The 57,671-nt window shown below is 43.1% G+C and carries 57 protein-coding genes; 36 read left to right on the top strand and 21 right to left on the bottom strand.

From position 1 onward, the window contains the following. Window positions 1-73 precede the first annotated feature (73 nt). The 7 genes from scpB to PLE34_RS00255 all read left to right on the top strand — a co-directional run bounded on the left by scpB (window position 74) and on the right by PLE34_RS00255 (window position 7,348). Window positions 74-937, top strand: a complete 864-nt coding sequence (gene scpB / locus PLE34_RS00285) for an SMC-Scp complex subunit ScpB (protein WP_324552845.1) — start codon at window positions 74-76, stop codon at window positions 935-937. A gap of 100 nt (window positions 938-1,037) precedes the next feature. Beyond that, window positions 1,038-2,330: a flexirubin biosynthesis putative acyl-CoA ligase FlxY gene (gene flxY / locus PLE34_RS00280; protein ID WP_324552842.1), complete on the top strand. Its 1,293-nt coding sequence runs from the start codon at window positions 1,038-1,040 to the stop codon at window positions 2,328-2,330. 72 nt (window positions 2,331-2,402) lie between these two features. Then, a complete protein-coding gene (flxA, locus tag PLE34_RS00275; RefSeq protein ID WP_324552839.1) occupies window positions 2,403-3,977 on the top strand; it encodes a flexirubin biosynthesis tyrosine ammonia-lyase FlxA in 1,575 nt (524 codons plus the stop codon). A gap of 47 nt (window positions 3,978-4,024) precedes the next feature. Then, on the top strand, window positions 4,025-4,753 hold the full coding sequence (flxB, locus tag PLE34_RS00270; RefSeq protein WP_324552836.1) for a flexirubin biosynthesis SDR family reductase FlxB: 729 nt from the start codon (window positions 4,025-4,027) through the stop codon (window positions 4,751-4,753). 196 nt (window positions 4,754-4,949) lie between these two features. Further along, the gene (locus PLE34_RS00265; RefSeq protein ID WP_324552834.1) at window positions 4,950-6,176 is read left to right on the top strand and encodes a beta-ketoacyl-[acyl-carrier-protein] synthase family protein; all 1,227 of its coding nucleotides are present in this window, start codon (window positions 4,950-4,952) and stop codon (window positions 6,174-6,176) included. A gap of 6 nt (window positions 6,177-6,182) precedes the next feature. Then, a complete protein-coding gene (locus PLE34_RS00260; protein ID WP_324552831.1) occupies window positions 6,183-6,443 on the top strand; it encodes a phosphopantetheine-binding protein in 261 nt (86 codons plus the stop codon). Continuing rightward, window positions 6,443-7,348, top strand: coding sequence for a lysophospholipid acyltransferase family protein (locus PLE34_RS00255; RefSeq protein ID WP_324552828.1), 906 nt, complete (start codon window positions 6,443-6,445; stop codon window positions 7,346-7,348). Before PLE34_RS00260 ends, PLE34_RS00255 begins: the two co-directional genes overlap by 1 nt. Window positions 7,349-7,602: 254 nt before the next feature. Here PLE34_RS00255 and PLE34_RS00250 read toward each other — a convergent pair whose 3' ends face one another. Continuing rightward, window positions 7,603-8,433: a hypothetical protein gene (locus tag PLE34_RS00250; RefSeq protein ID WP_324552825.1), complete on the bottom strand. Its 831-nt coding sequence runs from the start codon at window positions 8,431-8,433 to the stop codon at window positions 7,603-7,605. Between the two features lie 361 nt (window positions 8,434-8,794). Here PLE34_RS00250 and PLE34_RS00245 point away from each other — a divergent pair, with 361 nt between their 5' ends. From PLE34_RS00245 to PLE34_RS00215, 7 genes are all read left to right on the top strand, one after another. After that, a complete protein-coding gene (locus PLE34_RS00245; protein ID WP_324552822.1) occupies window positions 8,795-9,424 on the top strand; it encodes a Fic family protein in 630 nt (209 codons plus the stop codon). Between the two features lie 3 nt (window positions 9,425-9,427). After that, entirely contained in the window at window positions 9,428-9,859 is a 432-nt protein-coding gene (locus tag PLE34_RS00240) for a Fic family protein (protein WP_324552819.1), read from the top strand. Window positions 9,860-10,466: 607 nt separating this feature from the next. Continuing rightward, the gene (locus PLE34_RS00235; protein ID WP_324552817.1) at window positions 10,467-12,137 is read left to right on the top strand and encodes a DNA recombination protein RmuC; all 1,671 of its coding nucleotides are present in this window, start codon (window positions 10,467-10,469) and stop codon (window positions 12,135-12,137) included. Between the two features lie 11 nt (window positions 12,138-12,148). Next, complete coding sequence (locus PLE34_RS00230; RefSeq protein ID WP_324552814.1) at window positions 12,149-12,814, top strand: vWA domain-containing protein; 666 nt, start codon at window positions 12,149-12,151, stop codon at window positions 12,812-12,814. Further along, window positions 12,814-13,665 (top strand): PP2C family serine/threonine-protein phosphatase, encoded by an 852-nt coding sequence (locus PLE34_RS00225; protein ID WP_324552811.1) that lies wholly within the window; start codon window positions 12,814-12,816, stop codon window positions 13,663-13,665. Before PLE34_RS00230 ends, PLE34_RS00225 begins: the two co-directional genes overlap by 1 nt. 5 nt (window positions 13,666-13,670) lie before the next feature. Further along, window positions 13,671-15,938 (top strand): protein kinase domain-containing protein, encoded by a 2,268-nt coding sequence (locus PLE34_RS00220; protein WP_324552809.1) that lies wholly within the window; start codon window positions 13,671-13,673, stop codon window positions 15,936-15,938. A 319-nt stretch (window positions 15,939-16,257) separates the two neighbouring features. Continuing rightward, window positions 16,258-16,425, top strand: coding sequence for a hypothetical protein (locus PLE34_RS00215; protein WP_324552806.1), 168 nt, complete (start codon window positions 16,258-16,260; stop codon window positions 16,423-16,425). Between the two features lie 93 nt (window positions 16,426-16,518). On the opposite strand, the gene PLE34_RS00210 is transcribed toward PLE34_RS00215, so the two are convergent. The 8 genes from PLE34_RS00210 to PLE34_RS00175 all read right to left on the bottom strand — a co-directional run bounded on the left by PLE34_RS00210 (window position 16,519) and on the right by PLE34_RS00175 (window position 23,884). After that, on the bottom strand, window positions 16,519-17,640 hold the full coding sequence (locus tag PLE34_RS00210) for an ABC transporter permease (protein WP_324552803.1): 1,122 nt from the start codon (window positions 17,638-17,640) through the stop codon (window positions 16,519-16,521). Then, window positions 17,637-18,743 (bottom strand): ABC transporter permease, encoded by a 1,107-nt coding sequence (locus PLE34_RS00205; RefSeq protein ID WP_324552800.1) that lies wholly within the window; start codon window positions 18,741-18,743, stop codon window positions 17,637-17,639. Before PLE34_RS00205 ends, PLE34_RS00210 begins: the two co-directional genes overlap by 4 nt. Window positions 18,744-18,758: 15 nt before the next feature. Then, complete coding sequence (locus PLE34_RS00200) at window positions 18,759-19,502, bottom strand: ABC transporter ATP-binding protein (protein WP_324552797.1); 744 nt, start codon at window positions 19,500-19,502, stop codon at window positions 18,759-18,761. A gap of 9 nt (window positions 19,503-19,511) precedes the next feature. Then, window positions 19,512-20,453: an ABC transporter ATP-binding protein gene (locus PLE34_RS00195; RefSeq protein WP_324552794.1), complete on the bottom strand. Its 942-nt coding sequence runs from the start codon at window positions 20,451-20,453 to the stop codon at window positions 19,512-19,514. Continuing rightward, a complete protein-coding gene (locus PLE34_RS00190; RefSeq protein ID WP_324552790.1) occupies window positions 20,450-21,397 on the bottom strand; it encodes an HlyD family secretion protein in 948 nt (315 codons plus the stop codon). Before PLE34_RS00190 ends, PLE34_RS00195 begins: the two co-directional genes overlap by 4 nt. Before the next feature lie 17 nt (window positions 21,398-21,414). Then, window positions 21,415-22,695: a TolC family protein gene (locus PLE34_RS00185; RefSeq protein WP_324552787.1), complete on the bottom strand. Its 1,281-nt coding sequence runs from the start codon at window positions 22,693-22,695 to the stop codon at window positions 21,415-21,417. A 17-nt stretch (window positions 22,696-22,712) separates the two neighbouring features. Then, complete coding sequence (locus PLE34_RS00180) at window positions 22,713-23,345, bottom strand: TetR/AcrR family transcriptional regulator (RefSeq protein WP_324552784.1); 633 nt, start codon at window positions 23,343-23,345, stop codon at window positions 22,713-22,715. A 263-nt stretch (window positions 23,346-23,608) separates the two neighbouring features. After that, entirely contained in the window at window positions 23,609-23,884 is a 276-nt protein-coding gene (locus PLE34_RS00175; RefSeq protein ID WP_324552781.1) for a hypothetical protein, read from the bottom strand. 209 nt (window positions 23,885-24,093) lie between these two features. Here PLE34_RS00175 and PLE34_RS00170 point away from each other — a divergent pair, with 209 nt between their 5' ends. From PLE34_RS00170 to PLE34_RS00105, 14 genes are all read left to right on the top strand, one after another. Further along, window positions 24,094-24,522: a hotdog family protein gene (locus PLE34_RS00170; protein ID WP_324552779.1), complete on the top strand. Its 429-nt coding sequence runs from the start codon at window positions 24,094-24,096 to the stop codon at window positions 24,520-24,522. After that, complete coding sequence (locus tag PLE34_RS00165; protein WP_324552776.1) at window positions 24,519-25,160, top strand: hypothetical protein; 642 nt, start codon at window positions 24,519-24,521, stop codon at window positions 25,158-25,160. The genes PLE34_RS00170 and PLE34_RS00165 overlap by 4 nt, the downstream gene beginning before the upstream one ends. 33 nt (window positions 25,161-25,193) lie before the next feature. Next, a complete protein-coding gene (locus PLE34_RS00160; protein WP_324552773.1) occupies window positions 25,194-25,619 on the top strand; it encodes an acyl-CoA thioesterase in 426 nt (141 codons plus the stop codon). A gap of 42 nt (window positions 25,620-25,661) precedes the next feature. After that, a complete protein-coding gene (locus tag PLE34_RS00155; RefSeq protein ID WP_324552770.1) occupies window positions 25,662-26,804 on the top strand; it encodes a beta-ketoacyl-[acyl-carrier-protein] synthase family protein in 1,143 nt (380 codons plus the stop codon). A gap of 40 nt (window positions 26,805-26,844) precedes the next feature. Beyond that, window positions 26,845-27,915: a methyltransferase gene (locus PLE34_RS00150; RefSeq protein ID WP_324552767.1), complete on the top strand. Its 1,071-nt coding sequence runs from the start codon at window positions 26,845-26,847 to the stop codon at window positions 27,913-27,915. A gap of 193 nt (window positions 27,916-28,108) precedes the next feature. After that, complete coding sequence (locus PLE34_RS00145) at window positions 28,109-29,353, top strand: NAD(P)/FAD-dependent oxidoreductase (protein WP_324552764.1); 1,245 nt, start codon at window positions 28,109-28,111, stop codon at window positions 29,351-29,353. Between the two features lie 198 nt (window positions 29,354-29,551). Further along, complete coding sequence (locus PLE34_RS00140) at window positions 29,552-30,196, top strand: hypothetical protein (protein WP_324552760.1); 645 nt, start codon at window positions 29,552-29,554, stop codon at window positions 30,194-30,196. Further along, window positions 30,177-30,440 (top strand): phosphopantetheine-binding protein, encoded by a 264-nt coding sequence (locus tag PLE34_RS00135; protein ID WP_324552757.1) that lies wholly within the window; start codon window positions 30,177-30,179, stop codon window positions 30,438-30,440. Before PLE34_RS00140 ends, PLE34_RS00135 begins: the two co-directional genes overlap by 20 nt. Window positions 30,441-30,522: 82 nt before the next feature. Continuing rightward, window positions 30,523-31,722, top strand: a complete 1,200-nt coding sequence (locus PLE34_RS00130) for a beta-ketoacyl-[acyl-carrier-protein] synthase family protein (protein WP_324552754.1) — start codon at window positions 30,523-30,525, stop codon at window positions 31,720-31,722. Window position 31,723: 1 nt separating this feature from the next. After that, complete coding sequence (locus PLE34_RS00125; protein ID WP_324552751.1) at window positions 31,724-32,773, top strand: beta-ketoacyl synthase N-terminal-like domain-containing protein; 1,050 nt, start codon at window positions 31,724-31,726, stop codon at window positions 32,771-32,773. Beyond that, on the top strand, window positions 32,767-33,540 hold the full coding sequence (locus tag PLE34_RS00120; RefSeq protein WP_324552748.1) for a polysaccharide deacetylase family protein: 774 nt from the start codon (window positions 32,767-32,769) through the stop codon (window positions 33,538-33,540). The genes PLE34_RS00125 and PLE34_RS00120 overlap by 7 nt, the downstream gene beginning before the upstream one ends. Then, complete coding sequence (gene lolA2 / locus PLE34_RS00115) at window positions 33,533-34,168, top strand: flexirubin biosynthesis/transport protein LolA2 (RefSeq protein ID WP_324552746.1); 636 nt, start codon at window positions 33,533-33,535, stop codon at window positions 34,166-34,168. The genes PLE34_RS00120 and lolA2 overlap by 8 nt, the downstream gene beginning before the upstream one ends. Before the next feature lie 43 nt (window positions 34,169-34,211). Continuing rightward, window positions 34,212-34,769 (top strand): flexirubin biosynthesis protein LolB2, encoded by a 558-nt coding sequence (gene lolB2, locus PLE34_RS00110; protein WP_324552743.1) that lies wholly within the window; start codon window positions 34,212-34,214, stop codon window positions 34,767-34,769. Then, the gene (locus tag PLE34_RS00105) at window positions 34,753-35,124 is read left to right on the top strand and encodes an ApeI family dehydratase (RefSeq protein WP_324552740.1); all 372 of its coding nucleotides are present in this window, start codon (window positions 34,753-34,755) and stop codon (window positions 35,122-35,124) included. The genes lolB2 and PLE34_RS00105 overlap by 17 nt, the downstream gene beginning before the upstream one ends. A gap of 15 nt (window positions 35,125-35,139) precedes the next feature. Here the strand turns inward: PLE34_RS00105 and PLE34_RS00100 are convergent, their stop codons facing one another. Together PLE34_RS00100 and PLE34_RS00095 are read right to left on the bottom strand one after the other, a co-directional pair. Continuing rightward, window positions 35,140-35,412, bottom strand: coding sequence for an Rdx family protein (locus tag PLE34_RS00100; protein WP_324552737.1), 273 nt, complete (start codon window positions 35,410-35,412; stop codon window positions 35,140-35,142). Between the two features lie 48 nt (window positions 35,413-35,460). Further along, window positions 35,461-35,865 (bottom strand): hypothetical protein, encoded by a 405-nt coding sequence (locus PLE34_RS00095; RefSeq protein WP_324552734.1) that lies wholly within the window; start codon window positions 35,863-35,865, stop codon window positions 35,461-35,463. A 273-nt stretch (window positions 35,866-36,138) separates the two neighbouring features. On the opposite strand from PLE34_RS00095, the gene PLE34_RS00090 reads away from it, so the two are divergent. Next, window positions 36,139-38,100 carry an acetoacetate--CoA ligase gene (locus PLE34_RS00090; protein ID WP_324552731.1) on the top strand — a complete coding sequence of 654 codons (1,962 nt, stop codon included), beginning with the start codon at window positions 36,139-36,141 and terminating at the stop codon, window positions 38,098-38,100. Between the two features lie 106 nt (window positions 38,101-38,206). Further along, entirely contained in the window at window positions 38,207-38,449 is a 243-nt protein-coding gene (locus PLE34_RS00085) for a hypothetical protein (protein WP_324552728.1), read from the top strand. A 137-nt stretch (window positions 38,450-38,586) separates the two neighbouring features. On the opposite strand, the gene PLE34_RS00080 is transcribed toward PLE34_RS00085, so the two are convergent. Further along, window positions 38,587-39,717: an AI-2E family transporter gene (locus PLE34_RS00080; protein WP_324552725.1), complete on the bottom strand. Its 1,131-nt coding sequence runs from the start codon at window positions 39,715-39,717 to the stop codon at window positions 38,587-38,589. Window positions 39,718-39,850: 133 nt separating this feature from the next. On the opposite strand from PLE34_RS00080, the gene PLE34_RS00075 reads away from it, so the two are divergent. Further along, the gene (locus tag PLE34_RS00075) at window positions 39,851-41,116 is read left to right on the top strand and encodes a neutral/alkaline non-lysosomal ceramidase N-terminal domain-containing protein (RefSeq protein WP_324552722.1); all 1,266 of its coding nucleotides are present in this window, start codon (window positions 39,851-39,853) and stop codon (window positions 41,114-41,116) included. Window positions 41,117-42,103: 987 nt separating this feature from the next. On the opposite strand, the gene PLE34_RS00070 is transcribed toward PLE34_RS00075, so the two are convergent. The 3 genes from PLE34_RS00070 to PLE34_RS00060 all read right to left on the bottom strand — a co-directional run bounded on the left by PLE34_RS00070 (window position 42,104) and on the right by PLE34_RS00060 (window position 44,545). Beyond that, on the bottom strand, window positions 42,104-43,108 hold the full coding sequence (locus PLE34_RS00070) for an aldo/keto reductase (RefSeq protein WP_324552719.1): 1,005 nt from the start codon (window positions 43,106-43,108) through the stop codon (window positions 42,104-42,106). 17 nt (window positions 43,109-43,125) lie between these two features. Continuing rightward, the gene (msrC, locus tag PLE34_RS00065; RefSeq protein WP_324552716.1) at window positions 43,126-43,599 is read right to left on the bottom strand and encodes a free L-methionine (R)-S-oxide reductase MsrC; all 474 of its coding nucleotides are present in this window, start codon (window positions 43,597-43,599) and stop codon (window positions 43,126-43,128) included. Window positions 43,600-43,783: 184 nt separating this feature from the next. Then, the gene (locus tag PLE34_RS00060) at window positions 43,784-44,545 is read right to left on the bottom strand and encodes a 3-keto-disaccharide hydrolase (RefSeq protein ID WP_324552713.1); all 762 of its coding nucleotides are present in this window, start codon (window positions 44,543-44,545) and stop codon (window positions 43,784-43,786) included. A gap of 537 nt (window positions 44,546-45,082) precedes the next feature. On the opposite strand from PLE34_RS00060, the gene hisG reads away from it, so the two are divergent. From hisG to hisB, 5 genes are all read left to right on the top strand, one after another. Then, a complete protein-coding gene (gene hisG, locus PLE34_RS00055; RefSeq protein WP_324552711.1) occupies window positions 45,083-45,934 on the top strand; it encodes an ATP phosphoribosyltransferase in 852 nt (283 codons plus the stop codon). A 148-nt stretch (window positions 45,935-46,082) separates the two neighbouring features. Then, window positions 46,083-47,354 (top strand): histidinol dehydrogenase, encoded by a 1,272-nt coding sequence (gene hisD / locus PLE34_RS00050; RefSeq protein ID WP_324552708.1) that lies wholly within the window; start codon window positions 46,083-46,085, stop codon window positions 47,352-47,354. Between the two features lie 238 nt (window positions 47,355-47,592). Further along, window positions 47,593-48,651 (top strand): histidinol-phosphate transaminase, encoded by a 1,059-nt coding sequence (hisC, locus tag PLE34_RS00045; RefSeq protein ID WP_324552705.1) that lies wholly within the window; start codon window positions 47,593-47,595, stop codon window positions 48,649-48,651. Window positions 48,652-48,672: 21 nt separating this feature from the next. Continuing rightward, window positions 48,673-49,101 carry a c-type cytochrome gene (locus PLE34_RS00040; protein ID WP_324552702.1) on the top strand — a complete coding sequence of 143 codons (429 nt, stop codon included), beginning with the start codon at window positions 48,673-48,675 and terminating at the stop codon, window positions 49,099-49,101. A gap of 67 nt (window positions 49,102-49,168) precedes the next feature. Next, on the top strand, window positions 49,169-50,311 hold the full coding sequence (hisB, locus tag PLE34_RS00035; protein ID WP_324552699.1) for a bifunctional histidinol-phosphatase/imidazoleglycerol-phosphate dehydratase HisB: 1,143 nt from the start codon (window positions 49,169-49,171) through the stop codon (window positions 50,309-50,311). Between the two features lie 419 nt (window positions 50,312-50,730). On the opposite strand, the gene PLE34_RS00030 is transcribed toward hisB, so the two are convergent. From PLE34_RS00030 to PLE34_RS00005, 6 genes are all read right to left on the bottom strand, one after another. Continuing rightward, on the bottom strand, window positions 50,731-51,546 hold the full coding sequence (locus PLE34_RS00030; protein ID WP_324552696.1) for a ZIP family metal transporter: 816 nt from the start codon (window positions 51,544-51,546) through the stop codon (window positions 50,731-50,733). Window positions 51,547-51,801: 255 nt separating this feature from the next. Continuing rightward, complete coding sequence (locus PLE34_RS00025) at window positions 51,802-52,476, bottom strand: O-methyltransferase (protein ID WP_324552692.1); 675 nt, start codon at window positions 52,474-52,476, stop codon at window positions 51,802-51,804. Between the two features lie 5 nt (window positions 52,477-52,481). Then, a complete protein-coding gene (locus tag PLE34_RS00020; RefSeq protein WP_324552689.1) occupies window positions 52,482-53,273 on the bottom strand; it encodes a 3-keto-disaccharide hydrolase in 792 nt (263 codons plus the stop codon). 260 nt (window positions 53,274-53,533) lie between these two features. Then, entirely contained in the window at window positions 53,534-55,204 is a 1,671-nt protein-coding gene (locus tag PLE34_RS00015; RefSeq protein ID WP_324552686.1) for an alkaline phosphatase family protein, read from the bottom strand. Window positions 55,205-55,346: 142 nt separating this feature from the next. After that, window positions 55,347-56,021, bottom strand: a complete 675-nt coding sequence (locus PLE34_RS00010; RefSeq protein ID WP_324552683.1) for a peptidylprolyl isomerase — start codon at window positions 56,019-56,021, stop codon at window positions 55,347-55,349. Window positions 56,022-56,441: 420 nt separating this feature from the next. Then, window positions 56,442-57,530, bottom strand: a complete 1,089-nt coding sequence (locus tag PLE34_RS00005; RefSeq protein ID WP_324552680.1) for an acyltransferase family protein — start codon at window positions 57,528-57,530, stop codon at window positions 56,442-56,444. Between the last annotated feature and the right edge of the window lie 141 nt (window positions 57,531-57,671).

Raw genomic sequence — 57,671 nt, 5'->3', positions numbered from 1 at the left:
GGTTTATACAATAGTATGGATTTACCGCGCTGATTAAACTATTTGAATCTTCAAATTTTCCTAAGAGGGATACATGGAAATTTCACAGATCATATTACATATAGAGGCGCTGATATTTGCCAGCGAAAAACCACTCACCAGCATAGAGCTGGTTGACCTGGTAAACAATGCGCTGGGATTTATTGAAGACCGGGCCACCTTAGACCAGGTAGAATCGGCCATAGAAGGCATACGGGAAAAATATGCCACGGAATTTTATCCTTTTGAGGTACGGCAAAGCGGCGGTGGCTGGCAATTTTTGACCAAGGGCGATTTTCATAAAACCATTGCCCAGCTAAATGGGGATAAATTTTTAAAGCGGTTATCAGCCGCCGCCATGGAAGCCCTGGCCATTATCGCATATAAGCAACCCATCACCAAAGGTGAAATAGAATCTATACGGGGTGTAAACTGCGATTATGTGATACAGAAATTACTCGAAAAGGAATTGGTGGTAATTACAGGCAGGGATGAAGCATTGCCCGGAAAACCTTTAATATATGCTACCTCCCGTTCCTTTATGGATTATTTCGGCATTAATTCGGCCGAAGATCTTCCCCGGATAAAGGAAATATTGGCCGACCAGGTAGTGGAACCTACATTAGTAAACGCCCGCCATTTTGAGGTGGAAGCCGAAAGCAATTTAGTAGTGGCTGAAAATGGTGAGCTGGTGCAGCATACCACACTTACTATTGAAGGAGAAACAGAAGCAGAAGTAGTACGGGATGAACCAACTGCAGGCGAAGCGGGAGATGTAGCTGACGAAGATGCAGCAACAGATGATACAGTAACCGCTGGCCCCGGTACAACGGAAGATGGAACTGACAGTAACCTTGATACAGACACCCGTACTGGCGAAGAAGAGAATGATGATGATGGAACAGACCGGGATACCTGATACACAATGCAAATCGCTCCTGTTTTAGCCATACTTTCATTCTCCTCCGAAAATCTTAATTTAGCCCACCGGTTAGCTAAATATTGTTGAAAATTTGCGCATGCCCTATTCATCCAAAACCTCCTTTCAGTTAAAACAAGCCATACAGGCTGTGCAGGAAGAAAAATTACAGGAGCTATTACGATACCTTCAGCAAAAATCTCCCTTTTATAAAGAAGTATTTGCAAAGCATCATATTAATATAGCACAGATCAGTTCAGTAGCCGGCATGGCTCATATTCCCCCTACGTTAAAAGAAGACCTGCAGCAGCGCAATGATGATTTTCTTTGTGTGAGCCGTGATAAGATCATTGAATATACTTCCACCTCGGGTACACTGGGCAGTCCGGTTACCGTTGCGCTAACCGAAAGCGACCTGCAGCGGCTGGCATACAATGAGTATGCTTCTTTTGTTTGCGCCGATGGAAAAGCAACCGATGTGTACCAGTTGATGCTTACGCTCGACAGGCAATTTATGGCTGGCATGGCCTATTATTCGGGCATCCGGAAATTAGGCGCGGGCATTATACGTGTGGGGCCGGGTGTTCCTTCCCTGCAATGGGAAACCATATTCAGGCTAAAGCCCACGGCTATAGTGGGTGTTCCTTCCTTTATATTAAAATTGATTCATTACGCCACCGAACACGGGATAGACATCAATAACAGTTCGGTAAAAAAGGCAATCTGCATTGGCGAAAATATAAGGAATACCGATTTTTCATTGAATGTATTAGGCAAAAAAATAACGGAAGCATGGAAGATCAGCTTATATTCTACCTATGCTTCCACCGAAATGCAAACCGCGTTTACAGAATGCGGCGCCGGTAAAGGCGGTCATCATAACCCCGAGCTGGTAATAGTGGAATTATTGGACGAAAATAACCGCCAGGTGCCGCCGGGCATACCAGCTGAGGTAACCATCACCACATTGGGCGTGGAAGGGATGCCACTGCTGCGTTATAAAACAGGTGATATCTGCATGTTTTTTGAAGAACCCTGTAGCTGTGGAAGAAATACCATCAGGCTGTCTCCTGTTATCGGCCGAAAAAAGCAGATGATCAAGTTTAAAGGCACAACGCTTTTTGCCCCTGCTTTGTTCGATTTGCTGAATGGAATGGAAGATATAAAAGATTATGTGACAGAAGTATATTCCAATGAAATAGGAACAGATGAAGTATTGCTGCACCTGCTGCCGGTACGCTATAGTGAAGCATGCGATCATAAAATACGGGCCTACCTCCAGGCCAAGCTACGGGTAACGCCACATATTAAATACATTACCGCGGAAGAGATGCAGGGCATGCAGTTTCCGGAAATGGGGAGAAAGGCGGTGAAGTTTATAGACAGGCGATGAACAAAAATTTGATACATTTACCAATATTTATTTTTTTTGCGGTCGCGAGTACTTTAAAATAATCTTCGGGCAATGATAAATGTAGGTGGCAGAACGCTTTCTTTAGAAGACTTTTCTGAGATCATATTTAATAACGGAAAAATTAATTTAAATACCCTGGCGCTTGAAAAGATGGAAGCCGGCTTTCATTTTCTCACGCACTTCTCGGATCAGAAGCTTATTTACGGCATCAATACCGGTTTTGGCCCCATGGCACAATACAAGGTAAGCACCGAAAATGTGCTGCAGCTCCAGTACAATCTTATCCGAAGCCACAGTTCCGGCAGCGGTGCATACCTTGCCCCGGAGCTGGTAAAAGCGCTGATGCTGGCCCGGCTGAACAGCTTAATGCAGGGTTATTCGGGCGTGCATACCGATGTAGCCGTAGTGCTTAAGGAACTGATCAATAATAATATTACACCCTGCATTTTTGAGCATGGGGGTGTGGGCGCCAGTGGGGATCTTATTCAGTTGGCGCACCTGGCATTAGTGCTTATCGGGGAAGGTGAAGTGATCGTAAACGGCCAGCCCCGGCCTACAGCCGAAGTATTAAAGCAATTCAATATTACCCCGCTGCGTGTGCATATCCGGGAAGGGCTTGCCATTTTAAACGGTACATCGGCCATGACGGGCATCGGGCTGCTTAATATTATACAGGCCAAAAAACTGTTGCAATACGCGGTGATGCTTTCTGCAATGACCAACGAAGTGGTGGAAGCATACGATGATCATTTTTCGTACGAGCTGAATGTTGTGAAAAAGCACAGGGGACAAAACAATGTGGCAGCCATGCTGCGGGATGTATTAAAGGACAGTAAGCTTATTCGCAGCCGTTCCGAACATTTGTATAATCCTGAAAACATCAGGCACGATGTATTTGAAGATAAAGTGCAGGAGTATTATTCGCTCCGCTGTGTTACCCAGGTGCTGGGACCTATTTTAGATACCATTGAACAGGCGGAAAAAATAGTGGTGGATGAGCTCAATTCGGTAAATGATAATCCGGTGATTGATCATGAAAATCATAATATTTTTCATGGCGGTAATTTTCACGGCGACTATGTATCGCTGGAGATGGATAAGCTGAAAACCGCTGTTACAAAGTTGTCTATGCTCTCGGAGCGGCAATTGAATTATTTACTGAACAATAAGCTCAATGAAAAATTCCCGCCCTTTGTAAACCTCGGTGTGCTTGGATTAAATTTCGGAATGCAGGGTATGCAGTTTACTGCCACCTCCACCGTGGCAGAGAACCAAACGCTTTCTTTTCCCATGTATGTGCACAGCATCCCTAATAATAATGATAACCAGGATATTGTAAGCATGGGCTGTAATGCCGCGCTGATGACTAAGAAGGTTATTGAAAATACTTTTGAAGTGCTTGCCATACAAATGATCACGGTGCTGCAGGCAATTGATTACGCGGAATGTGTTGAAAAATTATCTCCCGCAACAAAGGAAATGTATACAACCGTCAGAAAAATATTTCCCAAATTTATTGATGATAAACCCCGTTACCGGGAACTGGAGCAGGTGGCAACTCATTTCCGTCAAAATCCTGTCGTTTTTTTTGAAGCACATCTTACAGAACAGGCTGCAATTCATTAGCCTTTGATTCAAATACAGTATTTTACAACAAATTTATACAGGATCAAATGAAATGCGCATTAGTTACAGGCGGTTCAAGAGGTATTGGCAGGGCGATATGCATAAAGCTGGCGGCTATGGGCTACCATGTACTTATTAATTATAAAGACAACCGGGAAGCGGCCGAAATAACGCTTGCATCGCTTCATGAAAAAGGTGGTGATGGCGAAGTACTTAAATTTGATGTAGGCAATAAGGAGGAGGTAGCCGAGGCGCTGGGCGGGTGGATAGCAGCGCATACGGAAAACAGGATAGAAGTGCTGGTGAACAATGCAGGGATAAAAGAAGACGTGTTACTGATGTGGATGAAAGACGAGCAGTGGAACAACGTGATCAATACCAGTCTGAACGGTTTTTTTTACGTTACAAAGCTGGTATTGCAGGATATGCTGATGCAGAAATACGGAAGGATCATCAATATCGTTTCCTTGTCGGGGTTAAAAGGGCTGCCCGGACAAACCAATTACTCGGCTGCCAAAGGCGGTGTAATTGCGGCAACCAAAGCGCTGGCGCAGGAAGTGGGCAGAAGAAACATTACGGTTAATGCCATAGCGCCGGGATTCATCAAAACCGATATGACGGAAGGACTGGATGAGAAGCAGTTGCGCTCGCTGATACCGGTAAGCCGTTTTGGCGAGCCCGAAGAAGTGGCCCATGCGGTAGGCTTTTTCGCGTCTGCGGAATCTTCCTATATTACAGGCGAAGTATTATCCATAAACGGGGGAATGTATTCGTAAGAAAATTTAAGATTTGATATTTAAGATTTGAAATAGGAATACAGTACGGTTGGTATACAACGCAGGAGGGTCAGACCGAGAGGTTTTATTTGGTCCTTGTTTTCATTTTTCGAATTTCGAAATTTCGACTTCGGATTTAAAATTTTTTGATTTTTGTTATTTGATTTTTGAATTTTAATCAGGATTTTAAAATGAAATGAATAAACGGGTAGTCATAACAGGTATGGGTATTTACTCCTGCATCGGGAAAAACCTTGATGAGGTAAGGGATTCGCTGTATGTTGGCCGTTCGGGAATTATACTGGATCCTGTGCGTAAAGAAATGGGGTACCGTTCCGGGCTCACCGGCTTTGTGGAAAGACCTGTATTAAAAGGGTTGTTAGACCGCCGCTCAAGAATAATGCTGCCCGAACAGGGAGAATACGCTTACATGGCAACCCTGCAGGCATTAGAGCAGGCAGGTATTGACGAGGCCTATATCAATGACCACGAAATAGGTATTTTATATGGCAACGACAGTTCGGCAAAACCCGTAATAGACGCTACGGATATTATGCGCGAAAAGAAAGACAACATGCTTATTGGCTCGGCTTCGGTGTTTCAAACACTGAATTCTACCATTACCATGAACCTTTCCACCATCTTTAAGCTGAAAGGGGTAAATTTTACCATCAGCGCTGCCTGCGCCAGCGGCTCGCATGCCATAGGATTGGGTTACCATTTTATAAAAACCGGTTTGCAGGATTGTATTGTTACCGGCGGAGCACAGGAGATCAATTGCTATTCGATGGCTACTTTTGATGCTTTGTCTGCTTTTTCTGTTCATGAGTCGGAGCCGCAAAAAGCATCCCGCCCGTTCGACCGCAGCCGCGACGGCCTGATCCCCAGTGGCGGTGGAGCAACCGTTATCCTCGAAAGCTTAGAGTCTGCCACCAAAAGAGGCGCCACCATCCTGGGGGAAGTGATCGGCTATGGTTTTTCATCCAATGGGGAACATATATCAAATCCTACCGTAACCGGCCCCGTGCGCTCTTTGCAGATGGCGATGAAAGATGCGGGGCTGAATGCAGCCAATATAGATTATGTGAATGCGCATGCCACCTCTACACCTGCCGGCGATGCCAGTGAGGCCAGAGCATTATATGCCGTATACGGCGATGCCAACGTTCCGGTGAGCTCTACCAAATCCATGACAGGACACGAATGCTGGATGGCAGGCGCCAGCGAGATCGTATACTCTTTATTAATGATGCATTATGGTTTTATAGCACCTAATATCAATTTTGAACATCCTGATGAAGATTCTGTTAAATTGAATATTGTAAAAACTACCACGGAAAAGGATATAAATGTATTTTTGTCGAACTCCTTTGGCTTTGGCGGTACCAACTCGTCGCTGATTGTCAGAAAATGGAGCAAATAGTTGTTTATGAAACAGAACGAAGAAATCATTGAGAAGATCAACCATTTCCTGTCTGAAGAATTTGAGGTGGAAAAGGAAAAAATCACCCCTGAGGGAAACGTTAAAGAGGTATTGGAATTAGATAGTCTCGATTATATAGACCTGGTGGTAGTAATAGAAAATAATTTCTCTTTTAAAGTTAAGCCCGAAGATTTTGCAGGCATCACTACCTTCAGTGACTTCTACAACTATGTTATTTCCCGTGTAAATGCTAAAGAACTGGCATAATGCCACTGTGGCGCGGTAAATCCAGCGGCAACAGGGTAGGCTACGGGATATTTATCGCTGTGCTGAAGAAGCTTGGACTTCGTCCTGCTTATTTTTTACTGCGCCTGGTAAGCTTGTATTATTTTTTATTTGCATGGAAGTCATCCCGCCATATGCTCTATTTTTTCCAAAAAAGACTGGGGTATTCCTTCGCGCGGTCAATTGCGGCATTGTATAAAAATTATTACAGCTTCGGACAAAGTCTTATTGATAAAATAGCCATCATGTCGGGCATGGCTAACCGCTTTTCTTTCCATTTTGAGGGAGAAGAGCACCTTCATCAATTGGTGCATCTTCAAAAAGGGGGGTTGCTGCTGAGCTCTCATATTGGCAACTGGGAAGCTGCCGGGCATTTGCTGGAGCGTTTAAATACGCGGATTAACGTGGTAATGTTTGACGGGGAGCACCAGAAGATCAAGGATTATCTTACTTCGGTTACCGGTGAGCGTAATGCCCATATCATCGTTATTAAAGACGACCTCTCCCATATTTACGCTATCAACGAAGCTTTAAAGAACAGGGAACTGGTTTGTATCCATGCCGATCGTTTCGTGGAAGGTAACAGAACCCTAACTTCGGATTTCCTCGGCAAAGCAGCCCGGTTTCCCGCAGGTCCGTTTGTGCTGGCTGCGCAGTTCAAAGTGCCGGTATGTTATGTATTTGCTATGAAAGAAGGCCGTACGCACTATCATTTTTATTCCACAGGCATAAAAGAGTATGATTACAGCGATAAAACCGCAGCCATGCACCAAATGCTCAGCGATTTTACGGCTGAAATGGAGAAGAAAGTAAAGCTATACCCTGCACAATGGTATAATTACTATGATTTTTGGGCAAACGCTGAGACCAGAAAGCATTTGGAGTAGCGAGTGCAGGTGTTTCACGCAACGTACACAAAGATACGCGGCGGCGGCAAAGAAGAATGTTGCTGTTGTTGCTGAGGCTTAGTTCTACCAGTTACTGAACGAAAAACCTGGAAACGTACCTATAAAAAAGGCATAGAATTGGTACTGCCTGTATATCATACCGCACCAATTCTATACTCTTATATAATATAATATATGTTAGCAACTTCATGGGGCTTGTTAGCCCACAAAATATTAGCTACCAAAGAAATCAATTACCTACATTGGTATTTAACACGAATATTTTCATTATCATAATAAATTCCACTAAGCCCGCCTCTTGTAAAAATGGGTAATTTACCTGAATTGACTTTTACAGGTAATTTGTTTGAATTAAATTGGGTAGCGAATCCCGCAGGTGCATTCACGCTATAGTCGCGGCTGATAAACATAAGCGTTTTGTTGGTTTGTAACATACTTGTTTTGTTTGTATATGTTACTCCTGGTTTTACCAGATTACCGTTGGCATCGTAATTATAAGTTGCATTTTTATCTTTAACAATTCTGCCAAAATTGTCTATTGTAATATAGGAAGCGCCTGAAAAACTGCCATAAACTCTTTCATCATCATTGTAGGAAGCAGCAACGGCATAGCTAAATAACGAGTCAATAATCGTATTATCATTTACATATACGTATCTATGCCCGCGCAATCCGCCAACCATATTGCCCCTATCAGGGTCATTCCATATTGAATGCCTCTCAATATGCGCTATCAACCGGCCCTGGGTATCGTATTTGAAATAATGACCAATAGCCGGGTGTACATCAATGGTGAGGTCGTATTTAGTTGATGCATAGTCTATAGCAATAAGCTGCCCTTGGGAATTATACTTAAAGCTGGCGGTGTCATCAAAAAGCACGTTGGGTAGATCATCAATGCTATAGTTATTAGTATAGTATTGAGTAAAATATAAATGCTCAATACTGCAATTATCCGCTGTGCCATTAGGATGATCTTTGACATAATCCCAAACTTTTTTGCAGCTCGAGAAACTTAATAATACTAATGCGGTTGTCAGCAAAAAGAAATTTTTTCTCATCATAATTATTTTAAGGCTGATAAAATAAAAAGGATAATCAGATTTCAAAAGGAACGAAATCAGAAAGACAAACGAATATGCCGTAATTGAAAAAAAAGTAGATATATAAAACAAATATATATGAGTTGTGTCAAATACACAAAATTAATTTTATGTAAATGCTGCTGATTCGTGCCGGGGTCATCAGGAGCGGTTGTGGGCTAGCCATGAGACCCTGACGCTGAGCGGTTTGCCGGGGTATCGCTTTTCGCACAGTTGCACGGATGTGAAGAGCCCTGCTTTTTTTCTTAAAAAGAACGAGCGTAGATTTTAAGTTTTTTTGCCCTTGTGTTAAAAGTGAGCGTAAAACTTACACTTGAATAAAATGGGCAAATTTAACAGAGAAATACCGTACAACAACCTGCCGGTGCTACCGCCAAAGACAGACATAGAAACGAAAAACATACTTCGCAAAACCATTTCTGCTGGCAGGGCTTTGGCTCAACTGAATGGCACTTTAATGAATTTGCCAAACCCGGCTTTACAGGAAGCAAAGGCGAGCTCGGAAGTGGAAAACATCATTACCACCAATGATGAACTGTATAAATCGGTAGTTGCCAACAGAAAAATTGAAGATTTGGCAACGAAAGAAGTATTGCGTTACAAGGAGGCTCTTTGGTTAGGTTTAGAACAATTAAAGAAAAGACCGGTTATCACAACAAATCTTTGTGTAAGTATTGTTCAGTGCATTAAACAAAATACATCTTCCATTCGCAATACACCCGGCACGACATTGAGCAACACAAAAGGTGAAGTAATTTACACCCCTCCAAGTGGCGAAAAAGTTATTCGTGAGAAGTTAGCGAATTTGGAAAAATTTATCAACGAAGATGAAAACATTGACCCATTGATAAAAATGGCGTTAATGCACTATCAGTTTGAAGCCATTCACCCATTTTCGGACGGAAACGGAAGAACAGGAAGGATTTTATTATTGTTGTATCTCAAACTTTGAGGTTTGTTAAACACACCAGCTATTTATTTGAGTGAATACATCATCCAAAACAAAACAGAATATTACAGGCGTTTGCGCAGCGTAACCGAAAACAATGAGTGGGAAAGCTATATTTTATACATATTGGATATGATTGAAGAAACATCAACAAAAGGTTTGGAGCGCTTAAATAAAATCACCATTGCAATGGACAAAACCGCAGAAGAACTTAAAAAGAAACTTCCGAAAATGTATTCCAAAAACCTGATTGAAATTTTGTTTCGCTTGCCTTACACCAAACGCCAGCATTTAATTGATGAAAATATGGGAAACTTAAAAACGGTCGGAAACTATTTGATTGCTTTAGAAGAAAACGGATTTTTGAAATCAGTAAAAGTAGGGAAAGAGAAACTATACTTAAACCAACAACTATTGACAATCTTAGAAGAGAAATAAGCACAGCCGGTAATAACCATCCGTTGCATAAAGTCTCTCCGCTGTACAAAGTCTCTGACTTTGTACCCCGTATGTTCTTCCGGGACTCCGTCCTGCGAGGTATTCTTACATTTTGCCATTACAGCCTGGATAATTTTTTTTAATTCTTTTGAAATAAATGAATAAGTTTGGTGATCATTACCTTCTTCACCCTATGTAATACCCCATATTCAACCCATCCAATTCCAGGTATATAAAAACGGATAAGAATAGAACCGTAATATTCATTGATATGGCTATGAGAACTGTACCCTTGAAGCAAAGCCGTTTGTAAACGCTTGGAAGCGTTTTAAGCGTTTATAAATACTTAAAAATGAATTTTTGTTGTGTAAAGCAAAGCGTTATGCGTCACCCTATTGGGACACACTCTGCTAATTCAAAATCGTAAGACAAAACCGCCGACACACAATTACAGCACATTTGCAGGCACACAAACCCTGACACAAGGCTAACCTGCAAAAGAGCTGTAATTCTGCCAACGCTTCTGCCCAGCAGTAGAACAAATCCCAACATCATCTAAAAACCTCAACACAGAATCGTAATTTTAAAGCTCATGAAATTTTAGACCATGTTCGACACAACATTTATAATTGTATTATGCATTGCCTTTCTGGTTTGCTTAGCATTGCTATATTTCTACTTAAAATCAAATAGTGTTTCAAAAAGCAAGTTTGACGAATTGAATAATTCATTATTACAGATACAACCACTCTTAAATGCTGAAAAAGAAAAGACCGAAGGCTTATCCAAAAGAATTACAGAAAAGGAACTGGAATCCAAGAACTATAATAGCACAATTACAGAAATTACCGGAAAATTGGGTTCATTGGAATCTGAGTTGAATGGGGCAAAAACTACAATCACTAATCTGCAAAAAGATTTAGTAGAGTTTAAAACAAAAAACAATAGTTTGAAAATTGATTATGATAAAGTTGTTGCTGAATTAGCTACAGCTAATGCCAACCTAACAGCAAAGACAGATGAATTAAAAGAATCAAAGCTGACGTTAAGTGAAAAAGTGACTGAAATTAATGAGAAGACAAAATCAATATTAGAATTATCGAGAGAGTTAGAAAAGGAGAAAGCAGAGCGGACTGCTTTAAATGATAAACTCAACACATTGAAAGAAGAAATGACCAAACTTCATATTTACTTTAAAGACCAATTTACTATCCAAGCTAATACTGTCTTAGAAGAAAAAAGCAATACATTTAAAACCGCAAACAAAACAGAATTGGACAACATTTTAAGCCCTTTGAAAACAAAAATTGAAGAATTTGGAAAACAAATTGATGCGGACAGAAAGGAAGAAATAAAAGATATTACAAGCCTGAAATCAGAAATAAAAAATCTGGCTGAACTGAATAATCAACTTAGCGAGGATGCAAACAAACTGGTTACAGCATTGAAGAGTGACAGCAAGATTCAGGGCAATTGGGGTGAAGGCAGGCTAAAAATGATAATCGAAAATGAAGGATTGGAGAGGCATATTGATTACACCAAACAGGATGTTTATAAGAGCGAGGAATACGAAACAAATAAACAACCCGATTACATTATAAAATTACCAGAAAGCAAAAGTTTAATTATTGATGCGAAAGTCTCATTAAAATCTTATGTTGATTATTTCAACTCATCAGACATTCCTGAAAAAGCCTTGCACCTGAAAAAGCATATTGAGAGTGTCAAAAACCATATTGATGGACTTTCGAGTAAAGAATATCAAAAAATAAACTGCATCAATACTACTGACTACGTCTTACTATTTATGCCTATTGAAAATGCATACACTTTGGTTTTAAATGAAAATCCTGACATGTTTAATTATGCACTCAATAAAAAAATAATTATTTTAACACCAACAACTTTAGTGGCTACTCTTAAGGTTGTAAAACTTCTATGGCAAAAGGAACAAAGAGTAGAGAATATTGAAAAAGTATTTAAGCTGTGCGGTGGTCTGTATGACAAGTTCGTTGGCTTTGCAAACGATATGTTAGAAATTAAAAGAAGAATTAGGGATGCAGACAATGCTTATGATGCTGCAATGAATAAACTTAAAGATGGCAGAAAAAGAGGTGAAACAATAATAGGACGAATTGAAAATATTAGGAAATTGGAGGCGACAGTAAAAAACAAAATGCCTGATGCTTTTCTTGCGGAAATAGAATTACTGGAAACAGATGATGACGACATAACAAAACTTATTGGAAATGAAAGCAAAGAAATAAATAACAGTTAAAATAAATCACTATGCACGGACTAACTGCACAATCACCAAATAATTTTCAGAAACCTTGCCTATGTATCCTTGCATTGGATGTATCTGGCTCAATGGCTGGAGCTCCAATAATAGAGCTAAATATGGCATTGGAAGGATTTTATCAAAGTATTAATAATGACGATGAAGCTGCCGAAAAATTGGAAATATGTTTAATCACTTTTGGAAGTGAAGTGAAGTGTATTCAGGAGCCTGCTAAAGTTGACAACTTCAAAATGCCTTCACTTGAAGCAGATGGGACAACTAAATTAGTTGACGGAATAAGATTAGCAATAAAACAAGTTGAACTGAGGAAAGAGTATTACAAGAAGTATAGTCCACAATACTCACGACCAATGATTATTGTTATAACAGACGGAGAGCCAGATACTGGACAAGATATTTTTGGGTTGTCTGAAGAGCTAAAGACCGACATGATTTCAAAAAAATACACTCTACACGTAATTGGTACAACCGGATGCAATTATGCTAAAATTGCACAGTTCTGTCCTAAAGAATTGATTTATCAACTTGACGGCTTGAATTATTCCAGATTCTTTAAGTGGCTAAGCAAAAGCACAGATGAAATAAGTAGCGGGAAAAATTTCATTGATATTTCCGGCTACAATGATTTCATGCACCAAAGCCCAATAAACTAATGCGAGACTGGAATTATTTATTTGCCTCTGTTCGAGGCAAAGGACATATTGAAGAAAACATATCATGCCAAGATTATTGTTCAGTATTCCCACATACTGGATATACAATTTGTGTTGTTAGCGACGGTGCAGGTTCATGTGAGAATTCACATATTGGTTCTGAAAAAGTAACACAGTTTGCTAATATCCATTTTTCAGGATTGGTTGAAGAAAAAAAGTGGAATAAGGGGAAAAAGAAAATCACTTTAGAGGAATGGCAACAGGTATCACAAAAAACTTTAAAAGCTGTTCGTGATGATTTAGAAAAAATAAGTATTCAGGGCTATGATTTTAAGTCATTATCCTGTACACTGATTGTTGTAATTCAAATAAAGAACAAGCTATTAGTAACCCATATTGGAGATGGCAGAGCTGGCTATTGCAATTCTAATGACGAATGGGCAGCAATGTTGACGCCATATAAAGGAAGATACAGTAATGAAACAGTATTTATCACATCTGACATATGGGAAGATGAAACGAGTTTAAATAAGTATATCAAGAGCGTAATTGTTGAAGAAAAAATTAAGGCTTTTTGCTTACTTACTGATGGTTGCGAAAACGCATCTTTTGAATGTTACAAACTTGACGAGGTAACCCAAATTCCCGAAGATATTAATAAGCCATTCAAAGATTTCTTTCACGAAAATGTAAATCTTCATATCCCAAATTTGATAAAGTCTCAAAAAAGTCAGGAAGAACTTAATCAGATTTGGGAATCATTTTTAACAGATGGGAATGATACATTAAAAAATGAAAGCGATGATAAAACAATGATACTGGCAGTTAAAGTGCCACAATTAGAAAGTTAAACATAATGCCACGAGTATTACAATTAGATAACAAAACTAACATAACAATAGACACAGAACCATGTGGCAGTGGCGGCTCTGGTAAAGTATATAAAATTCTTTCTCCAACAAATCTAACAAACCAAGTTGTCAAACTGTATCACAAAGAAAGACTCACCAAAGAAGCAGAAGAGAAAATAAAATATTTAGTTGCTAAGAAAATAAACCAAGGTGACCACGAATCAATAGTTTGGATTAAAAATACAGTTGTTGACAATGGCAGATTTGTTGGCTTCACAATGAATTATGCTGACGGCATTGGGTTGGAACAATTCTTAAATGACAGATGGTGGCGTAAAAACGAAACAAAAGATTGGGATAAGTTTAAATTAGAAAACGAAAACGGCATTGAATACCGAATAAAGCTATGTTTAAATATAGCAATTGCTGTAAACATTATACACAAGAATAGCAACTACACAATTGCGGATATTAAACCAGCGAACTTTAAAGTATATAAAAACGGACTTGTTTCAATTATTGATATAGATAATATTGAAGTTGTAGAAAACGGAAAAGTGCTTTACGCAGCCCAAGTTATAACACCTGATTTTAGTCCCCCAGAGTTTCACAAAGGTTTGAATTATAAACAAAGTGCAGCTTCACAAAATTGGGATAGGTATAGTTTAGCAATTTTATTTTATAATATTCTTTGCGGAATTCATCCATTTGTAGGTGTCGGTTGTAACCCACCATTTGAGGGTTGTACTGATAGCCCAGACATGATTAAAAACGGTCTTTTTCTCCATGGAGCAAAAAGCAGTTATGTTAATTTCAAAAGTCCTCAGCACTCAAATTTTTCAAAACTAAATCAGGAACTTCAATCTATTTTTATTCAATGCTTTGATGGCGGACATGATAAGCCACATTTAAGACCAAGTGCGGAAGATTGGTGCAGGGTACTCTCCTATAATAAATTAATTGCTAAACGACCTTCAATAACAGAGCTTTTAAATACCGATACAACTTATAGCAACAAATTTAAAAATGCTTTGCAATTCAATGTGTATTCATCGGCTCTATCCCTTAAAAGTGTTGAAGTAACTTATCCCGATGTAAAGTTTCAAAACTTATCAAATTCATTAAGCATGTTTGATAAGGTATTAAATATATTTACAAAGTCGCCAAAGCGGATGTTAATTGATGAGCTAAAAACAATCGAAAAGGACATACAAGCAACTATTGACAAACAACCTTTAATTAAAAGTGACATTTCAGACATTATTTCAGAGTTTGAAAAGAAGCAACAAGAAATTAAAGCTGAAGAAAAAAACCAAATTGAGAAATTAAAAAAAACGTTGCAATTAAGTCTAAATGATGCAGAATATCTGGCAAATGAAATTCAAAGCGAAGAAGCTAAAGAACTTACTCAACTACAAACTCAGATAAATTCATTGATACATAAGGAAGATGTTTCTCTTGCAAGTTTCCATTCTTTGACCTATGGCGATTTAATTAATAATTTTGACAAAAAACGATTAGAACATCAAGCTAACATCAACTCTTATGATGTCCAAAAAAAGAATGAAATCGAAAGATTAATAAATTCACCAACTAAGCTAAGTCACTACAATATTGAAAAAGAATGCATCAAGATATTTCACGGAAATTTACCTTCGGTTATTTCAACCTTAAAACAATTAAATTTCTTCACTGCTGCTGACTTTAATAAAGTTTATAGTAACGGATACTTACGTAATACTTCAAACAAAGATGTAAGAATACCAGGTATGGGTACAGAAAGGTCGAATAAACTTCACATCTGGAGAGTTAAAATTGAAGCCGATGAGAATGCTAAAATTATCCGAGAGGTTAATGCAAAGTATGATAAATTACTAAGTGAAATTTCTTTAAAATGGCGTAGTATTGAAAATAATCACTCCCAGACTCTTTCTCCATTAAATGCTATTTTTAGAAATAAAGAAGCTGAAATTAAAAGGAATAAGGACAGATTAATTGACACAAAGGAAACAGAAGTAAAAAAGATTAGTATGAAATTCGACAAACTTCATACTGATATAAAAAACGAATTTATAAAATCACTAAACAAATTTTATACGGACTTAGACAATATTTATCTGCAAACCAAAAATGCCCTATTAAAGAATTTGTCATTTTATGAAGCCAAATTAAAATCTAAATTATTAGAGATTCAAGACACCATACATTGGATTGAAGACAGAAAGATAAAATACAATTCACTTTATGTTAGACTAAATAATTCTAGTGTATGACTAATCGCCAACGCACCAAGGCAGGCACATTTGCAAGGCACACAAAGCCGACACACAAAAGCCAACCTTGCAAAAGAGCCTGCCTTGTGCCAACGCTGCGGGGACACACTCTGCTTCGGTGGACACAGAATGCAACTTTAGTTGCGTTTGCGTGTAAACTTTCTTTTCAAAGAGGACATGAAGGGAACGTATCATTCTTTTCTAAGACCCGGCTTGTTCAACATTACATTGACAGTTTGGGAGCAATGCACGTTGGAGGAAGAATCATGATTATTGACACGATCGCAGCTTTAAAACTAATTGATAAATATTTTGCAAAATGAAAAATAAATCAAAAGAATTGGATGTGGATTTTATCGGTGGACAAAATAAGCCGTTAACCAAGGAAGAGCAACTTTCTATTAGCGTTTTTATCAAACAATTGAAAGAGAAGCAGGGCAAATCTGACAAACGTAAAAGCAAGGTATCAGAAAAACAGCCTACTTGACAAGGCGGCACGAATCGCTTACAGTGGGTTTGGCAATAGTAGGGCTGACATGCATTTCGTCAGCTTTTGTACTACTATCATCTGCAATCCTGCTCAGCTTGTCTTCCTGTAATTCCATATCGCCCAGCCATTCAGTGCAATAGCGAACAGGATCATATAAAAAAATTCTAACCTGATATCTGCGAAGCCACTTCCTTTTAATACGATCATTCTTACCACTTTAATGAAATGAGTGATGGGTGTGAGGTTGGCGATCATCTTTGCCCAGGCGGGCATGCTTTCAACAGAAGTAAATAAGCCGCTCATGAGCATGAAGATCATCATGAAAAAATAGGCGATGAACATGGCCTGCAACTGGTTATTGCTATAGGTGGATATCAGTAATCCAAACCCTAAAAGCGCTATTAAATACACAGCGGCAAACAAGTACAGCACGCCTATATTCCCCTGGGGAGAAATGCCATATACTAAGCGGGTAACAGCTAATCCTATGCTAAAAACGATCATGGCAATTACCCAGAAGGGAACCAGTTTTCCAACGATGAACTCCCATTTCTTAACCGGCGATACGTTAATCTGTTCAATGGTGCCCGATTCCTTTTCTTTTACAATATTCAATGCCGAAATAAATCCGCCAATGAGGGTAAGCAGCAGCACCAGCACGCCGGGTACAATATAATACTTGTATTCAGCCAGCGGGTTGAACCAGTTAGATGAGGTAATATCAATAACAGGTTGTACGTTTTTTTGCGCTGTGCCGCCTGTGCTATTGAGCGGAAGGCTTTTGTTGAAATCTGCGATAACCGCGTTCAGGTACGCCGCTCCCAAAGCAGCTTTGGTGCCATTGATGCCATCCACGGAAAGAGAAACTTTCTGCAGGCCTTCTCTTACCAGGTTACGTTCAAGACCAGCCGGGATCTCCATTACCAGGTCGGCACTCCCGTTTTCTATATAACGCAGCGCTTCCCGGTAAGATGGTTCCGCATTTACATAACGGAAATAGCCGGATGCCCCGATCTTTGAAATGAACTTTTGCGACAGGCTGCTATGATCATTGTCTACCACCACCACATCAATGTTCTTTACATCAAAGTTCATGGCCAGCGGAATGATAATAAGCTGAATGGTAGGCATAGCAAACATCATAGCCAGGATAGACCTGTCTCTGAATATCTGCAGGAATTCTTTTTGCAATATGTAGCCCAGCACTTTCATGATAACCGTGTTTTAAAATTTTTCAGCGCTATTGCCAGGAGCACTGCCGTCATGCCGGCCAGCACCAGCGTTTCTTTCCACACGTATTCAAAACCGAGGCCTTTGAGCATGACCGCTTTTACAATTAAAAAATACCACCGGGCAGGTACAATATTGGAGATCACCTGGAATATCCGCGGCATATTTTCCAGCGGGAACATAAACCCGGTGAAGATCAGCGTAGGCATCATCATGCCCATCATAGAAAGCAGCAGGGCGGTTTGCTGCGAATTGGTGGTATTGGAAATGAGCAATCCCAGGGAAAGACAGGTAATAATAAAGAGGATACTTTCTATGTACAGCAGGGAAATACTTCCCTTTATGGGAACGTCTAATACGTATACCGATAACAACAGGATTAAGGTAAAAATGGCAATAGACAGGGCAAGAAAAGGGATGGCTTTTGCTATTAATACCATCACCGGCTTAAACGGCGATACCAGTAATATTTCCATAGTGCCGGATTCTTTTTCACGAACCACGGCAACCGAAGTAAGCGCGGTACAAACGATCATTAACACCAGCGCCAGCACACCGGGTACAAAATTCAGCGAGCCGTTCGCGTTTTCATTGTACAGCATCCTGGTTTCGGGAACAATGGAATAGGGCAGCGCGGTTGCAGCGCTTATCTGCAGTTGATAATCCGTTATAATGGCAGTTAAATAATTAGTGAGCGTTTTAGCCGTGTTAGGATCCGATCCGTCGGCAATGATCTGCACCTGTGCCTTGCCGTTATGCAGCAGGTCGGCGCCGAAACGGGAAGGGAAAATAACAACGCATTTCAGTCCGCCTTTTTTAAAAGCCGCTTCAATGTCATTCGTATTGATATTGGCTTCTTTTACCAGGAAATAGGTAGAAGCTTTTATTTTGGCAGTGATTTGGCCGGTATTAATATCCTGCGCATGGTCTGCAATAATGATTTCTGCATTCTTAACATCGCTGGTTAGGGCAAATCCAAACAGCAGTATTTGAGCTATGGGTATGCCAAACATAATGAGCAGCGTACGCCGGTCGCGAAACACATGGTAAAACTCCTTTCTTATGAACACCAATAATTGTTTCATGCCGGTAGGTATGGTTTAGTCTGCCGATCGTTTCGCGCCGCGGGCTAACTGGTAAAAAACATCTTCTATACTGTTGGCGCCGAATTGTGCTTTTAGTTGCCGGGGTGTATCCAGCGCTTCTATCCTGCCATCCACCATTATGGTTATGCGGTTGCAGTATTCCGCTTCATCCATATAGTGGGTGGTTACAAAAACGGTGATGCCCGAGGCGGCTGCTTCATAAATCATATCCCAGAACTGCCTGCGCGTAACAGGGTCTACGCCGCCCGTAGGCTCATCCAAAAACACAATTTTGGGCTGATGAAAAATGGCCACCGAAAACGCCAGCTTTTGCTTCCAGCCCAAAGGCAGCCCGCCTGTTTTCTTTCCGGCTTCCTGCTGCAGCCCGAGCTTTTCCACCAGTTCAATGCTCCGGCTTTTTATGATCTCACCGGGTACTCCGTATACCCCGCCGTAAAACCGTATGTTTTCTAAAACGGTCAGGTCTTCATACAACGAGAATTTCTGGCTCATGTAGCCGATATTCCGCTTTATCATTTGCTGCTGCCGGTACACATTAAAACCGGCTACAGCGGCTTCGCCCGAAGTGGGAAAAGAAAGTCCGCAAAGCATACGCATAGCAGTGGTTTTGCCTGCGCCGTTGGCTCCGAGGAAGCCAAATATCTCACCTTTGTTCACTTCAAAGCTGATATTATCTACCGCCACAAAATCGCCGAACTTTTTAGTGAGATTTTTACAAATGATTACCTTTTCTTCCATGTATGAAAATTATGCCTGTGCAAAAGATCCCTGTTTTTTGTTTGTTAGCCGTATAAAGCTATCCTCAATGGTGGGCGCCATTACGCTCACCTCTATGTTTGTATGACCCTGTGCCGCTATATGGTTTCTTAGGTTGCCGGCGCCCGCGGCATCGTTATTTTTTAAGGTAACGTGCAGGTATTCGCCAAAAGCAAAGCTGCTCTCTACCAGTTCACTCTTTCTCAGGTCGTTCAGCAGCTTGTAAATATTGCCGGACTTTACGGCGTATAACGGTACCGGGTAGGTGGCAATAATATGCTGTGGTGTATTTACCGACATGATCTTACCGTTTTGCATCAGCGCTATTCTTTCACACAAAACCGCTTCGTCCATATAAGGTGTGGAAACCAGGATAGTAATACCCTGCTGTTTCAGCCTTTTCAGCATCTCCCAAAATTCTCTTCTTGATACGGCGTCTACGCCGGTAGTAGGTTCATCAAGGAAAAGCACTTCCGGCTTATGAATTAAGGCACAGCACAATGCCAGCTTTTGCTTCATGCCACCCGATAGCTTGCCCGCCCTGCGGTTCTTGAAGGGTTCTATTTGTTCATAAATGTCTTTAATGAGTGCATAGTTTTCTTCAATGGTGGTACCAAATAAAGTAGCGAAGAAGCCCAGGTTTTCCTTCACCGTTAAATCCTGGTATAAAGAAAATTTGCCGGGCATATAGCCAATGCGCCTGCGGATGGACTGGTAATCTTTTACTACGTCAAACCCGTCAACGGATGCGCTTCCTTTATCAGCCAGTAACACCGTGGTGAGGATACGGAAAACAGATGTTTTGCCGGCGCCATCCGGGCCAATTAAGCCGAACAGCTCACCCCTGTCTATTTGAAGCGTTACATCATCTACTGCCAGCACCTTGCCTTTATCGTAGGTTTTGGTAATATTTTTTAGTGTTACTGCTTTCATTTTTTTACTGTTTTAAAAAACACTTCGCCATACATGCCGATCTTCAGGTAGCCATCATTTTTTACGCTTATTTTTATGGCGTATACCAAATTGGCTCTTTCTTTTTTTGTTTGTATGGTTTTGGGTGTGAATTCCGATTTATCCGAAATCCATGTAATCGTTCCGGGGTACGATTTATTTTCTTTTTCTCCCTGGTCCACGCGCACTTGTACCTGCTGCCCCGGCTTTATGAGCGGTAGCTGGTTGCCGGTGATATATGCTCTTAAGAACAGGGTGTCGGTATCAGCGATCTTGTATAAAGGCTTTCCCAATACCGCCATTTCTCCTTTCAATGCATAGTTAGTGAGCACCGTACCGGCAACGGGATTAACCACCTGCCCCTTATCAATTTGCGCCTGTAATTGCTGCGCTGCTTTTTCAAGCGGGGCTTTTTCGCTGAGTATGCTCCTGTTTTGAGTGGCGGTATTGGAATGATAGAGGTTTATCTGTTCCCGCGTTACCGCCATCTGCTTTTGTAATTGGTCAATTTGCGCGTTAATATCGTCTACCTGCTTGCTTGGTGCGGCGTCTGCTTTTACCAGGTTTTGCGACCGTTCCTTTTCCCGCAGCAGGTTATCCAATTGTATTTGCTGCGCAGCCAGTTGCGCTTTAGCTACTTTAACCTGCTCGGCAGCCGAGCCTGTTTTTTGCTGCAGCGCGTTTATTGTGGCTTCTGTTTGTTCTTTCTGCAGGCGCTGAACGGTCATATCAATCTGCCCTACTACGGCTCCTTCTTTTAGCTGGTCGCCTTCATGCACCGAAAAAGACAGCAACTGCCCGTTTTGCTGTGCCGATACCATTACTTCATCTGCTTCAAAATTGCCCGATGCATCGTAGCTGATTTCATTATTGTTGCAGGAGGCCAGTATCACCCATGCCGTACATATGATCATATACCGTTTCATAAATTTCAGTTTTGAGGTCAGTTGCCCGATGTGTTTTTAAAATTGTATTGTGCCTGTAATAATTGAATGCGGTGAACAATGCGCGATTGCCTGGCCAGGTTTTCTTCATTGAGCTTGGCAATATATTCATGTACGGTTATCACGCCATTGTCTAATTGCGCCTTCGCCGATTGCACTACAGCAGTAAGAAGCTCAATAACGGCATTATCCTGCTCAAGGAGATCGCTGTATTTTTTGATATCTGCATGTTGCTCATTAAGTGTAATGCGGGTATTGAAAAGGAAGGTTTCTTTATCTGTATCTATGTTTTGACGGTTGATATCTAAAAGATGTTTGTTGTTTCTTAAGGAATATAAACTTTCTACCGACCAGTTTAAACGAAGCCCGGCAATCCACCACGGACCAAACTTATTTTCAATAATATTTAAGGTGGGACGGCCATATGCCCCCTGTGCAAAAGCGCTGAGTTGGGGTGTGTATGCCGATCTCAATTGTTGTTCCTGTATATCAAAACTTTTTTTCTGCAGATCGAAGTATTTCAGTTCCGGCCTGCTAATTCCGGAAGTGGTGGGCAATTGTTCAGGTAAAGTCAATACCGTGCTTTCATCAACAGTCCGGCCAATCAGCAATGCCAGCATATCCATAAAGGCTTTGCGGTTGGCCCTGAACGTTATAGCTGTCATATCTGTATTAATAATTGCGGCTTTTAATTCATCCGCATTGCTTCTTAAGCCTGTTCCGTTTTCAAACGCGGCATTGGCTTTAGCCAGCGCACCCTGTAAATCGGTTTTCCTGATTTCGTTTTGCTTTAATTGTTCATCAAACAGCAGGATGGAAAAATAGATATGGGTAACGCGGTCTTTCAGTGTGTTTAAATTCACTTCAAGGCTTTGTTGCTGCATTTGTTCATTAGCCAGGATCAATGCTTTTTGATGTTTGGTAATACCGCCATCATATATGGCCTGGCTCAGCTCTGCCTGTATTTTATACTGGTCTTTATCAATAGTGGGAAAAGAAATGCCGGGTATGGAAGGCAGCGCATCCGAAAAGCTTATAGTTTGTGACTGATAGGTAGCCTGACCATTTACGGTAAGCTGTGGAAGATATATTTTGGAAGCGTTTGCTATGGAGTACCGGCTGCTTTTAGAAATCAGGTCCTGCTTTTTAATGAGTGGATAGTTTTCTCTTGCCATGCTGTAACAGCTATCAATGCTAAGCTGCAGCGTTTGTGCATGCACCGGGGCATGGAGTGCCAGCAGGATCAGGATGCTTATGAGCGTATTCAGTTTGCGTATCATGGCTTCAGTTATTTGTTTCAGATAACAGGTAAAACGCTTTTTGTTTTCAGTATCGCTTTCATCCAAACGGGTATCAGTTTTTTTCGCTCCAGCATCATCTCAATGAATGCTTTTTCTTTAAGATTCGCTATTCTTATAAATGCCGGTTTCATTATAAAAGGAAACAGGCATAGTCCCAGGAGACTGACCAAAAAATGGGAAGGATGAATATCCGGCCGCTTTTTAGCTATTTGCTGCAGAAAAACAGACTGGTTCATAAAATCAACCTTTTCTGTGAGTTTTATAAAATGTTCCGGATTGTTTCTCACCTCGCTCAATACAAATAGCGGCAATTCGGGGTTTTCAATAATCAGGTCAATATATTTTGAAGCAATGCTTTCCACTTTGGCTTCAAGTGAAGTAGCGGCGTCGTTTAAAACCGGCGCCAGCACCCCAAAGTATTTTTGTAGTTTTTCTGCCATCACCAGTTCAAAAAGCTTTTGCTTGCTTCTGAAGTAGTAGTTAAGCAGGGCCAGGTTAATACCGGCAGCTTCTGCTATATCTCTTGTGCGGGTGGCTGCGTAGCCCTTTTGGGTAAATACTTTTCGTGCCGCCTCTTTTATTTTTTCTTCTGTGGAGAGGTCGGTAACCGCTTTTCCTTTTCCGCTCATGTTTTACTATTGTTCCACAAAACTAAAAATTAATTGGATAAATTAAACAAATTATTTAATCAAATGATTAAATAATTTATGAAATAAGGGCAGCCGGGCGGTTCGGGGGAAATGGCGATGTTGCGATTATAATGAAGGATATCTTACTTATTGATGGTAAACATCCAGGCTATTGTATGCCTCAGTAAGGATTAAATCTATTATAGCTTTGCTACGGTATAAGTACCCTAAGTTCGCTTTGTAGTGCGGATACGTGGTTATCTCTATGCTTCTGTAGCGTTTAACCCCTTTATCAATCTATAACTTCTATAGATCAAATAACCAGTTAGTATTATCAGCGCGACTTGGAAACCAATACCGTGGGCACCTCCAAATGCTGTAGAGTAATATGTTCCCAAAAGGAAGGACAGCACAATCAATCTTACTGTTTCAATCTTATCTGGTGCTATTTTGCTCAGGTATCTTTTGCTTAAAAATATGTTGATTAAGAAAAGAGCAACAATAAATACAGCAATCATTATCAATTCAGAGATGTTCATATCAATATATATTTGTACTAAAGTAACTAATTTCTATAATAGATAATTAATAAACAACCCCCCTCGCCTGGAGGCGATATTATGACCCACTTTCCGGTGTTCTAAAAAAAGTATGGGTAACAGCGGCTGCCGTTTTTGACAATAAACTATAAATCCATACTTTGCAGCGCAAACTTGCATAAATTTCAGGCAGGTAACTGATTGTGATTATGAAAGATATTCTGGCATTCATTCCGCAGCGCCCTCCTTTTGTGATGGTAGATGAACTGGTGGCAGTGGATAATAATGCCGGCACAACGAAGTTTAAGGTGAGCGCAGATAATATTTTTACTGTGAACGGAAAACTGACAGAACCTGCCCTGATAGAAAATATTGCGCAAACAGCGGCTGCCAGAATAGGCTATATTTGCAGCCAAAAAAAGGAACCTGTTCCCGTGGGCTTTATAGGTGCGGTGCAAAACCTGCAGGTGATGAATTTGCCGGAACCGGGGCAGCTATTGGAAACAACAATTGAAATTAAGAACCAGGTGTTTGATATTACTGTAATTACGGGAAAAATAACCTGCAAAGGCACAGTGCTGGCGCAATGCGAAATGAAAATTTTTATTCAGTCAACCAATAAATCTGCAATGATATGAAACATGTATCCAAATGGCTGTTTGCTGCCATGCTCCTGTTTATGGGAACACAGTCTGCTTCCGCGCAAACCTTAAAGGAGTTTTTTAACTCTTCAGAAGTTCCGCTTACTTACCTCGGGGTTGATTTCACCCACGCTAAAGTGTTTAACGACATTGCCGCTAATGCTATGGATATAAGAGACCGGCAATTTGCCGCCATTAACCAGGTAATTGTAAACGAGCCTAAGAAATACGATTTCCAGAAAGCGCTTTCCAAATCAAGCGTAACAAACGATATCAGCTTCGTTAATGCAAAAAATGCTAAAATAGACGCTGAAAAGATTATTGAATCGGGCGAGGTTAAGGAAGAGCGGCTTAACAAATCAACCATCGAATCTATTATTAAGGGTTACCAGTTTACCGGTAAAAAAGGTATTGGCCTGATGTTCATTATGGAAAGCATGAATAAGGCATCCGCCACAGCTTCTATGTATGTAACTTTTGTAGATCTGGCTTCGGGTAAGGTATTGCTTACGGAACGCATGACTGCAAAAGCCGCAGGGTTTGGCTTCAGGAATTACTGGGCAAAAACAATATACGAAGTGTTAGACGATATCAGAAAATCGAAATACAAACAGTGGAAAGCCACTGCGGGATAAGGATTGGATCACCGTTAGGGGAAAAAACAAATAATGGAAAAAACATTATCGGGGAAAATTGAAATTAATGTACGGTTTAATGAAGCTGATCCATTAGGTATAGTATGGCACGGACACTATATCCGGTATTTTGAAGACGGGCGGGAAGCCTTCGGTAATGAGCATGGGATCGGGTACCTCGATTTTTACAATCAGGGGCTTATTATTCCTATCGTAAGCATTCAGTGCGATTTTAAACGGTCGCTGAAATATGGAGAGAAAGTGGTAGTGGAAACAATTTATGTGCCCTGCGAAGCTGCAAAGCTCAAATTTGAATACCGGTTATTCAATTCCACCTCCGGTCAATTGGTAGCAACGGGAAGCTCGGTACAGGTTTTTTTGAACAAAGAAACATCCGTATTGCAATTAATCAACCCTCCTTTTTTTGATGCCTGGAAAACGAAATATGGGATGACCTGATTTTTTTAATCCGGCAAAAATGTAAAAAACAAACAAGTACGGATGAAACCGGTTTTTATTATTGCAGATAATATTGTATCACCCATAGCGCTAACGGCAAATGAAAATTTTGATTTGCTGAAAGCGGGGAGGTCAGGTATACAATTACATCATAAAGCCATTTCTCCCGAGCCTTTTTATGCTTCTTTATTTAATGAAGATGCCGGTTTTAAGGCTTCCATACGTAACGCAGACGTGTATACGAAATTTGAACAGTTGCTCATTACATCCGTTCAGGATGCCTTATTGCATGCTCCTGCTGATTGTGCCGGTAAAAGAACGGTATTGATCATCTCTTCCACCAAAGGCAATATCAGCCTTATTGAAAAAGGACCGCTGAATGCGGAGGTGAAAAGACGGATAGCATTGCATGAATCGGCCCGTGTGGTAGCGGATTATTTTCATTTCACCACCCATCCCGTAGTGGTATCGCATGCCTGCATTTCGGGTTTGGTGGCGCTCATTACAGGTATGCGGCTATTGCAGAGTGGCCGCTTTGATCATGCGGTGGTAGCGGGAGCAGATATCATTACCCAATTCGTGTTATCGGGCTTCCAATCTTTTCATGCCATCAGCGATGCACCCTGCAGGCCTTTTGACGCCAAACGTAACGGCATTACGTTAGGAGAAGCCGCGGCTACCGTGGTGCTTTCTGTAGAAAAGCCGGAAACGAAAGATTGTATATGGCTTTCAGGCGGAGCGGTGAGTAACGATGCCAACCATATTTCCGGGCCTTCCCGCACGGGTGAAGAATTACACTATGCTATAGAAGCCGCTGTGAAGGAAGCAGGGGTGGATAAAAGTACGATTGACTTTATTTCGGCGCATGGAACAGCTACCGTGTATAATGATGAAATGGAAGCTAAAGCCATCACCCTCTCCGGATTGCAGCAGGTTCCTGTTAACAGTTTGAAGGGATATTACGGCCATACTTTAGGTGCGGCCGGTTTAATAGAAACCGTAGCATCCGTACATTCATTAAAAGCAAATGCAATATTACCCACGCCCGGATTTGAAGTGTCCGGCACCACGCAACCTGTGCATATCAATAAGGTATTGCAAACCGGCATATACAGCACCTGTTTGAAAACCGCTTCGGGGTTTGGGGGCTGCAACGCTGCGATCGTATTACAAAAAGCTGTTTAATTATTGAACTATAAACCATAACCATAGTACATTTTATTACATGAAATTTTTTAAAAAGGATAAGAAAACGGCTTTGGAAGCTAAGGATCTGGCTCAGTTTATTGCATTCGGTCCCGTGGTATTCCAGGTAGCCAGGGTAATGAGAGACAAGGGTATATTAAGCGTTATAGAAGAAAGCGCCTCCGCCGGCATAACGCTTGAAGCAATTAAAGACCGTGTGCAGTTGCCCCATTACGGCGTGAGGGTATTGCTGGAATCGGCGCTGGGAATAGGTTTGGTTGTGGAAAACGATGGTAAGTATACGTTAACCCGCACGGGCTATTTTATTTTGCACGATCCGCTTACGAAAGTAAATATGGATTTTGTGCACGATGTGTGCTACAAAGGATTGTTTGATCTGGATAAAAGCATTGAAACCGGCAGGCCCGAAGGACTTAAAACATTCGGTAACTGGCCTACCGTTTATGAAGGGCTGTCGCAATTGCCGGCGCATGTGCAGAAAAGCTGGTTCGCTTTCGATCATTTCTTTTCAGATAATGCTTTCCCGGCGGTGATAAAACATGTATATAAAGATGGCATTAAAAATATATTAGACATTGGCGGAAATACCGGCAAATGGGCCATTGCCTCGGCAAACTATGCGCCGGATATACATATTACCATTATGGATTTGCCCGGTCAGTTAAATATGGCCAAAAAAAGGATGGAAGAGCTGGGGCTTACCAACCGGGTATCTTTTCATCCAACTAATATTTTGGATGAAAGCCAGCCTTTTCCCAAAGGATTTGACGCGATATGGATGAGCCAGTTTTTAGATTGCTTTTCAGAAGCGGAAATTGTTTCTATCCTGAAGCGCTGCGCCACGGCAATAGATGATGATGGCTATGTACTTATCCTGGAAGCGTTCTGGGATACACAGCGGTTTGAAACCGCGGCATTTTGCCTGCAGCAAACGTCCATCTATTTTACCGCCATAGCCAATGGCAACAGCCAGATGTATGATTCCAGGGTTTTTAAACAATGCATATACGATGCAGGCTTTGAAATTGTGGAACAAACCGATGGCATAGGGTTAAGCCACAGCCTGCTGAAATGCAGGAAGAAGAAGTAGCAGAATTTGAAAATTTGAAAATGTGGTAATTTGAAAATGAAAGCGGTCGGTACGCAACGAAGGAGCGTCAGACTGCGGGTACTGAAGGCTGATGGCTAATAGCTGACTGCCGATCGCTCGCATTTGGATTTTAATTTTTGTATTTTACTTGGTTCTTATTATTTGTTTTTTTGGTTCTTATTTATAATATATTATGCAAACAGAAAAAACGGATGTATTGGTCATTGGCGCGGGTCCTTCGGGAACGGTTGCCGCTTCCATTGTTCACCAGGCAGGGTATAAAGTACGTATTGTTGAGAAAATGAAATTTCCCCGTTTTGTGATCGGCGAAAGTCTTTTACCCCGCTGTATGGAAGCGCTGGAAGAAGCTAAATTTTTAGATGCAGTGGCAGAAAGAGGCTTCCAGGAAAAGAATGGGGCCAAGTTTGTAAAGAATGGTAAAATATGCGACTACCAGTTTGCCGATCAGTTTACCCAGGGCTGGAAAAGGACCTGGCAGGTGCAGCGTGCCGATTTTGACCATACGCTTGCCCAAACCGTTGAAAAAATGGGCGTGCCTGTTCAGTATGAAGCAACGGTAACGCATATTGCATTTAATGATGACGGGAAATCCGTAACTACTGTAGAAGACGCCAATGGCAATAAAAAATATATAGAAGCCCGCTTTATTATAGATGGCAGCGGTTATGGACGGGTAATACCCCGTATGTTCAATATGGAAAAGCCTTCCAACCTGCCGCCAAGAAAGGCCTTGTTTGCACATACGGTAGATACAAAACGTGCCATGTCTGACGAGCCTAACCGCATTACCATTGTGGTGCATAAAAAATCGGTGTGGATATGGATCATCCCTTTCGCTAATGGCATTACCTCTCTGGGCTTTGTGGGATTCCCTGAATTTTTTGAAGATTTTGAAGGTTCACCTGAAGAAAAATTCCGGGCAATGATCGCCACCGAACCGTATTTAAAGGAGCGGTTTAAGGATGTGGAACTGGTGTTTGAACCGCGAATATTGCAGTCGTGGTCGTCTACAACCGACAGGTTTTATGGTAACGGGTTTGTGCTTACCGGAAATGTAACCGAGTTTCTGGATCCCGTATTCTCTTCGGGCGTTACGCTGGCTACCGTTTCCAGCCAGTTGGCCGCAAAGCTGGTGATCCGTAAGCTGAAAGGAGAAGCGGTAGACTGGGATAAGGAATACATGGATATTATGATGCAGGGTGTAAATACTTTCCGTTCTTATGTAATGGCATGGTATGAAGGCACGTTAGATACCATTTTCTTTGCCGACGACCAGGATCCGCTTATTAAAAGCCAGATATGTTCCGTTCTGGCCGGTTATGTGTGGGATACCACCAACCCGTATGTAAAAGACCACACCACCGCCCTGCACAAGCTGGCGCGGATCATAACGATGAGGGACAGCTTGAAGAAGTAGTAAGTAGTAAGGGGTGAATAGTGAATGGTGAGAGGTGAATGGTTTATCGTTTCACGTTTATCGTTTCACGTTTATCGTTTCACGAGAGGAGAAAAGTGAGCGGTGAATAGTGAGTAATGAAATAGTGAGTAGTGAGTGTCTTGCTGGCTGATAGCTGATAGCTGACTGCTCATAGCTAATAAAAACAATATTAATATTTTGTCAGATTCGCGAACATACATTACTGCTCATTGCTGCATACACCGCGGGGAGATATATAAGGATGGTATGCTGCTTTTGAAAGATGAAACCAATAGCAGTACAACTGACTTCCTGCTTTCCGCATACAAATATTTTAATGTGGATTATCCCAAATTTTATAAAATGGATAATCTGTGTAAGCTTGGGTTTTTAGCCGTGGAATTGCTGCTGAAAGAAAGGCGGATTGCGGAAGCATACAGTCCTGAAAGCATAGGGATCGTATTCAGCAATGCCAGTTCCAGCCTCGATGCCGACCTCCATTACTTCGAATCCGTTAAAAACATTCCCAGTCCGGCCCAATTTGTATATACTTTGCCTAATATTGTAATTGGTGAAGTGAGCATCAGGCACCGCTGCAAGGGAGAGAATGCTTTTTTTGTGAACGAACGGTTCGATGCCGGCTTCATGCAGTTTTATGTACAGGACCTGATGGCACGTAACCGCGTAAAAGCATGTATAAGCGGTTGGGTAGAATGTTTGGGAGCGGAGTATAAAGCCGTGGTTTACTTAGTGGAAAGCCACCCGGAAAAAGGGGCTTTACCATTTGATATTGAGCATATTCATCAAATTTACGAGATAGCTAATGGAGAAATTAATGGCTGATCTGAAACAGCAGATCATAGCGCAACTGAACCTGAAAGATCTGAAACCTGAAGATATCGGCAACGATCAGCCGCTTTTTGTGGAAGGGCTGGGGCTGGATTCTATTGACGCGCTGGAATTGATCGTATTGTTACAGCAGGAATATAAAATAAAGCTTGCCAGTGCCGAAGAAGGGCAGAGTGTATTCCGTTCCGTTAGAACGATGGCGCAATATATTACAGAACATCAGCCTAAAGCGGTATAGTGGCATAGCACATGGTTGATTTGAACAGTAAAATCTCAAATCTCAAACCTGCCTGCCGGCAGGCAGGTTTCAAATCTGAAATATGAGTTCCCCCGTTTTCATTGCAGGCGCCGGCGTCATTTCCGCTATAGGCCATACTATAGCCGGTAATCTTGCAGCGCTTGAAAGCGAAACTGCCGGAATAAGTGAGATGCGCTATCTCCATTCGGCACATCGCCGTAAGCTGCCTGTGGCGGAAGTAAAAATGAGTAACGAGGAGCTGGCAGTAATGGCAGGAATGCCTGCGCATATCAGCCGCACGGCACTGCTTTCGGCTATCGCGGCAAAAGAGGCGCTCCGCCATGCGGCTATAGAAAATTTCAATGAGCTCCGAACGGGTTTTATCTCCGCTAATACGGTAGGCGGCATGGATAAGACCGAAGATTTTTTCCCAGATTTTTTAAGCCATCCTTATAAAGGCAGGCTCCGCAATATTGTTCATCACGAATGCGGCGCCGCTACCGAACTGGTGGCCGACCAACTGGGTATAAAAAATTATATCTCTACCATCAGCACGGCCTGTTCCTCATCCGCCAACGCCATTTTCTTTGGTGCAAGGCTCATCAGGCAAAACATGCTGGATGTGGTAATTGCCGGCGGAACAGACGCGCTTACCAGGTTTACACTCAATGGTTTCAATACATTGATGATCGTAGACCAGCAGCACTGTCAGCCCTTTGATGAAAACCGCAGGGGACTGAATCTTGGAGAAGGCGCTGGTTATGTAGTGCTCGTGTCTGAAAAAGTTGCTGCAACCTTATCGCATCATCCTGTTTGTACATTGAGCGGCTATTGCAATGCCAACGATGCCTATCATCAAACCGCATCCTCTCCCGATGGTGCCGGTTCCTACCTGGCCATGAAGGGAGCATTGGAGCAGAGCGGTTTGCAGCCCGGTGAAATTGATTATATAAACCTTCATGGTACCGGCACGCAAAATAATGATATAGCGGAAGGCACCGCCATTAAAATGTTGTTTGAAGGGCATTATCCGCCCATGAGCTCTACCAAATCCTTTACCGGTCATACGCTCGGAGCCAGTGGGGGAATAGAAGCTGTATTTTCGATGCTGGCCATTCAGCATGGATTGATCTATCCCAACCTGCGCTTGGAAACACCCATGAAGGACCTGCCGTTTGTGCCCGAAAAGCATTTTAAGAAAGGTGTTCCCGTTCGCCATGTACTTTCCAATTCCTTTGGCTTTGGCGGAAATTGTTCATCGCTCATTTTTTCAAAAGTGTAAAATGTATATACAGGCTACGGCAGGCATATCACCCCAGCTCTCATTTGAACGGTTACTATCGGAGCCGGCAGTATATACAGGCAACCGGCTCAGTTGTATAGAGCCCGATTATACACAGCTCATTGATCCTAAGATGATCAGGCGCATGAGCCGCATTATAAAAATGGGTGTTGCCGCCGCAATGGATTGTTTAAAAGCGTCTTCAACGGAAATGCCCGGCGCCGTTATTACCGGCACGGCCTACGGCTGCCTGGCCGATACGGAAACTTTTCTTACTAAAATGGTAGAGAACGGGGAAGAGCTGCTTACGCCTACCGCTTTCATACAATCAACCCACAATACCGTAGGGGCGCAAATTGCCTTGCTGCTTAAATGCCATAACTATAACAACACGTTTGTACACCGGGGATTTTCTTTTGAGAGCGCGCTGCTGGATGCGATCACTTTATTAAAGGAGCAGCAGGTAACAACCGCGCTGGCAGGCGGGATAGATGAGCTTACCGCCACAAGCTATGCTTTGCTCAGCCGCTTTGGCCTGTATAAAAAGCATATTGCTGATAATACGTCCTTATACAATGGAAAATCAAAAGGAACGATAGCGGGTGAAGGCGCTGCCTTTTTTTTACTGGCGGCGCAACCTTCCGGCAACGACTATGCGCAGTTAAACGGTGTAAGTACTTTCTATAAGCCGGGGAGCATCGCGGAAATTGAAAAAAATATTCATGGATTTTTATCTGCTCATGCTGTTCGTATGGAAGATATAGACCTGGTTATAACCGGTCATAACGGCCATATACAGGATGATGCGGTATATGAACAGCTTGCATCAACCGTATTCGAAGGCAAACCCGCCGCCCGCTTCAAGCATTTGTGCGGTGAATATCCTACCGCAACTGCTTTTGCATTGTGGCTGGCCGCTAATATGGTAAAAACAGGACTTGTACCTTCCTGCTTTTTCATTAATCCCGTTACCATTCGGCCCCGGCGCGTTTTAATATACAATCACTATCAAAATACCCATCACGCTTTATACCTGCTGTCTGCATGCTGAACTTTAATACCATCAATATTATTTTTATTACCCTGCTGATCGGGATGATCGGTTATCATTTCTTTTACAGCATTCCGGTGTATGCTTTTATTATATTGCTGCTGGTCTACTCCTCTTTTTTATTTTATGGCAGCTATAATGTAAGGTCTAATTTTTACCTGAAAACAATTTCTGCTGCCAGTACAACACGCAAAGCAATTGCCATCAGCTTTGATGATGGTCCCATGCCTTTATATACTCCGCAAATCCTGCAGGTTTTAAAAGCGCATGATGTGGAGGCCGCTTTTTTCTGCATTGGTAAACGTATACAGGAAAACGGTGCCTTGTTAAAGCAGGTATATGATGAAGGGCATGTTATCGGTAATCACAGCTATTCGCACGACCTGTGGTTTGACCTTTTTTCAGCACAAAAAATGAACAGGGATCTGCAGTTGATGAATGAAGCCATGCAACAGGTTACGGGTGTTAAACCCCGCTTTTTCCGGCCGCCTTACGGCGTTACCAACCCCAACCTTAAAAAAGCGATCGAAAAAAATAATTTTATTCCTATAGGATGGACGGTGCGTTCAATGGATACCGTGGCAAAAGACGTCCGGAAATTACTGGCAAAAGTTACCGGATCGTTAAAACCGGGAGCTATTATATTATTTCATGATACCAGCAAAGTTACGCTGGATATGCTTCCTGTGTTTATACAACAAGTAAGGCAAAAGGGCTATGAGATTGTGCGGTTAGACAAATTGCTTAATTTGGAGCCCTATGCGTGAAATCGTTTTAACTGTAATACTATGTACGGCCGTAATGGCTGTAAAGGCACAATACCCGGGGTATAAGCTGCTGGCAGACCCTTCAGCTTTTCAGACCCAGTTTGCCACCGCCTCGCAAAAAACAAATACCATTAAAAGCGACTTCATACAGGAAAAAAACCTGAGCCTGCTGGCAGAAAAAATTGTGTCGAAAGGAAAATTCTGGTTCAGGAAGGAAAATGCCATACGCATGGAGTATACACAGCCCTTTCAGTACCTGATGGTTATTAACGGGAGTAATGTATATATAAAGGACAGCCAGAAAGAAAATAAAATATCCACAAAATCCAACAAGCTTTTTCAGCAGATCAACAAAATAATAATAGACTGTGTAAATGGCAGGGCTTTACAGGGCAATGATTTTAAGGTACGGATATTTGAGGGCAGTACGGCTTACCTCGCGGAACTTTCACCCGTTGATAAAAACCTGAAAACTTTCTTCAGCCATGTTAATATGATCATTGAGAAAAAGGATTATGCCGTGTCGCGCATTGAAATGCATGAGCCTTCCGGCGATGATACCAGCCTTCAGTTTGTTAACCGCCAATTCAACACACCGCTTGCCGATGCGCTGTTTGCTATACGTTAGTTGCTGGCTGGTATGCGCCGCATGTTCTTCTGCCTATAAAAAATTGCAGCGTACAGAAGCCGGTACAGCTTGTGTTGCGGCTTTCAAACCTTCCTTTACCCGCGCCTTATACAATGCGCAGGTAAATGTAACCGGGAAGCACCTGAGCGGGTTGCTGCTGATCAAAACCATGCCCGACAGCAGCGTAAGAGTGGTTTTCTCCAGCGAAGCCGGGTTTACATTCTTTGATTTTGAATGGAATAAGCATGCGTTTAAAGTCCATTATATTTTCAGCCAGATGGATAAAAAGCCGGTGATCAGAACCCTGCGTAAAGATTTTGAGCTGGTGCTGATGCGGCACCTTGATGCTCCGGGAGCATATACGTTAAAAGAAGATGAAACGTATTACCGGGTGTTTCCGAACGGTAAGGATTTTTATTATTACATTACCGACAGTGCCTGCGCTAACCTGCTGCAGATGGAAAGAGGAAGCAGGAAAAAAAAGGTGGTGGAAGCCGTAATGCTGGCAGGCAATGATGGTATGCCTGATAGCATTGGCATTAAACATCACAATTTCAGTTTTGATATAGGTTTAAAACGTTTGTATGATATTGAAAGATGATTTTTATACTATTACGCAACTAACGGAAGAAGATTACACGATCCGGGCCATGCTGAAGCTGAACCCGGGGCACAGGATATTTGAAGGACATTTTCCCGGTCAGCCGGTAGTGCCGGGTGTGTGTATGATACAAATGATAAAAGAAATAGTAGAAACCGTTACCGGAAAAAGTTTGCTGTTAAAACAATCTGATCATATCAAATTTCTATCGGTCATCAATCCAATGGAAGAAAAGCCTGTTAATGCGTCTGTTCAGTATAACGATAAGAGAGAAGAGGGTATGCATATAGTAGCTTCCCTGCATTGCGAAGAAAGGATTTGCCTGAAATTCAAGGCTGTTTTTGTAGCTATATAATGAATGCCTGATCAATCAGCCCGAATGCCCAAGGTCTTTCCCCGGGTTCACCACATCTCTCACCAGTTGTTTTAATTCTTTGATTTCCGGGAACCGGCCGGCAGATTTTCTGTCGAAAACAACATGGTTATTGATGCTGATGCTATAACGGCCGGCAGTGTCCGAAGGCTGCAGCGTAACTCCTTTTATATCGCCGGTAAAGGTGGTGAGCAGCTCCTGCGCCATGTAAGCCGCCCGTAACAGCCAGCCACATTGCGGGCAATATTCAATTGTAATTATATCTTTCACGGAAAACGTTGTTGTACTGCAAAAATACAATAAGCAAAATCAGTTATACTAATTCTTTCTGCGTTTCGTACGCTTTGGCGGTTCAGCCATTATTTCATCCACGGTTTTCAGCTTCGCATCGTCGTCCGCTTTTTTTATATAAATGGTACGGTATAGTATTTGCGAAGGATTTTGCCGGGATTTAACAGTGATCTCTACTTTTTCAACAGCAGGTTCAAAAGGCAGCCACAGGCTGTTGCCATAAAATTTCCCGTAGGAGGAAGTGAAAATGAGCTGGGTGCTGTCCATAGGGCGGAAACTACCGTTCGAAAGCTTTCCAATGATATTAATATAATTGTAGGTTCCTTTTTTCAGGCTGTCGGTATACAAGTTAAAATAGATACTGTCTACCTTTTGAGCAAAGCCAGTGCTGCAGAAAGCCACTAAAAGGGGTATAAGTAGTATTTTCTTCAAGCCGGGTGTTGTTTTATGTATTGTTATGACGGGTATACCGGTACAAAAGTACAGTTACAGAAAAAACTACGCCAAATCTTTACTTTTATATAACAAATAGAGCGGCACCCCGCTTAAAATTGGTACAACCGGTATTTGTGTGCTATACTACCCTGTAATAGCGTTGAGCATTTTGTGCCAATGCCGAACTAAAAATCTATTGCCTGTTATCCTGACGAAGGAAGGGTCGGCTGGCGTTTTATATTGCCAGTAATTAATTTATCTTAGCACACTATGCCCTCACCTATATTATGGCAACCTTCAGAACAATTTAAGGTCAATTCCAATCTTGCAGAATATATGCAATGGTTAAAAGATAATTTGAGCCTTGAATGTAAAGATTATGATACTTTATGGAAATGGTCTGTTGAACATCCGGTTGATTTCTGGCAGAGCATTTCAGATTACTTTAAGCTCATCCATCACGCTCCATGCAGGAACGTAATGAGCGAAGATCACATGCCGCATACAAAATGGTTTGAAGGAGGTACATTGAATTATGCGGAGCACATTTTTCGCAATGCAACAGCCGAACGTCCTGCGCTGTTATTTCAATCCGAGCGGCACCCGCTTACATCCGTGAGTTGGGAAGAGCTGAAACACAAGGTAGCTGCATTGCAAAGCTTTTTTATACAGCAGGGTATACAGCCTGGTGACAGGATTGCGGCCTATTTACCCAATATTCCCGAGGCTACCATCTCGTTACTGGCCGCTATGAGTGTTGGTGCGGTATGGAGCAGTTGTTCGCCCGATTTTGGAGCAGGAAGCGTAATGGAACGTTTTCAGCAAATTGAACCCAGAATATTGATTGCGGTGGATGGATATATGTATAATGGAAAAATATTCAACCGGAGGGAAGAAGTGAAAGCCATCAGGGAGGCGCTTCCCTCGGTTGAAAAATTAATACGGATCCCTTATGCGGCTAATGACACTGATATGCAGGACGTGCCGGATACCGTGTTATGGGATGAAGTGATGCAAACCTCCTATACAGGTTTGCGGTTTACCGCTGTTCCTTTTGATCATCCTGTATGGATATTATATTCTTCCGGCACAACTGGTATTCCCAAAGCCATCACGCATAGTCATGGCGGTGTATTGCTTGAACATTTTAAATACCTGGCTTTTCATAATGATGTGCAGCCCGGTGAAGTTTTTTTCTGGTTTACCACCACCGGCTGGATGATGTGGAACTACCTGCACGCGGCCCTGCTTACGGGTGCTACCATTGTATTGTACGATGGCAGCCCCGGCTACCCTGATATCAGCGTACTGTGGCGGATGGCTGCTAACGCAGGGGTGCATCATTTTGGTACCAGCGCGCCTTTTATCATGGCCTGTAAAAAAGCGGGTATACTTCCGGGTGAGTACGGCGATCTTTCTGCATTGCGTTCTGTAAGCGCTACCGGGTCGCCGCTGCCGCAGGAAGGGTTTGATTATGTGTATGAAAAAATAAAGAAAGACCTGTGGCTGTGCAGCATGAGCGGCGGCACGGATGTGTGCACCGCGTTTGTAGGCGGGTGCCCCCTGTTGCCGGTATACGAAGGAGAAATTCAATGCAGGGCTTTGGGTTGCGATCTGTATGCGCTGGATGAAGAGGGTAATCGTTTATGGAATGAGGTGGGAGAAATGGTAATTACCAAACCCATGCCCTCCATGCCGGTATTTTTCTGGAATGATCAACAGTTTGAAAAATATCTTTCCAGTTATTTCGAAACCTATCCCGGGATATGGCGGCATGGCGACTGGGTGAAAATAACGCCGCAGAACGGGGTGGTTATTCTCGGCCGGTCAGACGCTACGCTTAACAGGCAGGGCGTACGTATTGGTACGGCGGAAATATACCGGGCGGTAGATACGATCCCGGAAATTAAAGACAGCCTGATCGTTAATATTGAACTGCCCGGTGGCGGCGATTATATGCCCTTATTTGTGGTGATGAAAGAAAACCACAGCTTAACCGCGGAAATAAAAGATACCATCAAAAGAACATTACGCAGCACTTATTCCCCACGTCATGTGCCCGATGAGATAATCGCGGTAAATGATATTCCGTATACCATCAGCGGTAAAAAAATGGAAATGCCCGTTAAGAAGATACTAATGGGCAGGCCATTGGAGAAATCAGTAAACACCGGTTCAGTAAAAAACCCGGAGTCGCTGGAATTCTTCAAAACATTTGTGGTGAAGAAATAGGGGGGAGGGTGTAGGTTTCAGGTTGCAGGTTGCAGGGTATAGGTTGCAGGTTGCAGAGTGCCGTTCATAAAAGGTCCGTTTTTGCGAGGCGTCAAACACATGCCGGATGTTAGGAGAACTATACACGCCGTGGCCTGCCTACCGGCAGGTAGACAATCCCATTGAAGCGAAGCGGAGTAGTAAGCCATCTACAAAGAAATATAAATCGGACTCTGCCATTGTGAGATTACCTACTGCCGGTAGGCAGGCTTCAACTCTTAAAAATTATTACGCATTATTCAGATCAGTTCAGGGTCACGTAATGATGTTTATGAAAGATTTATTATCTGCAGGTGGGAAAGCAGAATAGCATTGGTGTTGCACAAGCGAGCGTGGCAACTGTAGCTTAATAGCAACAATGCAGCTAAGTACATAAAATACCCTGCCACGAAGGAGATCAGGCAAAACATATTCACTATATGCCAGGCACCTCAAATTTCAAATCTTTCAATCTTCCTTTTCTTCTTCCGTATCGGGCTTTCTTACATGCCGGTTTCTTAACCTCACCGCCGGGTTGGTCATGGGGCTGAGGCCGGGGCGTTCATCACCCAGTAAAATACCCCAGTGCCGGAAGTCGGTAGTATGATCAAAAATAATTTTAAGTATGGCAATCATAGGCAGCGATAAGAACATGCCCGAAACGCCGGCAAGCGTGCCGCCGATAATAACGCCTATGATGCTTACCAGGGCGTTGATCTTTACTTTAGAGCCTACAATGCGTGGCATGAGGATATTATTGTCTAAGAATTGTACAACAGTAATTACGATTAGCACGGCAAAAATATGCCATAGTTCACTGGAGGAAGTAAGCGTAAGCAATACCCCGATGACATTGCCAATGAGGGCGCCCACATAAGGAATAAGATTAAGTATGGCAAAGATGATAGCGATAAGCATGGCATGCTTGATTCCTATGATCATTAAAATGCCTCCCAGTAAAACGGTCATATAGGTTACCTGTATCACTAAGCCCATCAGGTAACTTTTAACCATTACTTCCGTTTCGCGCAGCGCCGATTCTACCTGCGGGTGATCGTCCCTGTTAAACCACAAAAAAATAAAACGCAGTAAAAGATTTTTGTAAAAGAGGATGAGAAAAATATAAATAGGGAGCAGCCCCATAAATACAAATACGCCGGTAATGGATACTGCCGCTCCGCTCAGGTAAGAGCCCGCGTTATTGAGCAACTTGCCACCCTGTTCCTGCAGCACTTTAATTTGCTGGTCGGCAGAAAGATTCAGGTTCCTGTTGATCCAGTTGCTCAGTGTAGTCCAGTGTAGGTTAAGGTTTTTCTCTAATTGGGGAAAATCTTTTACAAGAGAAGCGATCTGCAGGGAAAAAAATGCCAGTATGGCTATGATGATAAGGGCGGCTGTTAAAATAACCAGTACGATAGCAATGAGCTCAGGGATTTTTATTTTTCGCAAAAAACGGAACAGCGGCAATAGCATAAGGCTGATGAAAAAAGCCATCAGCAGGGGCATAATGATGGAATTGGCCACAGAAAAAAGGGCTATGAGTAAACATAACCCCAAAAGCTCTATAGAACGTGTTACAGTTAAAGGCAATTGTTTCATACGTCAGGTATTGTTAACAAGTTAAGTATAAAAAATATGCCAGTTCAATAAAAAACCGCAACGGTTGGTTAGCATAGTGAAAATATAATTAAGTAGCAGGCAAATTACTTATTTTTAAATAAAGAACGCAGTTATGAAAAAGGTATTCCCATTCCTTATTTTCTTTTTTACAGTTGCTGCACTTACCGCTCAAACCGGTGCGCCGGGCCGCCTTCTGGCAGGTGCGGCCGAGGCGGTAATCAATCCGCCCAATGAAAGCTTTCTCGCCGGTTATGATCAGAACCGCAGGAGCACAGGCGTGCACGACAATCTTTTTGTAAAAGCGGTAGTAGTGGCCAACAGGCTCAACGCACTGGCACTTGTTACTATAGATTGTATAGGTTTGCCCTATCCTGTTGTGCAGCAAATAAGAGATGCGGTGGAATTAAAACTCCCGCCTGATGTATTCAATGCAGAACAAATCATTGTTTCTTCTACGCACACCCATTCCGGTCCGGATGTAATTGGCATATGGGGAATGGATGTGGCGCATACCGGAACAGACAGCGGGTATATCCGCTTTTTAGTTAAGACTACCGCGGAGGTGATCGAAAAAGCATGGAAGCGGCGGCAGGCGGCTGTGGCAAAATATGCCGATACCGTATTCGGGGAAGGATGGGTAGAGAATGTTTCAGACAGCACCGAAGTTGATCGTTCGGTTAGCATTATGCAGTTTACCACTTCCGGTGGAAAGAATATTGCCACACTTACTAATTTTGCCTGCCATCCTACTTTTTTGGGAAGAGAAAATACATTGGTGAGCGCCGACTTTCCTTCCGGGTTTTATAAACAAATGAAGAAAAATGCGGGTGGCATCAACTTATACGTACAGGGTGCGATAGGAGGATGGGTGCAGCCTGAAAAAGTGGCGCGTACCTTTGAAGAAGCGGAAAAGAAAGGAGCCGCGCTTGCTACTGCAGTTACCGGGGCATTAAAGCAAGCGAAGAAATTAGAGGGAACCGCTATATCCTTTGCTTCACGCCGTTTTGAGATACCGGTTAACAATAACGGGTTTAAGCAAATGACCGCCGCGGGAATAATTAAGAGAGATATCAGCGACGGCACTCCTACCGAAATTGCCTGGTTTACTATCGGCAACGCGGTATTTGCCACGCATCCGGGTGAAACCTCTCCTTTATATGCTTTCGCCACCAAGCAATTAATGACCAATAACGGGCCAAAATTCATTATAGGCTTAGGGCAGGATGAGCTGGGCTATATTCTGAAACCCGATTTTTTTGAACCAGGCACCAGGCTGCATGCCGCTCCTTACCTTACCGGTATGTCGCCGGGCGAAGCAGCCGGAGCCGCCATGATGCAGGTACTCACGGAGCTGGCGGAGCGGGATGGGGAGCAATGACAGGTGAAATCAAATCCGAAGCCGAAAATTCTAAATCCGAAGAGAATACAAAGCACCAGGAACAAATCACAAAAAACAAACCTGCCTGCGGCAGGCAAGCTTGTCCGCCGGGACGGATAAAATTCAAGTATAAAATTCGAAGCTAAATACAATCTCAACGCTCAAATCAAACAGCTATACTGCGGACTACTGAAAAATGAGAAAGCAGCAGCGAAATGAAGCTGAAATCACAGCAGCACTAAGGCTTCATCAGGGCTCCTTCCCGAAATCGGGCTGTATATTGATTTCGGGCGGCTTTTTTGGTTACTTTTTTTCCGCAAAAAAAGTAACAAACAGTTAAAGTCAAAATACAGATGGCTTGTTACCGCCAATGAAACACCATGTCATTTTCAAAGTGCTTAAGGGAGCTTATGGTTTACTCACCATGACAGACAAAATCAAATCCGAAACTTCAAATCCGAAATTCGAAGAGAATACAAAGCACCAAAAGACAAATCACAAGAACCAAATAAATCTCAAATATTAAATCCGAAGTGGATACAACTATAAACTGTAAACTAAAAAGAATAGAAGCCAGAAAAGGCCCGTCTTTGCGAGGCGTCAAAAATATGCCGGATAATTAGAAGAACTATGCACGCCGAAGCCTGCCTGCCGGCAGGTAGACAATCTGCCTGAAGCGCAGCGGAGCAGTAAGCCAATTTAAAGAAATATGAATTCGTCTCCGGCCTTGGAGATTGCTTCGACCCTTTAAAATATAGTAGACATCATTCAGATCCGTTTAGGGTCTCGCAATGACGTTCAAATCCGAAGCCAATGCAACCATAAACCACCAGCCATAAACGATAAATCCAACATTGAAACGGATTTCCCCCTGAAACTTGCAATCTGTAACCTGTGTAATACTCACCACTCACCATTCTGGTATTCATCCTGTCGTTAGTAGCTACTCACCCGATAGCTCTGATACCTGACGGCTGACAGCTACGCCTACTGATTCACCAGCTTCATAGCGCCATCGCTATACCGGTTGCCTACATTAGGATAGCGGGCAATTACATCATTGATCTTTTTCAAATCATTAGCTGATAAATGAATATCTACCGCGCCTGCATTCTCTTCTAAGTATTTTCTTTTTTTAGTACCGGGTATGGGTATAATATGATCACCCTGCGCCAATACCCATGCCAGGGCAAGGTGTGCCGGCGTTGCATTTTTGTCTTTAGCCAGCGTTGCAAATGCGTTTACCAATTGCACATTGTTTTGCAGATGTTCTTCATTGAGACGGGGTAATGTGCGGCGGAAATCATCTGCCGCCAGTTGCGTGGGATCGTTTACCGTGGCAGTAATAATTCCGCGTGCCAGCGGCGAATAAGGGATCAATGAAATACCCAGTTCACGTACCGTATCCATTATTTCACCTTCTATGTCCCTGCTCAGTAATGAATATTCGCTCTGTAATGCAGCGATAGGGTGAACGGCATGTGCTTTCCGGATAGATTGGGCGGAAGCCTCGCTCAACCCGAGGTAGCGCACCTTCCCTTCTTTCACCAGGCCGGACATGGCGCCAACGGTTTCTTCTATAGGAATATTTTTATCTATGCGGTGAGCATAGTACAGATCAATGGTTTCAATTTTTAAGCGTTGCAGGCTTTTTTCAACAGCCGTTTTTATATAAGCCGGCGATCCGTCAACATAGGTGCCTGGCAGGCCGCTATGCCCCGGTGTACTGTCTTTAAAGCGAAAACCAAATTTAGTGGCAATAAAAACCTTATCGCGGTTAGTGGTCAATACCTGCGATATCAGCTCTTCATTTTTTCCGTTGCCATACATATCGGCTGTATCCCAGAAATTGATACCCAGGTCTAAAGCCTTATGCAGCGTAGCGATGCTTTCCGTGTCATCTGTTGGTCCGTAGGCGTAGCTCATACCCATGCAGCCTAAGCCAATAGCGGATAATTGTTCATGGGTGTTGCCCAATCTTCTGTATTGCATAATATATTTTTATATCATTACCATTGTATTAACGCTACGATCTGTTCAAGGTATTGCCGGTCGGTAGTATCGAACTGGTTATAAGCATTACTGTCGACGTCCAGTACGCCCACTACTATATTGTTTCTGATAACAGGCACAACAATTTCCGATTTCGACAGGCTGCTGCAGGCAATATGTCCCGGAAATTGCCCAACATCGGGAATGATGATCGTTTGTGCCTTTTCCCAGGCGGCGCCACACACGCCCCTTCCCTTACGGATACGGGTACACGCTACCGGTCCCTGGAAAGGGCCTACTACCAGCTCAGTATCCTTAACGATGTAAAACCCTACCCAAAACCAGCCAAACTGTTCTTTCAGGGCAGCGGCTATATTCGCGAGGTTGGCCACCAGGTCGCGCTCGCCCTCTATCAGTGCTTTTACCTGTGGAATAAGCGCCTGGTATTGCTCCGCTTTGGAACCCGTTGCAATGATCAGATCTTCTGCCATACTGTAAAGGTAGCAAGTTACTGGGTGCAGGGAAAGCATACTGTTTTCTGCCTTCCTCTTTTCACGTTTGACACAGCAATATATTTCAGGTTACGAGGCGTATATACCCACATGTGATCTGACCCTCCTTCTGTCGGGTACCGACCACATTTTCAAATTTTCAAATTGCCGTATTTTCAAATTTCTACAACGGTCTAATCCATATATTCCTGAAAGCCACGGGGTTGCCGTGGTCCTGTAAGCTGATTGGTTCTTTAGCACTATGCTTTTCGTAATTGGGTGTGCCCACATATTGCGTACTGCCCCAGATGGTAGTATTGTTTTGCACAATAACGCCATTATGAAATACGGTAATTTTTGCGGGTGTTCTAACGGTACCATCTTCCTGGAAAGTGGGAGCGGTAAACAGTATATCATAGGTTTGCCATTCGCCCGGTCCGCGGGAAGCATTTACCAAAGGAGGTGTTTGTTTATAAATGCTGGCAGCCTGCCCGTTAGCATAAGTGCGGTTGTTGTAATTATCCAAAACCTGCAGTTCGTATCTGCCCATCAAAAAAATACCACTGTTACCGCGTCCCTGGCTTTCTCCTTTTACTACAGCAGGGGTACGCCATTCAATATGCAACTGGCAATCGCCAAAACCATCTTTTGTTTCTATACCGCCGGTACCACCAACTACCACCAGAGCGCCATCTTCGATTTTCCATTTTACGGCTCCACCGTCTTTTTGCGATTTCCATTTGGAAGCGTCTTTGCCGTCAAACAATACAATAGCGTCTGAAGGCGCATCAGCGGCGGTTTTGCCGGGAGTGATGACACGTACTGCGGGATCCCAGTATTCGGTTAATTTAGGGTCGCCTTCCCGGGGTGCTTTTTGTGCAAAACCTGCGGAAACAGCGAAGCATAAACAAGCGCTCATTACAATTTTAGATAAACGAATGATCATAGTTAAAATTTGTTGCGTGTATAAAAGAGGGTACAATTTATAAAATAATTTGTTTAGATGCCGGTTTTAACAAACGCGCAACGAATTAAAAGTTTGAAGATTTCTAATTTATAGTTTATGGTTATACAAAAAGTTACCGCAAAAACAAAGGGCAGGAAGTAGCAGATTCCTGACTGTAATGTCATACCCCCTTTATCCTCTGCTCCTTCGCGCGTATTGCGTGAAACATAGAACCACGGAGGCAGGGTGGCACAGAGGGACGTATAGTCTGTACTTATGATTTCATACTTAAAACAGCACTTAACCTTCCTTTGCTCCTTTGCGTGAAACCCGTAAAAGAACCGACATAAATTTTGCCAGGTAAAACCTGTGCCTTATTTTTGCGCGGTTAAAACGAAACAATAATGATTCATCGCACACATCACCACCATCATTTCTTGCCCAAAGGGTAGGCCGGTGCTGTATGTGCAGATTTCAATACAACATGTTAGAGGCTTACCGTTCGGTAGGTCTTTTTTATTTTAAACCCATCAGACAATGCTTAAACTGGCTATACAAAAATCGGGACGGCTGCATGAAGATTCGATGAAGCTGCTCAAAGAATGCGGCATCGCCATTTCCAACGGTGCCAACAAGCTCAAAACAGAAGCTACCAATTTTCCGCTGCAGGTATTTTTTTTGAGGGATGATGATATTCCCCAATATGTGGAAGACGGGGTAGCCGATATTGGCATTGTGGGTGAGAATGTAGTATATGAAAAGAACAAGTTGGTAAAAACCGTTGAACAGTTGGGATTCGGCGGTTGCAGGCTGAGCATTGCCGTGGTAAGAGGCGAACAGTATAATAACATACAATCGCTCGAAGGCCGGCGCATTGCTACCAGCTATCCGCACCTGACCCGGCAGTTCCTGAAAAAGAATAAGGTGAATGCTGAAATACATGAGATCAGCGGATCCGTGGAAATTGCTCCCGGCATCGGTTTGTCCGACGCCATCTGCGACTTAGTGAGCAGCGGGTCTACCCTGCTTACCAACGGACTGAAAGAAGTGGAAACCATACTGCAATCGCAGGCAGTGCTTATCCGGCATAATAATTTCGATGCGGTTCAGCAGCAGGTACTTGATAAGTTACTGTTTCGTATACACGCCGTAAGAAAAGCGAAGAACAATAAATATATTTTATTGAACGCTCCCAACAATAAGTTAGATGAGATCATTGGTTTGCTGCCTGGCATGAAAAGCCCTACGGTATTGCCTTTGGCAGATAAGGGATGGAGCTCAGTGCACAGTGTATTGAGCGAAGATGAATTTTGGGATAAAATAGAAAGGTTAAAAGCCGCAGGCGCACAGGGTATACTGGTGGTGCCCATTGAGAAAATGGTGATGTAGGTGCAAATCCAAAAGGGAAAATCCGAAATCCGAGGTAGAAGACCCAATAATCAAAAAACAAGAACCAAATAAATTCGAAATCCGAAAACAAATGCAACCATCAACGATAAACCACAAACAATAAACTATATTAATTTCAAACCGTTCCATGAACATTATCATCCATCCCCCGCGTAACGAATGGCCAGCATTGCTGCAACGGCCGGCGCTGGATCATTCCACGCTGGAAGCTGCTGTGCTGGAGGTGCTGAACAATGTGAAACAAAACGGGGATAAAGCGCTGGTTGAGCTCACCCAACGTTTTGACGGGGTGTTACTGAAAGAGATTAAAGTATCCAACGCAGAAATAGCAGCGGCAGGGCAGGAATTAACCACCGAACTGAAGTCCGCTATTTTGCAGGCAAAAGAGCATATAGAAAAATTTCATGCCGCACAGGTACAACCGGTTGAAAAAATAGAAACCATGCCGGGCGTGCAGTGCTGGCGCAAAAACACGGGAATTGAAAAAGTGGGATTGTATATTCCGGGCGGCTCGGCGCCGTTGTTTTCCACGGTGCTGATGCTGGGTATACCGGCGGTGCTGGCGGGTTGCAGGGAAATTGTTTTATGTACCCCGCCGGGTAAAGACGGTACTGTTCATCCTGCTGTATTATATGCGGCCGGGGTGGCGGGCATTACGCAAATATATAAAGCCGGCGGCGCACAGGCCATTGCGGCTATGGCTTACGGTACGGAAACCATTCCTGCTGTATATAAGATTTTTGGCCCGGGCAACCAGTATGTAACCTGCGCCAAGCAGTTGGTACAACGCTATGGCGTTGCCATTGATATGCCCGCCGGTCCGAGCGAAGTATGCGTGCTGGCCGATGAAACCGCCAATGCAGCATATGTTGCCGCTGACCTGCTGTCGCAGGCGGAGCATGGCCCCGATAGCCAGGTATTGCTGGTGAGCACTTCCGTGCAGGTTGCGGAGCAGGTGATCAGGGAGGTGAATGAACAATTAAATGAACTGCCGCGTAAAAACATTGCCATAAAGGCATTAGAGAACAGTAGGGCAATTATAATTGAAAATATACATGAGAGTATGGCATTCATTAATGCCTATGCACCCGAACACCTTATCATCAGTTGTGCCAACGATGAGGCTGTTGCGGAACAGGTAGTGAATGCAGGTTCCGTGTTCCTGGGTAATTATTCGCCGGAAAGCGTGGGCGACTACGCCAGCGGAACCAATCATACCCTGCCTACTAACGGGTACGCCAAAGCGTACAGTGGCGTAAGCGTGGATAGTTTTGTAAAAAAGATCACTTATCAAAAGTTAACACAGGAAGGATTGAAAAATCTTGCTTCCACTGTAATTTGTATGGCTGAAGCAGAGGGCCTGCAGGCGCATGCCAATGCGGTGAGGAAGAGGATGTGAGAATTGGGAGCGGAAAACCCCATGAGGTTTGTGGGAGGGGAATTACAGCGAGGGAAAGCCTCATAGGTTTAAAGGAGGGAAAGATAAATGTGGAAGTGCGGGTGATTTGAAAATGAGAGATTAAGGATAAACTGCAAATGCAAAACTATAAATTCCAATGTGAGTGGTGAGTCGTCAGTAGTGAGTGGGTTTCCTAACTACAAACCACAAACAATAAACTACAAATTGAATTACGGCTATGAATTTTAACGTAAACGACCTGGTAAGGGAAAATGTAAAGCAGTTGGTTCCCTATTCTTCCGCGCGCGACGAATTTAGCGGCGAGGCGAAAATCTTTTTAGATGCCAATGAAAACAGTCTGGGATCACCAACAACGAAATGGTATAACCGTTACCCCGACCCACATCAACTGAAAATAAAAGAAAAGCTTTCAGCTATAAAAGGTGTGCCGGCAAAAAATATTTTTTTGGGCAATGGCAGCGATGAATGCATTGACATTTTGTTCCGCGCTTTTTGCAATCCGGGGAAAGACAATGTGATTATTTGCCCACCTACTTACGGTATGTACGAAGTGAGCGCTCATATCAATGATGTGGAATTGCGTAAAGTGCCCCTGCTTGAAAATTTCCAGTTAGACCTGGTGCATATGGAAACCCGGGTAGATGATTTTACAAAGCTGATCTGGCTGTGTTCACCGAATAATCCCACGGCTAATTCGCTGCACAGGGAGGATGTGGAAACCGTGCTGAATAATTTCCCTGGCATCGTGGTTATTGATGAGGCCTATATCAACTTTTCGCGCCACCGGTCTTTTGTGCAGGAACTCGCGGAATATCCCAACCTGGTGGTATTGCACACTTTATCCAAGGCCTGGGGGCTCGCGGGATTACGTTTGGGTATGGCTTTTGCGGGAGAAGCTATCATAGCTGTATGCAATAAAATAAAGCCGCCTTATAATATCGGGCAGGCAACGCAGGACCTGGTGCTGAAGGCACTTGACCAGGTGGAAGATGTGAATGAAATGATACGGATACTGGTGAAAGAGCGTGATAGGATGGCAGCGCAACTGTTATCCGTTGGTGTGGTAGAACAGGTGTACCCGTCTGACGCGAATTTTTTACTGGTAAAAGTTAGGGATGCAAAGGCGGTATACCGCGCATTGCTGGATAAGGGTATTGTAGTACGCGACCGCAGTAATGTGCAGTTATGTGAGGGCTGTTTGCGGATAACAGTAGGCAGTCCTGCTGAAAACGAAGCCCTGCTAAACAGTTTAAAAAGTTTCAGTGCGGCATTGTAATTTTAGGCTTTTAAAAATGATATGCGAAGAAGACTGATTCCTGTAAATGTGGTGATAGCAGCACTTTTATTTATTTTGCTGAGCCTCGACCTGGATCAAACCAAGCCGCCGCCCGCCGTAATGGAAAAGGGAAAAGCCATATACGGGAAAGAATGCCTGGGCTGCCACCAGCCGGACGGACTGGGTGTGCAGGGTATGAACCCGCCGCTGGCACAAACAGAGTGGGTACTGGGCCCAAAGAACCGGCTGATAAATATTGTAGTGAACGGCTTAACGGATCCTATAGAAATTGATGATGATCTTTTTCATAATCCCATGCCGCCTCACCTGCATTTAACCGACCAGGAGGTGGCCGATGTGCTCACCTACGTGCGGAATAGCTTTGGCAATAAAGCCAGTGCGGTTACCGCAAGGGAAGTAAAGAAAGTGAGAGCGGAGAAGAAGATATGATAGACTAAATTAAGATCACTATTTATAACACCTTTACACCTTAAACTAAACTCCTGAAATAAGCATTATGGCAAAACGGATTTTATTTATTGACAGAGATGGTACATTGATTTACGAAGACCCACCAACCTACCAGTTAGATTCGTACGACAAGCTTACTTTTTACCCGCACATGTTTGAATACATGACCAAAATTGCCAGGGAACTGGATTATGAGCTGGTGATGGTGAGTAACCAGGACGGGCTGGGCACAGACAAATTTCCGGAAGATACTTTTTGGCCTTTGCATAACCTGGTGATGAAGAGCCTGGAAGGCGAAGACATTTTTTTCAGCGCGGTGCATATAGATAAAACCTACCCGCATGAGAATGCGCCCACCCGTAAACCTGCCATTGGCATGCTTACGCAGTATTTGAATAACCCGGCGTATGATATTCCCGGTTCGTTTGTTATCGGTGATCGCATAACCGATATTCAACTGGCTAAGAACCTGGGCTGCCGCGGCATATGGCTGAATAACGATGCCGCGCTGGGTGCTGAAGAAATTTCGGATAAAGTAGCTGCACTGCAGGATACCATTGCCCTGGAAACAACCGAATGGAGCAGGATATATGAATTTTTGAAGCTGGGGTTGCGTTCGGTTACCCTTGAACGTAATACCAATGAAACAAAGATCAGCGTGGCATTGAATATTGACGGATCGGGGAAAGCGGATATTACAACAGGCATTGGTTTCTTTGATCACATGCTGGAGCAGATCGCCCGTCATGGTAAAATGGATTTATTTGTTCAAACCAAAGGCGACCTGCATATTGATGAACATCATACCATTGAAGATACCGGCATTGCGCTGGGAGAAGCTTTTGCCAAAGCGCTGGCAGATAAAAGAGGTATGGAGCGCTATGGTTTTGCCCTGCCGATGGATGAAGCCGATGCCAAAGTGCTGATTGATTTTGGCGGGCGGAACTGGCTGGTATGGAATGCGGAATTTAAGCGCGAGAAGATAGGAGAGATGCCTACGGAAATGTTCTATCATTTCTTTAAATCGTTTTCAGATGCCGCCAAATGTAACCTCAATATTGAATGCCGGGGCGATAACGAGCACCATAAAATAGAAGCGATATTCAAAGCGTTCGCGAAAGCTATCCGCATGGCGGTTAAGCGCGACCCGCTGAGCAACTATTTGCCGAGCACGAAGGGGGTATTATAATGCTCTTTGTGCAGATATCGCCCGGAGGCGATAGTACAGTTCTGCGAGGCGAAGACGCCTCGCAGAACTGTACTGTATTGATTAAAATGTTTGTCGTGTTATACTTGTGCCGGCACTTTATTAAAAATTAACCTTTTAGGATGTTAGGTAAAATTGCAACAGCGTTTTGCTTTGTGGTTGTATATCTATAATATTTTAAATGCCCTGGGTCCCTTAAGGGTTAGGGATTGCGCGGTGTCTGCATTGTAAAGTACAATATCATCAACCGATATAATGCTCCCGCTTTCCAGGTTCGATATGGTTTATATAACCTCCTTTGGAAAATATTACCTATTAAGCGCCCCGGTAAAAAGCTGCGCTTACTTAAAACGTTCACAAAATTTAATGAATGAGTTGTATGCGGTATTCCAACCGGCACTTTAGCCTAAAGCCACATCCAATACCATCATGGTGGCGAACCCGAGCATGGCCCCAATGGTAGACAGATCGGTTTCATCCCCACTTTGAGATTCCGGGATCAGTTGTTCTACTACCACAAATATCATGGCGCCGGCAGCAAATGAAAGCGCGTAAGGAAGCAAAGGGGTAACCGTAAAAACGAGGTAGGCTCCAACAACCCCGGCAATGGGCTCCACAATGCCGGAGAGCTGCCCGTAAAAAAAAGCCCTTCGTCTCGAAAAGCCCTCCCTGCGCAGGGGTATGGAAACGGCCGCGCCTTCAGGAAAATTTTGTAATCCAATGCCTATGGCAAGTGAAACAGCGCCGGCAAGCAGGCCGATATCGGGGTTGTGGGCTAAAGCGCCAAATGCCACGCCCACCGCCAGCCCTTCCGGGATATTATGCAGGGTAATAGAAAGAATGAGCAGCACACTTCTTTTCCAGGCAGTTCTTATTCCTTCGGCTTTAGCCATAGGCCGGCCAATATGCAAGTGGGGTAATACTTTATCTGCCATTAATAAAAAAGCGCCGCCTGCTAAAAAACCAACCACTGCGGGCACCCAGGGAATGCTGCCGTTTTTTTCCGCCATTTCAATGGCCGGCTTCAGCAGCGACCAAAAGCTCGCGGCTATCATTACACCCGCCGCGAAGCCCAGCATGGCATTCAGGATATTTTTGTTGATTTTCTTAAAAAAGAAAACCATAGACGCGCCTAAGGCGGTAACAAAATAAGTAAATAAGGTAGCAAAAAGCGCCAGTAACACCGGATTGTAATCAAGTAGCCAGTCTAATTTCATAATTCAAATCGTGCTGTTATGGTATTGCTTTGTGTCGGGTTAAAATATTACCACTACTATAATGTGTATTCAATTTCCAACGCATAAATATACATACAAAGCTGTTATAAAGCATTAACCCTCTGGTAAGAGACTGCGCGGGGCTTGTTGTTTATTACTTATTCCGTGGGACGCAATGGTCTCGTGTGACAAAAAAAATGTGAAAGTCGCCTGTGTCACCGTGTCCCCCGATACGGGAGGCTGTTACTACCGCTGCTACACTGCTTCATTCACGATCGCCAGCGCCATGCCATCATGGTATTTGCTGCCCACCGTTTGAATGATGGTGGCGGTAACCCCGCTGGTGGCGGCCATTCGTTTTATAAAGCGTTGTACGCCGGTTACGTTGGTATCTGTGCTGTTTTCTTCTAATATTTTACCTTCCCGCACTACATTATCGGCAATGATCAGCGTGCCGGGGCGCGACAGTTGCAAAGCCAGTTCAAAATATTCCGCATACGGTTCTTTATCGGCGTCAATAAAAATAAGGTCGAAAGGGCCGGCGCCTTCTTTTTTCATTTTGGGCAGTTCCTCAAGCGCATTGCCAACCCGTATGTTAACTTTATTGCCTAAGCCCGCATTTGAAATGTTGGCAAGGGCCACATCCGCATGATGCTGATCCAGCTCAAGCGAAATCAATTGCCCGCCTTCCTGCAACGCTCTGCCCAGCCAGATGGTGCTATAGCCGCCCAGTGTGCCGATCTCTAATATTTTTTTAGCATTACTGAGCCTCGCCAGGATATGCAAAAATTTTCCCTGGTTTTCAGAAATGCTGATTAAAGGAAGATCGCCGTCAATAATGGCCTGTTTGGTTTGCTGCAATGCGGCATCTTCCTTAACAAACAGGTTATTGATGAACTGGTCTACGGCGCCAAAAATATTTGTATCCATATTGATTACTTTCTTTTTTTCCTGTATTGTTTTTCCAGGTCAATGATCTCCACCTTCCTGAATTCAACCGGGTGACTTTCGCTTTGCAGTGAAATAAAACCGCTTTTCAGCAGTTGCCCGTCTTTCTTCATCATAGGATCATAATTGTTCACCGCACCTCCCCCTATCTGTGGCTTTTGATATACCAGCACGGTATCGCCGTTCACAATTTGCTGTATTACCGAATCACCCAGCACCAGCACTTCAGCTCTTACCCATTCTTCATTGCGAAATGTTTTTGAATTGGAATTGATACAATGTGGTGTAAATAATTTTCCATCCATTTCTACATTGGTACCGGGTGTGCACAGGTTGCAGGTTGTTCTTTCGCCGGTGGAGTCGCCGCCAAGCAACTGGTCTTCTATGGAAATAGGGAAGTCCTGGTCTTTAAGCATCGTGGAGGGCGGCTGGCAATGCAGCATGATACCGCTGTTCTTATACGCCCACCCCGGGCCGCCGTCAACCTGTTTGCCTACGAAACGGTATTCTACTGCAAGTAAATAATACGAATACGGCTTTTTATAAAAGATATGGCCAAACTGGTCGTTAAAGGAAGTATACTGATCGTAAGACACTACTAATTTTCCATCCTCCACGCGAAACGTGTTGCCGAAATTATCGTTCAGTTCATGCCCGCTGATCTTAACGGTCCAGCCCTTCAGGTTCCTGCCGTTAAAAAGCTGTTTCCATTTTCTTTTGTCCTGCGCAAAAGCGGTAACGGTGATCAGCGTAAAGATGAGTATCAGTAGTTTCTTCATTGGTGCAAGATAGTAAAAAGAGTGTGTTGGCAGAACAGGCAAATCTATCTGTGATCATCTGTGTAAATCCGTGCCATCCCCGACTTGGCCGAACGGGCAGGTATGAGAGTCTTTATCTTGGCATTTTAACTTATCCGGATGAATGAGTTCAAAGAAAACACATAGGCACAGCAGGCACATAGCCACACAATAAAAAACCCTGTGTGTACCCTATGATCCTTCTATGTGTTCCACCGGGTGTTTCTGTTCACATATTCACATCAGGCTTTTTTCAGGAACAGTTTATTTGCCGGAACAAGTTGTTTGGCGATGCCGGGTCCCTTGTAAAACACATCCAGCCAGTAACCGCCCGCTGCGTTAAAAAACTCCACTTTTATTTTATGGCGTCCTGCGTCTAATGTAATATTGCCGGCTTCTTCCGTTACGCCATGATCGCCATCATTGTTTACCACTTCTTTATTATTAATGAACAGTTTGCTGCCGTCATCCGATTGCGTAGAAAAACGGTATTTGCCGGGCGTATCAATTTGTATATAGCCATCGTATACCAGGCCAAAGGTTCGGTTACCTTTTTCAAGTAATGGCGTAATTGTTTTTTCGTCAACGGAAAATTCATAGCTGTTCCATTTTTTTGAAGGCGTAAGCTTTCCAAAGGAAGGCAGTTGTTTCCATCCCATGCCCTTGAAATAAGAAACATTCAGTCCGTTATCCATACCTGATCTCAGTATTCTGAAATAGGCCGCGGTTACTAAGCTTTCATTGCCTTTATTATCGAAGGCTTTTGCCTGCACCACCGTAGTGCTGTCAACAGCAAAGGGTTCTTTATATACAGGTGAGCTGCTGTCAGGAATATCGCCGTTTAAAGTATAGTGAATAACACTGTTGTCTGTCATGGCGTTCATCTTCACCGTGGCGGGTTCGTTAATGTATAGTCCGCCGGCCTGCTGGTATAAATTTCTTTTAGGGAATATTACGGGAGACGCGATCACTTCTTTTCCTTCCCATAAATTAGCCGGCTCGGCAAAACCTTCAAAGGCGGGCTTAATGGGGCGGCCGATCCATGCATAAGGTGGTGTAAGGTTAAAGGCGAATGCAATGGTGGCGGCAAGGTCATAAGTGTATACCTGCTGCTGAATTTTATAGCCTTTCTTTATGTCTTTACCGTGCAGTATCATGGCAATTTCCCCTTCTTCGGGCGTGGGTCCGCCATGCCCTTTGCCTATACCGCCATGGTCGGCAGTAATGATCACCAATGTGCTTCCTTCCATACTGGCTTCTTTAATGCCTTTCAATACTTCGCCTATCAATGAATCCGCTTTTGCCACTGCGGTATAGTATTGTGGTGTGCCATGTCCGTCGTGATGTCCTGCATGGTCAACATGATCTAAATGCACGAATCCGAAAGTGGGTTTTTTTGTTTTGATATAGCTGATGAAATCGGCTGCTGTGGAGTCTTCCGTTGAAAATTTTTTATCGTAGTTCACCGCCTGCTTTTCAAATAGTCTGCCGAAGCCGCTCCAGTGGTAAACCGCTCCAATTTCCGCATCCGGCTTTTGCTCCCGGATGATCCCGAAGATAGAAGGAAATATGCCTTCCTTTCCCGCTACTATGGGAGGAAGCGTATGATCATCTCTTTCCCAATCGTTATTAATTATGCCATGTTGTTCGGGACCCGCTCCCATGATCATAGAAGCCCAGTTCTGGCTGCTGGCAGTAGTTAATACGGTACGTACGTTCCATTTTACGGCGCCGCCGGCAATCATGCTGTCCATTACCGGCGTTGTAGCGTTGCGTATGCCGTCAGGGCTCATTCCATCCACTCCAATTACAATAACATGTTCTATACCTGCCGGGTAGCTTTCTGATCTTTGCGTTTGGCAGGCAACTAAAAAATAAATAATAAATGCGTAAAGAAGGGTTTCCTTTCTCATAAAGTGATTTTAAAAATGAAGTAGTGCGGAGTTTATACAGGCTATGCAAAAATACGTATGCAATATATCCAAAATGTTAACAAAGGCTAATCAAAAGGTTAAGTAATATTAAAGATAGGAAAAGAATTTAAAATAGGCGATATCATTTTTCTTGGTCAGATGGAGAAATATTTCCCGGAATTTCCTGCTGAAGCCGATATGTGTTGAGGATGGTAACTGGAGGAATAAACCGTTGTTTATCTTCAGGCTGCCGGTAAATTTTCATTACTGTTTCCATGCCTTCCACCACCTCGCCGAAAGCTGCGTAACCCAGTCCGTCTGTATTGTTTTTACCCCCGTAATCAAAGCCTGGTTCATCTTCCACACAAATAAAGAATTCCGATGTGGCAGTTCCCGGTTCGTTTCTTGCCATTGAAATCGTTCCCTTTTTATGGAGTATGCCCGTTTGTTGGGTAGACTCGTGCGGAACAGGGTTGAATTTACTTTTCAATTCCGGATTGGATTGCCATACACCTCCCTGTATGAGGTACGAATGCAGCGATCCGGTTACCTGGTTGTCTTTGCGCAGCACCCGGTAAAATGAACTATTATTAAAATAGCCGGAATCCATATTCCGGAGAAATGCCGATACGGTAGCCGGTGCTTTTTTCGGGTAAAGTTCCACTGTTATGTTTCCAAACTTTGTTTCAATTACCACTACGGGGTTATCGTATTCCTTTTGAGCAGTGCAGCCGGCAATTCCTCCGCATAGTATTATTGCAGTTATCCAGTAACCGGCAAAGCATATTTCTCTCCAACGGAAATACCTGTTTTTCATGGAAACAAATGTATCGTCTTTTACCAATACTATTGCTGCTGCATTTTGGCCGGATCACCAATAATATTGAACCAATCAGGGGGAGAAAAACTTTGTGGAAGCCGGCTATTGAATCACAGGTGAAACGTTCCTTGCGACGCTCCGTTCATCTGCATCGCACGGGCAGTATTGTAAATTCCGGAGTTTCAATATGCAGACAGGCCTACGGCCTTATCATTGAATTATTTTTGCATGTGGCACATCAAAATATTAATTAGCCGCTTGCCGACAGCCTCCTTCGAATTTTTTTTTGTGGTTTATGGTTGTATTCCGCTTCGAATTTGAATATTGTCCTTTGAGATTTATTTGGCTTTTGTTATTTGCTATTTGTTTCTTTGTATTCCTCCGGATTTAGTGCTTTATGCTTCGTGCTTTCCACTCCTACAATCTAAAAAATATCTTCTTCTTATATAAAAAATAGCAGAGTCCCCATTCCAATGCGAAAATGGTGAGGCAGGTAATCAGCTCCATTAGCAACTGAGGGAAGTGCGCCATGCCCATCAATCCATTGGTAACGGCGGCAACATAATCGTTAAACCACCTGCTGCCTACGATTTCAAAGAACAGATAAATGAAAATCGAATTCATGCCCACCACTGTAAAAAATAAAAGATGCTTACGGTGGTTGCGGATATCAATCCACCAGAAACATGCGGCCAATGCCAGCAGGCACCAGCCTAATGAAGCCAGTGTAAAGGATGTGGTGGCAATGCGTTTAATGATAGGCGTTATATGCAGCCAGTCTAAACCAAAACCTACTACCAGGCAAATCGCCGCCCAGATCAGTAGCTGCTTTGCTTTGTGGCCGCTTTCGCTTAGCAGCAGTTTTCCCGCCAGTGCTCCGGCAATGGTATGCACGGCTGTAGGAATACAATTAATGGCTACCCAGCCGCCACGGTTAATTTTATTCATTAACAGCAGGTCAACATAATTACCGAAGTTGTGCTGATCCGTAAAAGGCTGATCGAACCCCGGCACGTTGGTAAAGCGGTATAATGCTTCTGTGAGTAATAATATGCCCGCACAAATAATGATTTGTGTTTTAACGCTGAGCCTGAAGATCAGGAAAGCCACCAGCATGGTAAAAGAAAGCTGGGTTAATACATTCCAGAGCTCAAAAGCCAGCCCGTCTTTTTTTACGGCATAATCTAATACGCCCCAAAAAAACAGCCAGCCGCTTCTTCTCAATGCTTTGCGAAAAGATTGCATCCAGGGAACGCCGTTCTGCTGTTGTTTATGCAGGGAATAGGCCATAGCCGTTCCGGCAATAAACATAAAGCCCGGCTGTATCAGGTCCCAGAACCGGAGCCCGTTCCACTTATGGTGATCGAACTGTATGGTAATGGCATGCCACCAGCTTCCCTCTGCGGCGTTATTCAGCACATGGTATAATCCTGAAGCTTCCAGGGCTAGTAATACCATAATTAAGCCACGAAGGAAATCGAGCGAAAGCAGTCTTTTTTGTAACATTTGAAGTGATCCGTTAGGGATGAATGAAAATAATTCTGAAAAACTAAGTCAAAATTTTTTTTTTAACAAAAAAGCATAGACATTTGTGCCTCAATCATGAAAAATAATACAAATAAATACTGGTGGTGGCATACAAACTCT

The organism is Agriterribacter sp. (assembly GCF_035445465.1).
In the GTDB taxonomy this organism is placed as follows: domain Bacteria; phylum Bacteroidota; class Bacteroidia; order Chitinophagales; family Chitinophagaceae; genus Agriterribacter.
Note: the sequence above shows the minus strand (reverse complement) of the source record. Positions and strands in the feature narration are given on the sequence as shown.

Coding starts and splice junctions, on each gene's coding strand:
- scpB (WP_324552845.1), top strand. CDS start 74: ATGGAAATTTCACAGATCATATTACATATAGAGGCGCTGATATTTGCC.
- flxY (WP_324552842.1), top strand. CDS start 1,038: ATGCCCTATTCATCCAAAACCTCCTTTCAGTTAAAACAAGCCATACAG.
- flxA (WP_324552839.1), top strand. CDS start 2,403: ATGATAAATGTAGGTGGCAGAACGCTTTCTTTAGAAGACTTTTCTGAG.
- flxB (WP_324552836.1), top strand. CDS start 4,025: ATGAAATGCGCATTAGTTACAGGCGGTTCAAGAGGTATTGGCAGGGCG.
- PLE34_RS00265 (WP_324552834.1), top strand. CDS start 4,950: ATGAATAAACGGGTAGTCATAACAGGTATGGGTATTTACTCCTGCATC.
- PLE34_RS00260 (WP_324552831.1), top strand. CDS start 6,183: ATGAAACAGAACGAAGAAATCATTGAGAAGATCAACCATTTCCTGTCT.
- PLE34_RS00255 (WP_324552828.1), top strand. CDS start 6,443: ATGCCACTGTGGCGCGGTAAATCCAGCGGCAACAGGGTAGGCTACGGG.
- PLE34_RS00250 (WP_324552825.1), bottom strand. CDS start 8,433: ATGATGAGAAAAAATTTCTTTTTGCTGACAACCGCATTAGTATTATTA.
- PLE34_RS00245 (WP_324552822.1), top strand. CDS start 8,795: ATGGGCAAATTTAACAGAGAAATACCGTACAACAACCTGCCGGTGCTA.
- PLE34_RS00235 (WP_324552817.1), top strand. CDS start 10,467: ATGTTCGACACAACATTTATAATTGTATTATGCATTGCCTTTCTGGTT.
- PLE34_RS00230 (WP_324552814.1), top strand. CDS start 12,149: ATGCACGGACTAACTGCACAATCACCAAATAATTTTCAGAAACCTTGC.
- PLE34_RS00225 (WP_324552811.1), top strand. CDS start 12,814: ATGCGAGACTGGAATTATTTATTTGCCTCTGTTCGAGGCAAAGGACAT.
- PLE34_RS00220 (WP_324552809.1), top strand. CDS start 13,671: ATGCCACGAGTATTACAATTAGATAACAAAACTAACATAACAATAGAC.
- PLE34_RS00215 (WP_324552806.1), top strand. CDS start 16,258: ATGAAAAATAAATCAAAAGAATTGGATGTGGATTTTATCGGTGGACAA.
- PLE34_RS00210 (WP_324552803.1), bottom strand. CDS start 17,640: ATGAAAGTGCTGGGCTACATATTGCAAAAAGAATTCCTGCAGATATTC.
- PLE34_RS00205 (WP_324552800.1), bottom strand. CDS start 18,743: ATGAAACAATTATTGGTGTTCATAAGAAAGGAGTTTTACCATGTGTTT.
- PLE34_RS00200 (WP_324552797.1), bottom strand. CDS start 19,502: ATGGAAGAAAAGGTAATCATTTGTAAAAATCTCACTAAAAAGTTCGGC.
- PLE34_RS00195 (WP_324552794.1), bottom strand. CDS start 20,453: ATGAAAGCAGTAACACTAAAAAATATTACCAAAACCTACGATAAAGGC.
- PLE34_RS00190 (WP_324552790.1), bottom strand. CDS start 21,397: ATGAAACGGTATATGATCATATGTACGGCATGGGTGATACTGGCCTCC.
- PLE34_RS00185 (WP_324552787.1), bottom strand. CDS start 22,695: ATGATACGCAAACTGAATACGCTCATAAGCATCCTGATCCTGCTGGCA.
- PLE34_RS00180 (WP_324552784.1), bottom strand. CDS start 23,345: ATGAGCGGAAAAGGAAAAGCGGTTACCGACCTCTCCACAGAAGAAAAA.
- PLE34_RS00175 (WP_324552781.1), bottom strand. CDS start 23,884: ATGAACATCTCTGAATTGATAATGATTGCTGTATTTATTGTTGCTCTT.
- PLE34_RS00170 (WP_324552779.1), top strand. CDS start 24,094: ATGAAAGATATTCTGGCATTCATTCCGCAGCGCCCTCCTTTTGTGATG.
- PLE34_RS00165 (WP_324552776.1), top strand. CDS start 24,519: ATGAAACATGTATCCAAATGGCTGTTTGCTGCCATGCTCCTGTTTATG.
- PLE34_RS00160 (WP_324552773.1), top strand. CDS start 25,194: ATGGAAAAAACATTATCGGGGAAAATTGAAATTAATGTACGGTTTAAT.
- PLE34_RS00155 (WP_324552770.1), top strand. CDS start 25,662: ATGAAACCGGTTTTTATTATTGCAGATAATATTGTATCACCCATAGCG.
- PLE34_RS00150 (WP_324552767.1), top strand. CDS start 26,845: ATGAAATTTTTTAAAAAGGATAAGAAAACGGCTTTGGAAGCTAAGGAT.
- PLE34_RS00145 (WP_324552764.1), top strand. CDS start 28,109: ATGCAAACAGAAAAAACGGATGTATTGGTCATTGGCGCGGGTCCTTCG.
- PLE34_RS00135 (WP_324552757.1), top strand. CDS start 30,177: ATGGAGAAATTAATGGCTGATCTGAAACAGCAGATCATAGCGCAACTG.
- PLE34_RS00130 (WP_324552754.1), top strand. CDS start 30,523: ATGAGTTCCCCCGTTTTCATTGCAGGCGCCGGCGTCATTTCCGCTATA.
- PLE34_RS00125 (WP_324552751.1), top strand. CDS start 31,724: ATGTATATACAGGCTACGGCAGGCATATCACCCCAGCTCTCATTTGAA.
- PLE34_RS00120 (WP_324552748.1), top strand. CDS start 32,767: ATGCTGAACTTTAATACCATCAATATTATTTTTATTACCCTGCTGATC.
- lolA2 (WP_324552746.1), top strand. CDS start 33,533: ATGCGTGAAATCGTTTTAACTGTAATACTATGTACGGCCGTAATGGCT.
- PLE34_RS00105 (WP_324552740.1), top strand. CDS start 34,753: ATGATATTGAAAGATGATTTTTATACTATTACGCAACTAACGGAAGAA.
- PLE34_RS00090 (WP_324552731.1), top strand. CDS start 36,139: ATGCCCTCACCTATATTATGGCAACCTTCAGAACAATTTAAGGTCAAT.
- PLE34_RS00085 (WP_324552728.1), top strand. CDS start 38,207: ATGTTAGGAGAACTATACACGCCGTGGCCTGCCTACCGGCAGGTAGAC.
- PLE34_RS00080 (WP_324552725.1), bottom strand. CDS start 39,717: ATGAAACAATTGCCTTTAACTGTAACACGTTCTATAGAGCTTTTGGGG.
- PLE34_RS00075 (WP_324552722.1), top strand. CDS start 39,851: ATGAAAAAGGTATTCCCATTCCTTATTTTCTTTTTTACAGTTGCTGCA.
- PLE34_RS00070 (WP_324552719.1), bottom strand. CDS start 43,108: ATGCAATACAGAAGATTGGGCAACACCCATGAACAATTATCCGCTATT.
- msrC (WP_324552716.1), bottom strand. CDS start 43,599: ATGGCAGAAGATCTGATCATTGCAACGGGTTCCAAAGCGGAGCAATAC.
- PLE34_RS00060 (WP_324552713.1), bottom strand. CDS start 44,545: ATGATCATTCGTTTATCTAAAATTGTAATGAGCGCTTGTTTATGCTTC.
- hisG (WP_324552711.1), top strand. CDS start 45,083: ATGCTTAAACTGGCTATACAAAAATCGGGACGGCTGCATGAAGATTCG.
- hisD (WP_324552708.1), top strand. CDS start 46,083: ATGAACATTATCATCCATCCCCCGCGTAACGAATGGCCAGCATTGCTG.
- hisC (WP_324552705.1), top strand. CDS start 47,593: ATGAATTTTAACGTAAACGACCTGGTAAGGGAAAATGTAAAGCAGTTG.
- PLE34_RS00040 (WP_324552702.1), top strand. CDS start 48,673: ATGCGAAGAAGACTGATTCCTGTAAATGTGGTGATAGCAGCACTTTTA.
- hisB (WP_324552699.1), top strand. CDS start 49,169: ATGGCAAAACGGATTTTATTTATTGACAGAGATGGTACATTGATTTAC.
- PLE34_RS00030 (WP_324552696.1), bottom strand. CDS start 51,546: ATGAAATTAGACTGGCTACTTGATTACAATCCGGTGTTACTGGCGCTT.
- PLE34_RS00025 (WP_324552692.1), bottom strand. CDS start 52,476: ATGGATACAAATATTTTTGGCGCCGTAGACCAGTTCATCAATAACCTG.
- PLE34_RS00020 (WP_324552689.1), bottom strand. CDS start 53,273: ATGAAGAAACTACTGATACTCATCTTTACGCTGATCACCGTTACCGCT.
- PLE34_RS00015 (WP_324552686.1), bottom strand. CDS start 55,204: ATGAGAAAGGAAACCCTTCTTTACGCATTTATTATTTATTTTTTAGTT.
- PLE34_RS00010 (WP_324552683.1), bottom strand. CDS start 56,021: ATGAAAAACAGGTATTTCCGTTGGAGAGAAATATGCTTTGCCGGTTAC.
- PLE34_RS00005 (WP_324552680.1), bottom strand. CDS start 57,530: ATGTTACAAAAAAGACTGCTTTCGCTCGATTTCCTTCGTGGCTTAATT.